Raw genomic sequence first — 56,709 nt, 5'->3', positions numbered from 1 at the left:
ATACTCGCCAATCGCAATGGGGAAGTTATCGGTATCATGGATTGCGTATTCCTCATATTGTTCATTCAAACCGATTTTTTCTTTTACATCTTCCTCGTCAATAGGAAATGTGAACCATGCACCGACTAAATAGCCCTCATTGTACTTGCCAAGATTAGCGATATAAACTGCCATATCATCAATCATAAGCACCACCTCATTTCCTATTCTGGCAGTTCAAAGATACCATGTTCCGTTACAAGATAACGTCCGTGTTCCTGCAAGTGCGAAGCGTAGGCTTCAAAGTCAAAGTAATATTCTTGACAGTCCTCGGATAAATGTTTGAATGTCGGGTCATTCATCAGCTTTTGCCTTGCAACATCAATCATGCTTTTGCAGTCTGGATAAATGGTAATCACGTTCCTGCAAATATAAAGTGCTTCTAAATTTTCATACACCGTATGAAGCATTGTATATTCTTCCTGCATATCGCTTGAAAGCTGGCGATACATAAAATCTAATTCGTTGAGCTGGTACACGCTGGTATGCTCATGAACTTCATCAGAAAAGGGCAGTACCTTTTCGATAATGCGGTAATCCCCACTTTCTGCACCGATACCTAACTTTTCTTCAAACTCGGCAACATCTATCGGCAGGTCGAACCAGTACGATATTGTTTTTTCGCCAGTTGTTCTTCTCGTTTCCACCAGCACCCTTGTTTCCTGCATAGGTTATCACGTCCTTTCTTTTTAAAACTTCCGCTATGACGGTGTACGGGACACCAAAGACATAATGTGAAAAATCTTCTAGTTGTTTCATAGGATAGTCGGCAAGGTTTAAGTGCTTCAATTCAAACCAGACAGCACTTCGCTTAAAGGGTAAATCTGATATATATTGACAGCCAATCCTTGCCTGCATATCCTTAAAAATATAGTTCAATGTATCACTCCAATCTAATTTTAGTATGAAAAAAGCAGTCGATCTTTTCAGAATGACTGCTTTGTATGTGGGTATGAAGTTGTAATTTGTACTTATGATATTTATATAGGCTTAATCAAATGTTCTTCAAACAATGTTTCAAAAGTATTGACAGCACCACCATGTTCAACAATTTTACCGTCTACTACTTTATCAATATCAACACCAGTAAATAGTAATGTTTTGTGTGTGGGTTTTATTCCTATCCATTCGCCCTCATGTGTTCCCTGCATAATAAATTCAGAAATAACATAATCCCCGTCTGAATACTGCTTTATAATCTTCATAGTATAATCTGGATATGTTTTTTTAACATCTATCAGATGTTCTTTCATTCCATTTAAACCTAAAGGGAATATTTTATCGCCTACTTTTATCATACAATTTTCTGACACATAATTTGGCAACTCATTTAGCAAGTTCTGCGAAACAATTACCTCATAATAATATTTTACAATGTCTTTATTATTCATCTTGTACCACCTGACCCTTTTTCTATTTCTTCCTACGCAAAATATATAAGAGTGAACCTATAAATAAGTCTACTTAAATGTAATTCTCAACAAACAACAGTCAAACCCTTGCCGTATGCTGTGTATAACTTCCACGTCAATAGGCATTTCAAAAACAATTTCAAACAACTTTTTGTTATAGCCTGCCGTACAATGACACCATGTTAATGAGCTGGTTTCCTTAGCTTTTTCTAGCATAGGACATTCACATGAAAACATCTTTGTGTATAACTGATTATCTTTTATATACCAACCAGCCCCATTTTCATTTAGAGCATTAACAAAACTATGTAAATCTCTGTCAAATGACAGATAAAGGTCTTTTAAGAAATGTGCAGTATCTTCCAATCTGCCATTTTCATTACAATAACATTTCTTACGAATAGCTTTGACGGTGTTTTCATCAAATCTACTTTCAAGCAAAGCAGACATTCTATCAACCCATTCAGCACGAACATCTGGTGTTGAGTTTAGAGGTAATGATAATTCCGAGATTATTTTGTCAGCTTCCACTTTCGATATAGTGGTTTCTAAACTATGTTTAAGTCGCATTATTTCATCTTGTTCTAATGTTGCAGATACTTGTTCTGGCATAGAAAACTTTTCCATATTCCCACCTCACAAATTTTTAAATGCTCTTTGTCATACTCAAATTATATCATTATCTCAAAAGCACTACAATGAAAATTCTTACGCACCGATAATCTTATTGAACAGTTCTAACAGTACGTCTTTCACACCGCCAGCATTGAATACCAATCCGACAGCAACAAGAGCAACTACTAAGAAGCCAATGAGCTTTGAAAACTCACGCTTGAACCCTAAGTAGATACCGATAACCACAATCGCCATAAGCACTAAGCTCTGTGCGTTGCTTAAAAACCATGTATATAAATTTTGTCCGAAATTCATGTTATTTGTCCTCTCTTTCTTTGATTTCTTCCATGTATCTGTCAGCTTCTTTGCCGACACTCATAATGCACATCAGAACCACGCCGATACCCGTTCCAAGTGATACCAGCAGTAAGTTCTTAAATAATTCCCACATTTTTCATCACTCCTAACTTTTCACTAAATCTTTTGCAGGGGTCGTCTGCTGTTTGATTATCATTTCATGTTTTTCTGTGAGCTTTGCCTGCTTTTCAATCGTTTCCATGTAGTCTGTACCGTTTCCCTTATCAATCTTTTTCAGCATTTTCAAGGTCGGTGCTACCTGCCTTTGTACCCACCGCAATGTACGGTCTAAGGTATAAGGTTCTGGCTTTGTCGTCAGCTTCAAGCTCTGTCTGTTATCGCCGATGAACCAAGCCCAGCGGTCATTGAGTTTCCAGTCATTTTTTCGCTTGTCTGGTTCTTCATCAACAAACCGCACATACTGGTTGATGATAGAAAAGGCGGTCTGCTCTGCGTCATAATAGGTCAGCAAATCTCGTACTGCATAATAGGCACGTTCATTGCGAAGCCGTATTTCAAAACGATTGATAATGTCGGCTTCTTCCAGCGGTGTCCCTAACTTGACGTACTGCTCATAGTCTTTTTCATAGATACAGAAATACACATCTGATTTCAACGAACCAAGATAAAGGGTACGCCCCATATATTCTCTGTCGTCCTCTCTGTGCTTGATAAGCTCGCCCGACTGGTAAAACTTATAACTTCTGGACTTTCCGATATATTCCCGTTTCCTGCATTTTTCCGCAAGCTCTGGAATATCCAAAATGCCCGTATGGTCGTTGATAGCAAGGTCGATACGCTTCATCACGCCACCATCTATAAGTGCGTCCATGAGAAAGTCATACCAGCTTCTTTGCTGTGCCAGCAGGTAACTTTCAAACTGCCTGCAACCACGCCCCTTTAACTCTAAAAGGACACCTTTTTCTTCGTCAGCCGACGTATAAATAAAGATGTCCCCTAAAGAGTAATGCTCCGTATAACTGTAATGTCCGTAATCTTCATGAAGCATATAATTGATATTCAGTTTTAATATATCTTTGATGATGTGCTGTATATCCAGCGTAGGAAAACGAATTTTCACATAATCAAACAGCATGGTAAGCGGTGCTTCTGGATTGAACCTTGCCAGTTCCTTATGCAGAGTATGAAGAAGTTCCTTTGACGGCTTCATTTTTCCGCTTTCTATCTTGTTGAGATATTCCCTTGTGATACCAGAAGCCACCGCCAGCCTGCCTTGTGAGATACCGTAAGCAATCCGTTTCTCCCGTAATTCTTTTATCCATTGTTCTTCATTCAGAACCATACCCCCAATCTGTCAAGTGTGAAGTTTTTTAAGGCGACTTCACAACTGATTTTTACATGGAAAACACTTGATAAAGCCCATGTTTCCTATGTTTTTCGTCTATTGTCTATTTGCAAACGTACCCCTCTGTTAGATACCGAGGGGTTTTACCTGCTGGCGTGGCTAACGCCACACCAGCAACGGCTAGTCCGTGCCGTCGCCTTTCGCTTCGCACGTCGCCGTCCCGTCCTGCCTTGTTTGTGCAAGAGAACCGATTGTCTGCAAAAAATCATGTCCTTTTGGCACTAAAGGCGTGTAAAATTCACTTATGACGCTTGTTCCCACATCACAGTAACCACGCCCTTTGATATGTTTCTGGAAAAACTGTTTCTTCACATCAGAACCAAACAGCATACCGTAACCAAGTTCACTGATACGCCCAAGTCCTACACGAAAGTTGAAGTTATCCCTTATCCCGTCCGAGAAATACTTTGCGTCTGGTCTTTGACAAGCAACGATAAGGAAATATCCTGCCTGCCGTCCCAGCATGACGATTTTCTTTAACTGGCTAAGTAGGCTTACGCTTTCTTTTGTCCCCAGCATTTCAAAAAACGCCACATATTCATCAAAGATAAGAAAGCAGGGTGGCAGTCCCAGATAGGCGTAGTTTTCGCCCGTCTTATAGTTCGGGTGCTGTTTCATTTCCTCACTTCGCTGTACCATGCCGTCATAAAAAGCATTGACGCAATCTATCATTTCTTCTTTGGTGTGATAGACGTTCGGCATGACCGTTCCCAAGTCCGCAAGGTCAGCATTCTTTGGGTCTAAAATGTAAAGAACAACGTTTGTATGCAGTAGGGCTTCAATGAGCGTCAGCAGAAAGTATGTTTTACCGCCACCAGTTCCACCAGCAATCAGAGCGTGGGGTAGTGCGTCATACTCCCAGACTAGATTTTTCATCAATCTAAGACAGCCGTTTTCTGCCCGTACTTCATCAATGGTAATACGGTTCGCTATCATATCATAAAGCAGGGTATATTCGATATAGCCGTCATGTAAGGTCTTGTCGGTCAGTTCGCAATACAAGCCACTTTCCAGCTTATCCTCTAGCCGTAAAAGCTGGTCTTGATATTTCCCCAGCGTGATTTCACAGCGGATATGGAGCAGTCCCTTTTCCATTTGATAATAAATCTTGGGAAACCAGACGATTTTTTCCCTTGATCTGCTTTGCAGGTCAGTAAAAAAACCGCTGTTTTGTACGGTATCAGCTTCATACCATTTATTTTCCAGTATCATTCTTGCCAGCTTTTGACGGTGCAGGAACTTCTTAAAACTGTCGTAACAGAAGTGGTAATACAGAAAAGCGACCAATGCACAAACACCAGTCGCTATCAAAATCGTTATGCAGTTGTAAGTGGAAAGCGTCAAGCCATTGTCTAATAGGCTGAAATGCTCCCAATCGGTACGCATGAGCTGTTTGATATTCAGTAGCAGAAGAACCGCCACGAATACAAACAGAAGCGTTCCTATGGAAAAGTGGTAGACAAGGTGTTTATCACTGGCTCTGATATGGTGTCCTTTAATTCTAAATATTGAAATAACATTTACCCCCTTTGCTTTCACTTTCAAAAAATATTTAATAGCCTTAAGTATCGTAATTTGGTATAATCAAACCATATCTTTTCGATAGGAGTGAAAAAATGAAATTTGATTTTAACCTTGCTGATTTCTTTAAGTTGCCAACCAAAATAATGTTTGCCCTTGCTCTTGCCTCTGGTATGGTTCTATTTCTTCCAGACAATATAGTTGCCAAGATGTATATGGTTGATTTCAGAAATAAATACGGCTTTGCCATAGGATTACTATTTTTAACGTCCTTTTCAATACTTGCTGTTACACTCATCATAGGTATTTATAAATATTTCAGCCATAAACGCTCTATGAAAAAATTTAAAGCAACTGCTAAAGAAAGATTGCAAAAATTAGATAACTACCAAAAAGCTATTGTATATGGCTTATACATGGAAGATAATCATACTTCTGAATTACCATTCCATGACGGAGCTGTAAAATGGCTTAAACAAAGCATGATAATTATTGAAACTACAAATCAATACCTTGTTTCAGATTTAAACAATGCTGTATTTCCTTATATGTTGCAACCGTGGGCTGTTGAGGAATTACAAAATGACAGTGAATTACTTGCTAATTTCCATACAGCATATATCCAAATAGACACCAAATATAAAGCTCAAAGTCGATATAACGACCCTTATTCTAGTTTTCCATATTAAGCAATCAAAGGATAGTGTGAATATTCATTATCCTTTTTTTATTGATTGCTGTTTCTGTGGACTGCCTGCGTTCTGGTTGCCTTTATTCTTCAACGCAATATCCTCTGCCTTTACATACCAGTCCACCTCTGCACCCGTATAGGTTTTTCGTGATACCGTATCGGCTACTGGATTGACAAGCTCCACAACTGCATTATACGGAAATTCCCTTAACGGTACTTCTGGCGGTACAGACACGGGGATAATTCCACCATGCAGACTGCACTTCAAATCATAGATACGCTTTTTAAGCTGGGTACTCGGTGTCCCGTCCTCATTCTGCAAGTACACATCACGCACCGCTGTAAATTTTAATTCTCCAAATGTTTTCTCTTTGTCAATAACAAATCCGTTTGATAATCTCATAAATTCTTAACTCCTTTGCTTTTCTTCAACTGTTACAATATCATCAGCAAGCAACACATAATCGGTATGTCCCATATCCCCGATTGCGTAACCTCTGCCGTATAACTTCGGATTGACAAGTTTTACTTTCTGTTCATACTTGAAATGCTTTTCGCCAGCCTGCACGGGAATTTCTACCACAACATTTTCGCCTTTCTGTACGTCAGAATAAAGGTTATAGCTTCGTCTGGCTAAAACCCTGCGGTTATTTTTATCCCTTTCAAAGATAGGCTCGCTTTCTCCTGCAAATTCAAGAGTTCCAAAAGACTGTGCCATATCTGGCACGACATATTTCATTTCCATATTGTTTTACCTCGTTTCTTTCTATTTTTGATAAGTTTTTTGATTGTGATTTCTTATTCTGGCGGTTTGGAAAGTACCAGCAATCCCCCAGATAGTAAAGGGTAAAATAAATGCTTACGCACCCTTGACTATCCGTGTTCTTGCAGGTTGTTGGCAGACAAGCCAGAATAAGCGGAAGTCTGCCGTTTGACAGCTTCGGCGGAGAGCGTGATTTTCCTTTTCTCATACCGTTACCGCCTTATGATTTCTTCATTTTACGGCGTTTGTAGAAGAAGATACCTGCCAGTCCAGAACCAGAAGTCAAAAGAAGTGCAAGCAGTCCGTAAAGGTTGGTGTTATCTCCCGTTTTGGGACTGTCCGTAGGTCTGCTAGGCTTTTCTGGCGTTTGCGGTGTTTCGGGTTTCTCTGGTTCTTCTGGTTTTTCCTTAAAAGTAATCGTCTGTCCCTCGTCTGTGGTGTCCTTATGCTCGGTAACTTTCTTCGGCTCGTCTGGATTGCTTAAATCGTACAATTCTTCAAAAGTTACAAGCTGTTTGCCGTCAAGAGTAGAAGCGTCAAAGGTAAAGGCAACTTCCACTTTCATAGCTTCGCTGTCAGCGACAAAAGTATAGTCATTTTCTACACGCTTTCCATTGATAAGAAGTTCTGCATTTTCTTCTTTCAACATTTGCCAACCTTTAAGCTGATATTTTGTGCCAATTTCTAAGCCCTCTAAGGTTACGGTATCAATGATTGTTACCTCTTTTCCTGCTTTAAGCTCTTTGTTGCCGTCCTTATCGGTAGCAGTTGTATGTATCTTGATGATACGCTCTGTGATAAGTACCGTCTGCCCGTCGTCCTCAATGTCTTTGTGTTCCGCAACTTTTACGGGTTCGTCTGGATTGCTTAAATCATACAATTCTTCAAAGGTAACAAGGTTCTTGCCACCTAAAGCAGACGCATTGAATGTATAGGCAATTTCCACTTTCATAGCTTCATCATCAGCGACAAAAGTATAGTCATTTTCTACACGCTTTCCGTCAATGACAAGTTCAGCGTTTTCTTCCTTTAACATCTGCCAGCCTTTCAACTGATACTTTGTGCCTTTTGTAAGTCCGTCTAATTTGACAGTATCTACAATCGTGATTTCTTTTCCCGCAAGGATTGTCTTTTCGCCGTCCTTGCTGGTCGCTGTGGTATGGATTGAGATTTCTCTTTCGTATTCATCAGTCAGCGTTCCCAAATCAATCACACGGTTATTTCTTGATACCACGATTTCAAAAGGTGGGATAAGTTCAAAGCCTTTGTTGCTTTCACATTTTAATTCTTCAATGATGTAAGTATCATAAGGTAATGCACCCTTGCTGTCGTCTGGTTCAGAAGTCCCAAACCACACACCGTCCTCGCTGGTCTTTCCTGCGTTGGTATTGTGCTTATGACTAGCCCAGTCAGCAGAAGTGGAGAACTGCCCGTTATCATCAGTTACCACAACATGACTTTCGCCCGTCGTCTTGCTTGTGATCCTAAAAGGAACATCAGCAAGACGCTTGTGTGTGCCTGCACCGATTTTTACGCCCTCAATATCGCCACGCTTAATCTGATTGTAGATAGAGTTTGCTTTGTCGGTTAAATCTACGATTTTTCCATTCTCTGTGATTGCAAAGTCAATCGGCTTCATACCGTCTGTCAAATATCCGTCGGGAGCTTCACTTTCAACGATACGGAATTTTCCATAAGGTAAAAGGTCAGCGGAAGTAGAAGCAATACCCTCAATATCCGTATAGATTGTTTTTACCACTTCGTTTTTCTTATAGAGCTTGCCCTCAATCAATACAGAATTATCATTTAAAGAAATGATGTCAAAAGCAGTATCTTTCAATGTTGCACTTCCTTGTGGTTTGGTATCGCCAGTTTCTAAATCTCGTTTCTGAATTTTGACACCGCCACGAATGACTTTATCTGATACGGAAAACTGGTTACTTCCAGATAATACGGCAAGGTCGCCGTCCTCGGTAATCTGTGTTACATATAAGCCCTTAATCTGTTCGGACTTGTCGCCAGCCTGCATATATGCACCGTCTAGCAAGTAGCCGTTTGGAGCTTTTGTTTCCTCAACGGTTAGCGTTCCAAGTGGAAGAACCGCTTTTCCGTCCTGCATATAGAAGCTGTCGCCAGCTACCTTATAAGCGTCCGCTAATTTTGTGATGTAGTGGGTTGTCCCGTCGCTGTCTGTTTCAGCGATTGTCTTTGTAACCCATGTACGAGTAGCTTCGGCAGGAAGATTGTCTTTATTATAGAAGCCTGCATAATACTTCCATGTAAATTCCGCACCTGCTAAAGAAGCGTTCCCCTGCGGATTGTTTTTCTGTGTTTCCATATCAATCTTGAAAAGCTCAATCAATGTGTCCGTTACCTTTGGTGTATCAGATACATTCAAGGTCGCTGTCTTTCCAGCTTCAACCTTTAAGGAATATACAGTTTTATCCACTTTATATCCTGCTGGTGCAGATAATTCCTTGATATAGACTGTGCCAGCCGTTACCTCTACAACGTCCGTATTTCCGTTTTCATCAGTCGTAAGGGTGGCAAGCTGTTTCGTGCAATCCTTATCAGCAAAGACACCATATGTTGCACCAGCGATAGAGTAATTTCCGTTACCATCTGTAATGCTGGTATTACTGGAAATCTTTTGCAGTTTCGCATTTCCGACATTGAGTTTAGCCCAGAATTGTCCCAATTCCTGCCCCTCGCCAGAGTAGATATAACCGCCACATTCATAGCGTCCTTTATTTTCTTTGACAAAGGCTTTTGCACCAGCGAAAACTTCGTCCTGCGTTGCCTTTGGAATTTCATCATAAGAAGCTCGCACGTTATCACATTGCCAGCCTAGATGTACGCTCAATCTCTGCCAGACTACAAGCTGTCTTAAAAGGTAAGCGTGATTGTTGCTTATTCCGCTATGGTTGTCTGTGTACTGTTTCACATATTCGATAGATAAGGCAACATCGCTTATTTGGTCGGTACTCATACGGGTGCTTGCGTCAGCTCTGGTTTTATAACCGTTTTTGAATGCTGTATTGATGTCAATACAATAAGCGTCCTTGCCCTCAACGGTCAAATGTCCCTCATTAAAGGTTTCAGTAATAGAGCCATCATTATTAACACGTTCTACGATACCGACACGTTCGACAGACTCTGTCCAATACTGTGTTTCCGACGCATGAACGGGTGTACTCGGTAAAGCAGTAACGACAGTCGCAAGAGCAAGTACGCCAGTACATAATCGTTTTAATATTTCTTTCATAAGTCTAAATGTTCCTTTCATTTTGGGTAATAAAATAGCCGTCCAATAAGAACGGCTGGAAATAGAAAAGGAACGTCATTTTAGGCGTTCCATAGTCTATGAGTTATTCAATTTTTTCTTGTTTCAATACTGATGTGCTGTACCATATCTTTGCATATCTAGGAAAACTTGCGTATCAAGGCTCATTCAATGGTAGTAAATAAGTAGTAAATTGATGTGTTTGTTTCCTTGAAAATGCTGATAGATACTGTGTTTTAGCGGATAATCAGATTTTTAATGCGTTTTTAAAGTAAAAATTCTAAATCTGCCCTTTCTATCCCTAAAATAAGAGCAAAGGGGCGGATTCGTGGTTGAATTACTGTTGCAAATAAAAATTCGCCCTAAAAAAAGGGCGAACTAAATAAACATAATAGTATCAGTATCTACAATTAAAAAGAAAACTAAGATTGCCACAAAAGCGGTGCCGAGTCCGATAGGAATTGAAAATCCTTTGCGGCGTTCACGGAGCATTTTTTCCTGCACCTCTTCTTCCGTTAAAGGCGGCTTCTTTTTTCGTTTTCATACCATTTTCTTGTCGCTTTCTACGGACCGTTTCTTCATTATGCCATATCCTTCGGCGTTTTCATTACCTTCATAAGGCGTACCTCCTATTTTTAAAATGAATTAAAATTTAGCGGAGCTAGTGACTGAAGGCTTGTCAAACATATGTTACACCGTCATGCAAAAAATTAAATAAAGTATCTTTAGGAGAAAGCCACTTTAATGGACGCATAGGAAAGTTGTTGTACTTTCGGTTATGAACCTTTAGCTGAGCAGCAAAATCTGCAAGGGAGTAGAACGAGTGAGTTGCATAGAAGTATTCGTTATCTTTTCTATGTAATCGTTCTATCTTTCCATTATGTCTTGGTGTAAAAGGTTTAATCAACTTGTGCGCAATACCCAATTCTTTGAGCTTTTTCTCAAACCGGCTAAGGTCATTTGCTCTTTTGCTAACAAATCGCTTAGTGAACTCTGGACCATTGTCCGTCTGCACACATTCCACAACAAAAGGAAAAGCTTTCAGCATGTGTTGTAAAAATACCGTTGAGAGAGTTTTACCCAAAGTACGACAAGTCCGGCATGAGGGTTTCTACGGCGCATGTCTTTGATGAGCTTGAGTTCCTCAGGGGTATGCTGGTTAGGATGATGATGAGGTCTTCTAGAATGTTCTCTAAGTGACTGGATAGAGCCGTCAAAACGGCGACGCCAACGATAGATGTACTGGCGATTGACTTTGTATTTAATAGCAGCCTTGGTAACACCATATTTTTCGGCATAATTTAAAAGGGATAGACGAAATCTCATATCTTGTGTTATACTTGTCATGCGGAACCTCCTGTGTAATGGTTTGGTGTGGTAACTTAACTTTAACACAAAAATGAGATCTCGCAATTTTTTTTATTCAGTTGTAACCCATCTATTGTAAACCTAAAAGGAAAAACACCAGTGTATAAGAATATTGCTTGACTTTTTGTTTGAAAATCTATAAAATAGTCATAAATACATTAGGTATAAAGCGTTTGTCTGAGGGACGGCGGGTGGAATAGCCTTTATTTCATCCGCTTTTTTTCTCTAAGGCAGACCAGGATACCGCAAATTCAATTCAAAGAAAAGGAGAATCGTTCAATGACAAGTAACAAACGATGGTTGTATCTGTGTGTGGGTACATTGCTGTTAATTTTCTGTGGCCTTATCTATGGCTGGTCACTGTTTAGAACGCCTTTTAGCGAAGTTTATACAGATTGGTCACTGTCACAGCTTTCTATGACTTTTACTATCTCTATGGTCTTCTTCTGCGTGGGCGGATTTGTTGCTGGTAAACTGGCAGCCAGGTTCAAACCGCAGCTGATTATCCTGCTATCTGCAGTCTGTCTGCTGATTGGATTTTTTGGTGTATCTCGTCTGAATCCGGAAAACACTTCTTCCAGCTTGATTATGCTGTATATTTTTTATGGATTTTTCGGTGGAAGCGGCGTAGGTCTTACCTATAATTGTGTAATCGGCACCATGAATAAGTGGTTTCCAGATAAGCCAGGTCTTTGCAGCGGTATTATGATGATGGGATTCGGTCTTGGTGCGCTGATTCTTGGAAGCGTTGCAACCAGCCTGATTGCTTCCAAAGGGATTTTTACCACTTTTATGATTTTGGGTATTATGATATTCGTAGTTTTGGGAGTTGGCTCTTTCTTTATTAAAGTGCCTGAGGCTCCTGCAGGCAGTGGACAGGCAAAAGAACTTTATGGAGACCCGATTGGAACTGTTATGAAAACTGCTTCTTTCTGGTGCTTCCTGCTTTGGTGTGTGCTGATTAGTGTGGGCGGTCTGATGGTCATCAACAGCGCCGCGTCTATCGCTGTGGCATTCGGTGCACCGGCTATCGTAGGTATGGTAGTATCTGTATTTAATGGCGCAGGTCGTGTGATTGTCGGCGGCATTTACGATAAAACCAACGGAAAAACTGCTATGATGGTGGATATTATCTTCATGTTTGTAGGGGGCATCGCACTGCTCCTGGGAGCAAAGACCGGTTCCATGATTCTGATTCTGGTAGGACTTTTAGCGATGGGTCTTTCGTACGGAGCGAACCCGACCATCTGTTCTACATTGATTCAGAAATATTACGGACCGAAGTACTTTGCTGTAAACTTTGGTGTTGGCATGTTCAACTTGGTTCCGGCAGCGATTATCGGACCAACCATCAGCAGCAGCTTGGTAGAAAAATCCGGCGGTGCTTATGACTCTTCATTTGTTGCTATTTTAATTTTCGCAGTGTTGGCACTGATAATGTGGGTAGTTGTCAGCAATATTATCAAGAAAGAAAACAGCAGAAGAGAAGAACCAAGACCGTTCTAATGGAGTGAAAAGATGAAAGTAAAGAGAACGTCTCTTGTCGATCAGATTTATGACCTGATTTTGCAAAAAATACAGAATCGGGAACTGGTGCCGGGAGACAGACTAAATATTGAGGAACTGGCGAAAACCTTTTCTGTCAGCAGAACCCCTGTAAGAGAGACTATTAATAGACTTATTCAGGAAGGTTTTGTAGAGCAGAAGCACAATGTAGGACCTAGTATTATCAAGCTTTCGGAGGAAGAAGAAGCGGGACTTATTGAAGCCAACTGCTATCTCTTTGATATCGTCATTGATACATATCAGGGTCTGGATACGCTAAAATACCTCGTTGAAGAACTGGAGGATATCATTGCGGAGCAGAAAGCTGCTTATGAAACCGATGATGAGCAAGGTTCTCACAAAGCATCTGATTGTTTTCATCAGACTATGATAGAATACTGTACCAACAGGACTATCAGAGAGTGTGCTGCAAAGACGCAGAATCAAATCAATATGTGCACTTTTGCTTATCAGGCTGTCAGCGAAAACCGCAAGCAGAGTATTAATGACCATACGGAGATTCTGATAGCTTTGAAAAAGGGCAACATTGCCAGGGCGAAAATCCTGATGAATGAACATAATAAATTTTCAGGTACAACCTATATGAAACGAAAGCTTGATCTGGAGCAATCGAAATGAATGAAATGCGGGAGCAATGCGCAAGCAGCAGTATTGCTCCTTTTTTCTTGCGATTTTTTTCCCCACCTGATAAAATGAAATTAGAGATGCAATAGAGAAGAAAAAAAGTGGTGATGATTAGGGAAGGGAGATGGCTATGGAGGACAGCACAATCGTAGAGCTTTACTTTGCGCGAAGCGAAGAAGCTATTGCGGAGACGGACAAGAAATATGGAAAATATTGCAATTACATAGCTTACAATATCCTCAGAAGCAGCGAGGACGCGGAGGAATGTGTCAATGACGCCTACATGCGTGCATGGAATGCAATTCCACCTCAACGACCGGTGCAGCTTTCCACCTATTTGGGGAAGATAACCCGAAATTTGGCGCTGAACCGGTATAAAGGGCGCAATGCTCAAAAGCGAGGAGAAGGACAGGTTGCGCTGGCTTTGTCAGAACTGGAGGAATGTGTCGGTGAGCGTTCAGAGGTAGAAACGCTGGCGGATGAAATGGCAGTAGTCGAGGTCATCAATCAATTTCTGGCAAGGCAGTCCAGATTGAATCGGATAGTATTTGTAAAACGGTACTGGTATTTGTGTTCTGTTAAGGAAATTGCAGAGGAATTTTCGATGAATCCAAACCGAATTACATCCATGCTTTTTCGTATGCGAAAAGAACTGAAAAAATCTCTGGAAAGTGAGGGAATCGTGTTATGAAGAAAGAGGATATTTTATTTCATATCAATGAAATTGATGATGCATATATTAAGGAAGCAGCAGATTTTCAGTCAGCGCAGAGAAGGAGCATGCAGCGGAAGAAGTGGTTTCGTTATAGCAGTATAGCGGCGGCATGTTTTTTGATGTTCGTACTGGGCGCTGTGCAGCTACTGCCGTCTGGTGAGCAAATCGGAAATGGGTCTTCCGATAGAAATGGTCAGAATGTGGCAGCAGAAGAGAGCGATAAGCTGCCGACTTTGTCAGTTGAACGCTATGCGACGAAAGCGGAAGAGCCAAAGAAAAAGCTTGGAAACCCATCGACACAAGAGGATGGAAACCCATGGGAAGAAGATACTGAGGTTGAGTTTCTTCCGGTATATGAGAACATCGCTTATGCAGGAGAGGCAGATGAAAAAGCGATACCGGTCAGCGATGCCTTTCTGGACAAAAAACTGCGGGCAGCTGCAGCTGAAATGAATATGACGATAGATGAGATCAAGTATGAGAGAAAAGAGAAATCCGATGATACGAAGCCAGAAGACGGAACTTTGCAGAAAGCATTTAAGGCAACTGCGTATACAGACGATGGCAATATCACTGTGACATATAATAATTTTACGGAAATAAAATTTGCACAGCCAAAGTCACTTCCGCAGGATCATAAGACAGCAGATTCTGAAATGGACAGTGAAGAAGCGGAGCAGGTGACCGCGTATCTTTTGGAACAGTACGGGGGATTAATGGAATTCTCGAACCCGAGGGTCAGTGTTCGCATATTTTACGATGAGGAGAGAAAGCCGCATTGGATTTTATCCGGTTATGACGGGGGAGAAAATCTGCAGGAGCAGATTGTGGGATATAACCTGAAGCGTATGAGGTTTGAACTAAACGATGAGGGACAGCTAATCGGCATTATGATGATGGATAATCTGGCATCAGGCAAGAAGATTGAGGAGTACCCGATTATTACAGCTGAAGAGGCAAAACAACTTCTCAAGAAGGGAAAGTACGTGGCAGGCAATACGAAGCTGCCGTCTCTTGATAATATTGAGCGTTCATCTCTTGTATATCTGACGGGACCGCAGTGCAATATTTTCATGCCTTACTATGCTTTTGATGTGCGTATTGATGAAGATGATGACCTCATTTGCTACAGCACGTACTATGTGCCAGCTGTTCGAGAAGAATATTTGAGCAAAATGCCTGAGACACAGGAATAATTTTATATAATGGAAGCTGTGGAATAGCACAGAAATGGACACCTCGGCATAGGATAACCTGGGGTGTTTTTTATGGCAAAAAAGAAAGGCATTGATGTTAGTTATTGGAACGGCAGGCTGACGGAAGCTGATTATAACAGGATGAAAAAGGCGGGTGTCCGCTTTGTTATTGCAAGAGCAGGCGGCTATCGCGGAACGATGGAGGATAGCACCTTTTCTCATAACTATCAGATGGCGCGTGCAGCAAATCTGGGGTTTGGGGCATATTACTACTCGACCGCAGTAACGGTGTCTCAGGCTAGACGAGAGGCTCGCCACGCAGTGGCTTTGTGCAAAGGAAAGACCTTCGACTATCCAATCTGGATGGATGTAGAGGACGCTATGACCCTGGGCAGACTGTCAAAGCGAGCACTTACTAAAGTAGTGAAAGCTTTTGTCAAAGAGGTCCGCAAACAGGGTCGAAAGGCTGGGGTCTATGCTTCTTACTCTTGGCTGACTGAAAAAATAGGCAGTTTACAGGGAATTGATGTGTGGGTAGCACAGTATAATGATACGAATTCCTATAAAGGAAGGACCGCTATGTGGCAGTACAGTGATGTAGGGCGTTTTAAGAATGTGCCCGGCAAATTTGATTTAAACTGGTGCTACAAAAATTATGAAACTAGTAGTGGAAGCGGAGAGAAAAAGCATACCTATACCGGTACCATTACCTTGCCAAAGCGTGGCTACTTCATTCTGGGTGACCGTGGAAAAAAGGTCAGACAGCTGCAGCAATTTCTAAACTGGTATGGAAATTCTCTGGATGTTGACGGTATTTACGGACCTGCAACAAAAGATGCGGTAAAGCGCTTTCAGCGCCGTCAGCGTATCACTGCTGACGGATTGTTTGGTCAAAAGTCACTGGAAAAAGCGAAACGGGTAAAGAAGTGAGTTTTAACCGCATGCATTAGTGAAAAGAGGCACTCACTCTGGCTGAGTGCCTTTACATAGACTTGTGAAATGGAAGTGATTTAGTACTTTTGGGGTTTTTAATAAAATATTTATTATGGAAACGGGTTATGGATTGCTAGCTTAGATAATGGAAATTATTTTATATGCCAATGATATTTGGATTGTTGGAGGATATATGGGCGGGGCATGGACTATTCCAAAGATGGAATAGGCTGGCTTCTTTGTGAAAATATATCAGAAAAAGAGGGCTATATTGTTGAATATGCTAATGGATTATGGGTTGCATGTTCAACTTATGGTAGCGATGACGGATATTGCTATTCGGACAGAGTACATATTTGATGTAGTTTATCTGCTGATTCTTTACAGAATTGTGAAGGAAATAAAATAACCGCCTGAGCCTGACAAACTTAGCGGTTATTTCAATCGTTACAGGTTGACCGTTTTCAAGGGTTTCCTCTTGACACCAATATACCACGAATGAAGAGATTATGCAATAGTCAATTTATCTTGCGCATTCCGCAGAAAGGAACTTTTAGCATAAAAAGGCATAAAATAGTACTTAGATTTACATAAAATCATACTTTTAACGGAAAATAAACACCGCTCAAATCGTTGAAATTAGTACGTTTTGAGCGGTGTTGTTTATGGTACTTCCAAGGGGAGTCGAACCCCTGATTCAGCCGTGAGAGGGCTGCGTCTTGACCACTTGACCATGGAAGCATATTTAAAAATTATCAATGAGCAGTTGAAATCTCACGCTATTTATTATATACTTAAAAATGATTGTTGTCTAGTAGAATTTTTTATTTTTATAAATTTTAAATAGAAGGAGAAAGCTATAATGAGAAAATTTAAGAGTACAAGAGGGAGCAAGCAGGAACTGACAGGAGCACAGGCGATTATTCAGGGACTTTCTGAAGATAAGGGCCTTTACGTTCCGACCGAGATTCCGGCGCTTCCGTTTAATATAGAAGATATGATGGGAAAAACCTATCAGGAGATTGCTCTCGCAGTAATCGGTGCTTTCTTCGATGACTATACTGAGGAAGAGATGCAGTACTGCATCAAGGGCGCTTATGATGAAAAATTTGAAGCTGCGGATATTGCACCGATTGTCAGAGCAGGCGGCGCATATTTTCTGGAACTGTATCATGGAAGAACAGCAGCTTTTAAGGATATGGCTCTGTCTATTCTGCCATATTTGCTGACCACTGCCATCAAGAAAGAAAATGAAGATAAGAAGATCTGCATTCTGACTGCAACCTCTGGAGATACCGGAAAAGCTGCCTTGGAGGGTTTTGCAGATGTGCCGGGAACAGAAATCATCGTATTTTTCCCGAATCAGGGCGTCAGTCAGGTGCAGGAGCGTCAGATGATTACTCAGGAGGGTGCAAACACCCATGTCTTTGCTATCAACGGAAACTTTGATGATGCGCAGACTGGCGTAAAGAAAATATTTAATGACAACGCATTTGCCGAAAAACTGGCAGCCTCTGGGTGTAAGCTTTCTTCGGCTAATTCCATCAATATCGGCAGATTGGTGCCACAGGTTGCGTACTACGTCTACAGCTACATAAAGCTGGTGGAAAGCGGTGCGATTAAAAATGGCGAAAAGATGAACATCGTGGTGCCGACCGGAAACTTTGGGAACATTTTGGCAGGTTACTATGCAAAGCAGATGGGCATTCCTGTGGGCAAGTTTATCTGTGCTTCCAACGAAAACAAAGTTTTGACAGACTTTATCAATACAGGCATATATGATATCAAGAGAGACTTTTATCTGACTAATTCACCGTCCATGGACATTTTGATTTCCAGCAATCTGGAACGGCTGCTGTATCATTTATCCGGCGGAAATGGAGAGGAAATCAAGGCACTGATGGCGCAGTTAGACACCGAAAAGGTTTACAAAGTCAGCGATAAAATCAAAGCAGGCCTTGCTGATTTTTATGGCGGCTATGCGGATGTTGCACAAACCAACGAGACTATCAGCCAGATGTATGCGGAGCATGGCTATCTTATGGATACCCACACTGCAGTGGCGTATAAGGTTTATGAAGATTATCGCAAGGAGACAGGGGATACCACACCGACCGTCATTGCATCCACGGCTAGCGCTTATAAGTTTGCTGAAAGCGTTGCAAAATCAATCGGCCTTGGAGAGGAAGAAAATGGATTCCGCTATGTGGAAGCGTTGGCAGCAAAGACCGGCGTGCGCGTGCCGAAGGGCTTAAAAGATTTAGATAAGAAAGAAGTCAGACATACCGGCGTAATTAATATCGAAGAAATGATGAACGTGGTAGAAGAGTCTGTAAAATAATAAGTTGAATCAGTTAAACAAAAGGCTTCAGCATTTTCGCTGAAGCCTTTTTAGAAGGATTTTATTTTACTGCATTGAATCCGCCTTGGAGGTCTGCAATAATATCATCAATATGTTCTGTGCCGATGGACAGACGAATGGTGTTCGGCTTGATACCTTGCTCTGCCAATTCTTCTTCATTAAGCTGGCTGTGGGTCGTTGTAGCCGGATGAATCACCAGACTTTTAACGTCAGCTACGTTAGCAAGCAGAGAGAAAATCTGCAGATTGTCGATAAACTTGTGTGCTTCGGCAATGCCGCCTTTGATTTCAAAAGTGAAGATGGAAGCACCGCCGTTTGGGAAGAACTTCTGGTATAAGTCGTGATCCGGATGATTAGGCAGAGACGGATGGTTTACCTTTTCTACCTGAGGGTGCTTTGTAAGAAATTCCACAACTTTTTTTGTATTCTCTGCATGACGGTCAAGTCGCAAGGATAAAGTCTCTACACCCTGCAGGAGCAAAAATGCAGCAAATGGAGAGATGGTCGCTCCGGTGTCACGAAGCAGGATTGCGCGGACATAGGTGACAAAGGCCGCCGGACCTGCAGCTTCCACAAAGGAAACTCCGTGGTAGCTAGGATTTGGAGCGGCGATTGGGTCGAATTTTCCGGAGGCTGCCCAGTCAAACTTGCCGGCGTCTACAATAATGCCACCCAAAGTTGTACCATGACCGCCAAGAAATTTAGTTGCAGAATGAACAACGATGTCAGCGCCATGTTCAATGGGGCGAATCAGATAAGGCGTGCCAAAAGTGTTGTCTACGATGAGAGGCAGCCCATGCTTATGAGCAAGTTGTGCTAGCGCGTCAATGTCAGGAATATCACTGTTTGGATTTCCTAAGGTTTCGATGTAAATTCCACGGGTATTTTCGTTGATAGCACCTTCGACCTCAGACAGATTGTGAATATCCACAAAGCTTGCAGTAATGCCAAAGCCAGGCAGGGTATGAGCCAGCAGGTTGTAGCTGCCACCGTAAATGGTCTTCTGTGAAACAAAGTGACCGCCATTTTGCCCCAACGCCTGCAGGGTATAGGTAATTGCAGCTGCACCGGAAGCCAGCGCCAGTGCAGCTACGCCGCCTTCTAAAGCGGCAACGCGCTGCTCCAGTACGTCCTGGGTGGAATTGGTAAGACGACCGTAAATATTGCCTGCGTCAGCAAGTCCAAAGCGTGCTGCGGCGTGTGCAGAATCATGAAATACATAAGAAGTTGTAGCGTAAATCGGAACTGCACGAGCGTCAGTTGCTGGGTCTGGAGTTTCTTGTCCTACGTGGAGCTGGAGTGTTTCAAATTTATAGTTTGCCATGATTATTTTCCTTTCTGTTTATATGATTTTACATTTATAATATAGATTTACTGCTTAGCATCAGTGGTGCGGATTAGTCACATTCGTCCGAATCGGAAATTCTCTCTGACAAGTTCCTGAAAATAGTGTTTCATTGTCTTAATTCCTTTCTTACAAAAATCAAACAGCCCGGAAGATTCGATTTGCCTTCCGGGCTGATACGTAACTGAACCTTGCCTATCGTTTAAGCGATAACGCGACGTACTTTTGAAGGAGAGACCCAACCGAATTCTGCTGCACTTAAAGACGTGCACAGGGAGAACATCCACATGTACATAGTTGTCATCATATTTATCATTGCAAAAGCAGAATTGTAATTTTTCATGATAGGGACTCCTTTCTTTCAATTTCCTGTCTGTGAAGTTAATATGAGTATAAATGTTTTTTCCTACTTTGTCAATGGGTAAATAGGAAAAATATGAAAATATGTGTAAACAGGGTCAATGTGGGCAGAATGCGTTTCAATGATTTTTTGGCGGGGGACAACTCTTGCAGGACACGACAGGACAGACCCTGGTGCGGTCAGCGGAAAATTCGTGGAAGCAGATATGGCTGCGCCGCTTTTTTTGTGTGTAATACACTGCCTGACAGGCAATATCAAAGATATTTGCTGTAGCACGATGAAATAAAGATAGGTAGAGAATTATGCGCAGAGTAAAGGTTTTGTTTTGCACCAAAAACCTGCTGCAAAAAAATGTTTTAAAAACATAGCAGAAACTACTTGCAATCTTCCTCAACTTGTGGTAAATTATAATGGTGCTTGGAGGATTGACCGAGTGGCTAAGGAGCCGCATTGGAAATGCGGTAAGGTGTAACAGCCCCGTGGGTTCGAGTCCCATGTCCTCCGCCAGAAAATCATTAAAAAACCAACGGTTTTGCCCGTTGGTTTTTTCTATACCTACATTCCACCTACATTTTTCGGAAAATAATAGGAGATGTGCAAAGAAGAACTTAGACAACCTCGACTGTCCAGTCTTCCGGAATAAGCTGCAAGATAAAGCCCTTGACTGTATCTACAGCTTTTTTCTTTGCTTCGGTAAGGAGCCCCTTGGCAGTGGCTTTTTTCTCCATCTCAGCTTTCTGGTCTTTGTTAAAGCTGTTGTAGTCGGTGACCTTTAGCGGGTTGAAAATGCTGGTGGTTTCGTCGAAAACCTCCAGACTGTCTTCCTCAATCTGATGGGACAGAATTTCAGCCTCAGGGAGAGTAATCGAAATCTTTTGTCCGGAAACTGAAACCTCAGCATTGGAAAGATTGACACCGGCTTTAATCTCTCCATCGTAGGTAATGATAAATCCTTTGGTGGTGAAAGGAAGTTTAATTCCGTAAAAATCTTTACTATTTTCAAATTCAGCCATATTGGTGTATGAGTAAGTAATCGTGGCGAGTTCACTAATTTCCGTCAGTTTATTCTCCAGCACTACTGCATCAATTTCGGAAACACCGGCAGATTTGCCAACCGAGCGTCCGAAAAAGAAACAGATGAGGCAGACTGCTGCAAGAAACAAAGCAATTACGCCGATTTGTTTAGATTTCTTCATAATGTTCCCCTTTTCGACAAAATATATTGTTAAGCTTATTTTATCATCTGCCGGCAAAAATGCAATAGATTTACCACGGAATACAAAAATCTTCGTACTGCTTTTGTTGCAATAGATAAGACAAAGTTTTATAATAGATAATATCTAGTGATAGATTGGGTTTTAATTGAGAGTTTTACCAAAACACTGATACAGGAGGTGACCGTTTCCATGAAAGTCATCGTAATCGGTGGCGGTCCGGCTGGCTATGAGGCGGCAATGGGGCTTAGACGTCGAGGAATTGAAACAGTTTTAATAGAAAAGAACTCTATCGGAGGTACTTGTGTCAACAGCGGCTGTATTCCGACCAGAGTTTATTTGCAGGTGATAAAATCGGCAGAGCCTCTAATTCGAAGCGGTTTTGCGAAAACGGAGCTAACCCCGAAGGATCTGCGTAAGTTAGCTACTGGGAAGATTCAGCAGCTTGTGTACGGCATGACATATATGCTGCAGAAGCAGAAGGTTCAGCTGTTAGAAGCGGAGGTTAGCCAGATAGAGACCGGCAAGGTGTCACTGGCAGATGGAACCTGTCTGATGTGTGATGAAATTATTGTTGCCACTGGCTCAGAGCCAATCAGTGCAGAAAACTTTACCGCAGAGCAGCAGTTTACCGCAGAACAGCTTTTTACGCTGGAAAATCTGCCAAAACGACTTGATATAATTGGAGGCGGCGTCCTTGGGGTGGAACTTGCGGTGATTTTACAGTCCTTGGGCGTTCAGATTACTCTGCACGAGCATATGCCGCGAATTCTGCCGGGATGGGATAAGGACATCAGTGATGCCATGGCCTCCTACCTGAGAAGCCTGGGTGTACAGCTTGAGACCAACAGCGTATCCGGTGTTTTTGAGAATATGGTATTTTGCTGCGGAAGAAAGCCGAAGCTTCCGTTGATTAAAGGACAGACGGCAGGAATTCACTTGATTGGAGACTGCAAAGGCGTACATTTTACAGCGGATATGGCAGCAGAGGATGGCCGACAAGTTGGTGCGGCGGTGACCGGGGAAAGAACCGAACGCATAAAACCAAACATCGTTACTGCCCAGTGTATCTTTACGCCCCTTGAGGCAGCGGCAGCAGGCAGTATTTGCAAAGAAGGCATGGTAGAAAGTTATCTTTCGACAGATATGATGGCAGGCGGCGTGATTTTCGGCACGCAGGGCGCATTTGCAAAGGCAGTCATGGAAAAAGAAACCCACATCTTAAAAGGTTTTCATGTGGTTTCTCATTTGGCTTCAGAAATCATTCAAATCGGACAGGCAGCGATTGCTGCTGAGATGACTGCAGAGCAGTTTTTGGAGCAGGTATTTCCGCACCCTACGGAGGGAGAACTATTAAAGGAAGCCGTGCGAGGTCTGTTATGAATTTAATCATCGAAAGAAGTCATAACCCCAGTCATAATTTGGCAAGGGAAGAGATGCTTTTTAATCATGTGGAGGAAGATACCGTTTATCTTTGGCGCAACAACCCCTCAGTTATCATCGGTCGACATCAGAACACGCTGGCAGAAGTTGATGAGGCAGCTGCGGCACGTGAGCATATCGGAATAGTGCGGAGATTGACAGGAGGCGGCGCAGTCTTTCACGATTTGGGAAATATCAATTTTTCCTTCATTTTCCCAGATGGGGTCTTTGAGGAGAAGGCAGCGCAGGGATTGCAGATGATGATAAGCTATCTGCAGAGCTGCGGCGCACCATGTTTTGCAAACGGCAGAAACGACATCTGTATGACGGATTCCTCAGGAAATGTAGTGAAAATCAGCGGTACAGCCATGACACAGAGAGAAGAACGTGGGATTTTTCATGGTTGCATTCTCTTTGATTGTAATCTTGCTGCTATGGAAAAAGTTCTGACGCCAAAGAAGGAAAAATTAGTGTCGAAAGGCGTTACCTCTGTACGCAGCAGAGTTTCCAATCTGCGTGGACTGGTGCCTGCGCTTAGACATATCAGTGCAGATATTTTCTTTGAAGACTGGGGAAAGGAACTATCAAAAAGTTGTCAACTCATTGGGAAAATGAGCCCAGATGAAGAAGAGGAAATCGCGACTCTCATCGAGCGCAGATATGGAAACAGACAATGGAATTTCGGCAGGAATCCGATATGTACCATGGAGGCAAGCTGCAGATTTCCTGTAGGTACAGTGACCTTTCATGGAAATATCAAGGGTAGCGAAATCAAAAGTTGTTCTTTTAGCGGAGATTATTTGGGGCTGGAAGATTTTGGGGAAATCTCTGCGAGACTGCAGGGCGTTGAATTTTCTTACAGCGCCATAGAAAAAGCCCTGCAGGGGATAAAGCTTGAGGCATATTTTGGAACATCCAATAAAGAAGATATATTGAATTTTTTAGCAGGAAGGAGTGAGTAATCATGGCATTTATAATGAAAGATGAAGTTTTTACAGATATGAGAGCGGTCTGTAAGAGCATGTATGAAGAGGGAAAAAATCTCAAAGCGGAAGAAGCGCTGATGAAGCTGATGAACATGGAAGGCATGCCTATGCACTGCCCGTATCACCACTTTATCATGCCGGCGGCGTTGCTGTGCATTGCGGCGATTCAGGAGGGAAAATCCTGGGAGGAACTGGATAGCTGGCTTGCTATAACAGAAGAACGGGCAAAGACCGTGCCTCCTGGATTTTGTGGAAACTGCGGTACTTGTGGTGCGGCAGTAGGCATTGGCATTTTTATCAGTGTATATACCGGAGCGTCGCCTCTTTCTGTGGAAAACTGGCAGTGGGCAAACGAGGGAACTGGTAAGAGTCTGATTGCGATTTCCAAATATCCGGGACCTAGGTGCTGCAAGAGGACTTCCTTTTTGGCGGCGCAGGAGGGTGTGCCATATATCAACGAAAAATGCGGGTTACATATGGAGATTTCAGATGACATCAAATGCAGATACCATGGGAAAAATGCCCAGTGCCTGGAAGAGAAATGTCCGTTCTATGAAGAAGATGAGAAGGAGGCGTAAGAGATGGCAAAGGAAATTATCGTGCCGGAAAGTCTGCTGCCAAAGCCGCAGCCTTACAGAAACTGTGAGTGTATGAAGCAGCCTATTGATTTAACAGCAAAAAAAGGAACCATCACATGGCTGGTGGAAGTGGGAGAAGCTGTTAAGGAGGGGCAGACCGTCTGTGAGGGTGAAGTGGACAAGAAAACCGTAGAGATTAAGGCGCCGGTCAGCGGCATCCTCAAAGAAATTCTCATCGAAGATGAACATGTTTTTAAGGCAGGCGATGTAGTAGGATATATTGAATAGACGAGAGCCTGCTGCGCGTTTGTTGACTACAGAAAAAAGTTTTCTTATTTTTGGCGAAATTGCCTTTTAAGAAAACTTTTTTTTCTGTCGTGGATAATTGTGCAAGTATGCAAATACGCAGCGAAGCATGATGTTTTATTCGATGGATTTTAGTGATTCAGTCATGCTGATTTTCTCCAGCTTATAGTACATGGCGCAGCTGACTATTGCAGCAAAGGCAAATGTAAGAATCACGGCAAGTACGTAGCTGAGCGGTGTGATTCGCACGTCGAAGCAAATTAAATCCACTTGGATTTGGCTCATGACAAAAGCATGGAGTACTTTCCCCAGAATAAGTCCTACGAGGGCACTGATTCCTGTCAGGAAAAAGTTTTCGCGGAACACATAGGCAGAGGTTTCACCAGGATAAAAGCCCAGCACTTTGATGGTAGCGATTTCCCGAATTCGCTCTGTAATGTTAATGTTGGTTAAGTTGTAAAGCACGATAAACGCCAGTGCGCCAGCGCTGAGGATAACCAACAGAATAACGTAGTCCAGACTTTCCATCATGTTTTCTACGCGGATTCTGAAATCGTGGTTGATAGAAACTGCAGCTACATAGGAATCATTTAGGACGCTGGCGGAAGAACTGTAGATATGCTCGGTGTTATCGCCTGCATTTGCCTTTGAGCCGCTTGCAGCAGAATCAGAAGCGGCATAAACCAGTGCGGCTTTTATTTCAGGAAGGCTGCCCCAGTCATTTTCTACAGCTTTCGGTGAAATATAGATGTAGTTTTGCACGTAATTTTCGCAGACGGCGCTGACGGTAAGATGAACTTCCTTTCCGTCTTTGTTTCGCAGAATAAAATCGCTGCCTGGCGAAAGATTATAGGAGCTAGCCAGTTTTCTGCAGATAACCGCTTCCTTTTGGCTCGGGTAGGAAATTGGATTACCGGCGTTATCATGAAGCCTTATGAAATCACCAAAGTCAGAACTGTCTGCTGCAATCAAGTTGACCGATTTTACAGCGTCCTCTGTCACTAGGTCGGCACTGCTTAGGTGGAGATAAATCAGCTTGTCTATAGAAGAAGCATTTCTTTCAGAAAAGCGCTGTTGGCGAGTTTCTGTCATTTCCTTATTAAATGTGATGCTGTAATCGTATACCTGAATTTCGTCGTACTGATAGTCAGCGAAGTTTCGCACAGAATCGCTGACGCCGAGACCCGTCAGAAGCAGGGCAGTACAGCCGCTGATACCCAGTACCATCATGAAAAAACGCTTTTTGTAGCGGAAAATATTTCTAAACGATACCTTATAGAGAAAGCTCAGCTTATTCCAGAGGAAAGGAATTCTCTCCAGAAGAATTCTCTTTCCATTTTTCGGGGCTTTGGGGCGAATCAGCTGGGCAGGCACTTCTCTGAACTCTGCATAGCAGGAGAACAGGGTAGTCCCCATGGAACACAGCAGAGAAACTGCAAGAGCAGAGGCTGCCAGCGGTTTATCGACGATATAGACAAGGTCTGCGCTGAAATCGTACATCATGCCGTAGGCGTTCCAGATGATAATCGGGAAGATGTAACAGCAGGAGAAGAAGCCGATGATACAGCCAATTAAAGCGGCGCTTCCCGAATAGAACATATATTTTTCGATGACCGCGCCGTTACTGTAGCCTAAAGCTTTCAGAACGCCAATCTGGGTTCGCTGTTCATCAATCATCCTTGTCATGGTAGTCATACACACAAGGGCTGCTACCAGAAAGAAGAAAATCGGAAAGATTTTTGCGATTCCATCGATAATACCGGAGTCATTTTCGAAACAGGCGTAGCCGATGTTGGTATTTCTGTCCAGCACATATGTGTCAGGTGTTTCGATGTCTTCGATTTCTTTTTCGGCATCGGCAAGTTCTATTCGTGCATCTTTAAATTCCGCATCCGCTTTTGCAAACTTTTCATCTGCTTCCGCTTTGCCTTTATAGTAGGCGGTGAAGCCGTCTTCGATTTCTTTTTCGGACTTGGAAAGCTTCTTTCTGCCTTCGCTTATTTGCGTAAAACCTGTTTTAATTTCTTTTAGATTCTTTTGCAGTTCTTTTTCGGCAGCAGAAAGCTGCGCTTCGATCTGTGCAGCCTGTTCCGGTGGCAGATAAGCTTTATTTGCTTCAAATTCTTCTCGTTTTTTTGCGGTTTCAGCAAGCCCTTGTTCTACCTTAGCCTGATTATCTTTGAGGCGTTTTTCCTGCTTGTTTAAGTTCTCTTTGTTTTTGGCAATTTCGGCTCTGCCGTCTGTCAACTTCTGATAGGTACTGGCAAGTTCTCGCTGGGCATCAGCTTTTTCGTTCTGATATTTCTTGTAGTTTTTGTCATATTCTTTCTGAGCTTCTGTAAGCTCTTTGCGTGCCTCTGTCACGATAGCGTCATAGCGGCGGTCTGCTTGTATGTCAACCTGTGTCTGTACGGCATCCTCCGTTCTTGAGATGAGATCTTTGTATGCACTGGTGTAAATGGGAAAGTTTTCAACAAGGGACAGGTAAATTTCAGTGTAATAGTCCGTATCAAAACCTCCGTCTCCGAGGTAGGCAAAACCGGAAACGGATCCATTTCCAAGAGCGGTGGAGCCCCTTTCAAAATTCAGGTAAATGGGGGAAACACAGGTTCCCACAACGGTATAGGTGTCATGGGTCAGCATGTCCAGTGTGTCATCTTCGTTATCCTTGGACAAATGGATTACAGAGCCTATGGGATCTTCATCGAGGAGGTTGTAGTCGATAATGCATTCATTTGCAGCTTTTGGCATGCGACCGCTTTTTAAGGTTAAGGTATTGATATTCTCAGGCAGGGAATGCAGTTTCAGCACTTGGTCGGTTTTTACATTATCAGTATGATAAAGCACGTCACAGCTGATAGAGCCCTCGGCGTTTTTTACGTCTTTAAGGGCTGCCATAGCAGTGACATCTTCTTCTTCGAAACCCAGTGAGTTCATGACCTGATAGTCGAAAAAATTGTTTGCATCAAGATAGTTTCCTGCTGTGGCAATCATGGCTTGCCGGGTGACCTTTAGTCCGGAAAAAAAGCCTACGCCCAGAGCGACGATGGCGAGAATGGCAAGATAGCGACCAAGACTTGATTTGATTTCTCTAAATGTAGATTTCTTTAGCATGGGCGACCTCTCTTACCATTCGATATCTTCAACAGGAACAATATGTTGATTCTTTTCTTCAGAAAAAACGGTGCCGTTTTTGATATGAATAATCCTGTCAGCCATGGCAGTTAGCGCGGAGTTGTGCGTGATAATAACGACGGTCATGCCATTTTTTCTGCTGGTATCCTGCAGCAGTTTTAAAATAGCTTTGCCGGTGTTATAGTCAAGAGCTCCCGTGGGCTCATCGCAGAGGAGCAGCTTTGGATTTTTTGCAAGGGCGCGAGCGATGGCGACACGCTGCTGTTCACCACCGGAAAGCTGGGCAGGGAAGTTGTTCATTCTGTGACCGAGTCCCACTTCCGCCATAACGGTGCGGGCATCCAGCGGATTTTTACAAATCTGGGTTGCCAGCGAGACATTTTCGAGGGCGGTCAGATTCTGTACCAGATTGTAGAACTGGAACACAAATCCTATGTCATGGCGGCGATAGGCAGTCAGCTGTTTCTTGTCGAACTTTGAAATATCGGTACCATCTAAGATGACGGAGCCCCCGCTCAAGGTGTCCATACCGCCTAAAATATTCAAAAGGGTGGTCTTTCCTGCACCGGAAGCGCCAACGATGACGCAGATTTCACCTTTTTCTATTTCAAAGGTAGCGTCCTTCAGTGCTTCGATGGAAACCTCTCCCATATGATATACTTTTTTTACCTGATTGAATGCTACAAATGCGCACATAAAAAAGCCCTCCCCAGCAATTAAAATACTTAAAAATATTTTAACATAATTCCCGGGAAGGGTCAAAGAAGATTGGAAGAATTTCCTAAAGTTTCAGTTTTTTTATGGTCATGTCTCCGCTGGTGGAAGAAAATTCAAAGGAAGCTTTGCCGCTGCCGATGATGAATTCGTCTTCATCCTTAAAATTGATGTCAAATTCACTGTGGAAATTGCCGCTGATGGTGTCAAAGTCACAATCCAGACTAGGCTTTTTTGGAAGATACACAACACAGTCACCGCTGATTGTGTACATTTCAAAGGAAGAAGGACAATGCGACAGCTTTAAATCCATGGAGCCGGAGGTAGAATCGAAGGTGATGTCATCAGCCAGCAGGAGATTCCCCGTTAAGTTTCCGGAAATGGTATCAATAGACAGCGCCTGCGCCGCGATATTTTCCAGATAGATGTCGGAAGATATTGCGTCAACGTCCAGTTCCTGCAAACTTTCCGCTATATTTTTGGGAACTTTTATCTCCAACGCTTTAATTGGGAGATTATCATCATTATCGGAGAAGGAAAAACCGATATAGTAGTTGGATTTGCAGTATTCGACTTGAAGAACGCCGTGCTTAATCCGGTAGCGAAGGCAGTATTCATCGTCTAACTCTTTGTTTGAGGATTCGGTTAAAATGATGTCATCGCCGTCGTAAGGGATGACGGAAATATCGCCGTCAATCCAGTCGATACTGATGGAACGAATGGAAGATGCGGAGATGTGATATGTATTGTCATTTTCAAAAGTATTATCGTAGTGAACTTTTTTAAAACCTACAAAACGCCAGAGGTCGCTCTCCATAATATTTGTTAGAGAACCGCCGCAGATTAGACCGATAATGGACAGAATGAGACCGAAAGAAATCAGACCTGCAGAGGCAAGTAGGATAATTTTTGTACTGTGTTTCATCTATTACACCTCCTGTTTGATGAACAGACTCTTTATCTGCCCATAGATATAGCGTGAGAATTGAGTAAGGTAGACTGCGGCAGCCTTTGCGGCAAGAATGCCCAGAAGGCACAGACCAACAAAGATAAAGCTGAAGCCGATGGTGAGCAGCACATAACCGATACCACTGCTTGTTAGCGTAAATGCTTTAAATAGCAGTATAATCCCAGCAAATCCAATGGATATGACTACTGCGAAGATAGCAATGATGACTGCTGCGATGACGATAAAGATAGAGCCGATGACTGCAATGAACGCAAATAGCAGGGGCACCCAGAGAGGAGAACCGATGACAGCCAGGATAATGGCGGTTGTTGTCCATCCTTTCTTTGGTGTAGCTTTTGCTTTTACTAGATGAGACAGGGAAGCTTCCCTAAGAATTTGCTGTGCAAGCAGATTTACATCGCCAAAACTGGCAACTGCAGCCTCTTCACTGACACCGTCTTCGACCATATCGTCGATGAGCTCAGCATAATAATCAAGTCGTTTCTGTGTCTCCTGTGGCGGAAGTTGGGTCAGCCTGATTCGCAGCTGGTGCAGAAAGATTTCTTTATTCATGTTCTAATCCCTCCTTGATGTATCGATAAATAATTTCAATTTCTTCCCAGCCGGTAAGGAATTCTCTGATCTGGGTTTTGCCGGTTTCTGTCAGTTTGTACATTTTGCGAAGACGACTGTTGTGCTCTACGGTGTAGACCATCAGGCAGTCAGATGCTTCCAGTCTCCTCAAAATGGGATATAAAGTGGATTCTGACAGTTTGATATAGTCGGATAAATCCTTGATGATTTTGTATCCGTAGGAATCGCCTCGGCTGAGTACTGACAGTACGCAGACGTCGAGGAGTCCCTTTTTCATCTGTGGGTTAATCATGGATTATACCCCCTTTCGTGTAATACTATACAATGCGTAGTACTATCTGTCAAGAGGTATAATCGGATTTAAGAAAATTGTAAGAGATTTATGAGAAAGATATGCGATGACATTACAGTGGATTGATGATATACTGGAAGAAATTTATAAGAGAAAGGTAACTGAAAATGAAGCAAATTGAAGAACAATTATTTGCATTGCAAGATTTGAAATATAGGGATTTTCACGCAAGGCTCATGCCGGGTTATGAGAAGGAGAACATCATCGGCGTACGTACTCCGGCTCTCAGAAAGCTGGCAAAGGAACTTGCAAAGAAGATGGCAGCAGATCAGAAGATTGCCGCATTCCTGACAGAATTACCGCATAAATATTATGAAGAAAACAATCTTCACGCATTTCTCATCGAACAGATTGCAAAGGATTTTGATACAGCGCTTTCCATGACAGAGGAATTTTTGCCTTATATCGATAACTGGGCGACCTGCGACAGCTTTACGCCGAAGGCATTTAAGAAGGATTTAAACAGGCTTTATAACAAGACTTTGGAATGGATGAAAAGTGCGGATACTTATACGGTACGATATGGGATTGTAACTCAGCTGCAGCTATTTCTGGATGATGAATTCAGACCGGAAATGCTGGAAATTTTAGCACAGATACACAGAGACGACTATTATATCAACATGGCAATTGCTTGGTATTACAGCTTTGCTCTGATTAAGCAGTATGACAGCACTGTCGGGCTTTTTGAAGGACAGACGCTGGACAAATGGATTCATAACAAATCACTGCAAAAAGCGATTGAAAGCTATAGAATTGACAAGGAGACGAAAGACTACCTGCGCAGTCTGAAACGAAAATGAATGAAATAAAAGTGAAGAGACGAAGAAAACATCATGGCTGCCTGCACTTTATTCTGTACTGCCTGATTCTGGCAGGAATCTGGTACTATGGCACTTTTACGCTTACAACGACGGAAGTGACCATCGAGAGTGAAAAAATACAAGATGAAGTGACCATCGTACAGATTACGGACTTGCATGGGTGGAAATTCGGTGAGGACAACAAGTGGCTGATAGAAGCAGTTAAGACAGCGAAACCAGACTTTATCGTGTCAACGGGAGATATGTTTTCTGCAGGCGACAGTCGGGGAGCGGAGGTGGCAGAACAGCTGCTTTCTGATCTTGCAGAAGAATATCCGGTTTATGCAGTAAATGGGGAACACGACAATGATTCAGAGTTCGAGGAGAGACTTTCTAAGGCAGGAGTAGAGGTGATCCGATATGAAAGTCGTGATATTGAGATAGGGAAAACCAGCCTGCGCCTTTATGGAATTGATAATGTCTACTATTCCGACGCCTTCGACTTGCATAATGAATTCACACTGGATGAGAGCCGATACAATATTCTGGCGGCCCATATCAGCAATTCTAAAGCCTTTTCTGATTTTGGCGTGGATTTAGCGATGTGCGGAGATACTCACGGCGGACAGGTACGGCTGCCCTTTGTCGGCGGGCTGAACAACAGGGGAACATGGTTTCCGGAACTTGCCGGCGGCGAACCTTTTTATACCAAGGGTCTTTACGAAATGGACGCTATGAAGCTCTTTATTTGCGGGGGCCTCGGCAGCAGTCCGGTGCCGGTGCGGTTTCTTAACCGGCCGGAAATTGCGGTAATCCATTTAACGCCGGGGGACTGAGATTCATATTAAAATAACAACCCTATCCTTCCTCGGAGCAAAGCTTCAGGTGGGTATGGCAAATGAACAAAATGTATCATTGGTACCTTTAGGCGATTTTTGCAAAAAAGGTACTAAACCCTCAGAATAATTTTTCCTATTATATGGAAATCAAGGAATAAACTTTCGTATAATGGAATATTTGCATGAAAATATTCCGTTGAAAAACAGAAAGGTACAATAAATTTTGGTCCATTTGCTCAAAACCTTTTAGTTAGCATGAAACAACTCCTAATTTTTGATACCTTTTTTGCAAAAAAACGGAATAGGTACGAAAATTCAATGGAAAATAAAAACCTGCCGGGCAAATGAAAAAGCCGGACAGGTTTTTTTAATACTAATTTCCTAATGTTAATTCTTCAAGCTCTGTAGCGGTGCAGGGATTCTGCCGCCGCGGTGAATCATCTTGGCAGGGGATTGGCTACGCAGAGGCATAACCGGTCCGTAGCCCAACAGTCCGCCGAAGTCAAGTTCGTCGCCTTCAGAAAGTCCAATGGCAGGAATGACTCTGACCGCAGTTGTTTTGGAGTTGACCATACCGATGGCTGCTTCATCTGCAATGATTGCGGAAATGACTTCGCTGGCAGTGTCTCCTGGAATTACGATCATGTCAAGACCTACAGAGCAGACAGCAGTCATAGCTTCCAGTTTTTCGATGGAAAGTACGCCGTTTCTGGCAGCTGCGATCATGCCTGCGTCTTCGCTGACTGGAATGAAAGCACCGGAAAGCCCGCCGACACTGGAGGATGCCATTACGCCGCCTTTTTTAACCGCGTCGTTGAGCATAGCCAGAGCAGCTGTTGTGCCGTGAGCGCCGCACTGCTCCAGTCCGATTTCTTCTAAGATGTGGGCGACAGAATCGCCAACGGCAGGAGTCGGCGCCAGAGAAAGGTCTACAATTCCAAATGGAACACCGAGCATTTCAGCTGCTTCCATACCGACAAGCTGACCCATACGAGTAATCTTAAATGCTGTTTTCTTGATGGCTTCGGCGATTACGTTAAGCGGTGCATCATCCGGCATCTTTGATAAGACGGAACGCACAACGCCTGGACCTGAAACACCGACGCTGAGTACGCAGTCGGCTTCTCCTACGCCGTGGAAAGCGCCTGCCATAAACGGATTATCTTCAACGGCATTGCAAAATACTACCAGCTTGGCAGCACCGATGCACTGTCTATCTTTCGTCAGTTCAGATGCCTGTCGTACTTTTTCGCCCATGAGTCTAACTGCGTCCATGTTGATTCCGGCTTTAGTAGAACCTACGTTGACGGAAGAACAAACCAGTTCGGTCTCTGCAAGAGCGCGAGGAATTGCCTCAATCAGCTCTCTGTCGCCAGCGCTGAAGCCTTTCTGCACCAGAGCGGAAAAGCCACCGATAAAGTTCACGCCTACCTCGTGGGCAACTTTGTCCAGGGTTTTTGCGTATTTTACGGGATCGCCGCCGGAAACGCCCACCAACATGGAAATAGGGGTAACAGAAATTCGTTTATTTACGATAGGAATACCGTATTTTTTTTCAATGGATTCGCCGGTCTTGACCAGGTCTTTGGCAAGGCGGAGAATTTTGTTGTAAACCTTTTCGCAGGACTTATCGATATCGCTGTCAGCGCAGTCGATTAAGGAAATGCCCATGGTGATGGTTCTGATATCTAAGTTTTCTTCCTGAATCATGGTAATGGTTTCCATGATATCGCTCATATTCAGCATATTCTTATATCCCTCCTTCCATTAAATTCTGTGCATGGAGTTAAAGATATTCTCGTGCATGACATGAACCTGCATAGCAGGAACTGCTTCAGCGATAGACTTCTGCAGCTCATCGATTGAAAGGGAAGTTTCGGTAATGTCAATAATCATAACCATACAGAAAAAACTGTCCAGTACGGACTGGGTTACCTCGATTACGTTTGCGTTAGCATTTGCACAGGCAGTGGAAACCTTGGCGAGGATTCCTACCATGTCTTTTCCTATGACTGTAACTACAGCTTTTGATGTTTCTTTCATTTATTTATCTCCTTTAATATTAATTTCAAATTGATGGTCGCAAAGTGCGTCATTGACCTTATATAAAATTCGCAGGTTCGGGTATTTCTCTCGGAAATACGCCTTGTTGCAGCCGCAGTGTCCTACCATATTTGAGAAGTTTTTACCGTTTGCGTAAAAGTCTACCTTCACAGTCTCGCTTTGCGGAAGCATTGTCTCCAATAAAAGCGCTTCCAGCGCCTCTTTTGCCAGTTCGCTTAAGACCAGCTGGCGGAAAGCGGGGTGATAAGTTTCGCTGTTGATATCGCCGTCTTCGTTTATGATATCTGTGCTTTTCAGCCCGACGCGAATGATGTTGATACCGGCGTTTGTGAGGATTTTGTACATTTCTTTGGTGCGAAGCACCGCTTCTTCCTGTGTCAGCGGTATGTATTGACCGCAAAGATACTGGTCGTAAAGGGCGGTATCCCGTATCACCACCGTCGGATAAAGCCGTGCAATGGAGGGACTGATTTTAACAGTCTCTTTTGCCGAAAAAATACAGCGGTCGAGGGAATCTCCCGGAAGCCCGATCATCAGCTGGATCCCCAGTTCAAAACCGTAGTCCTTGATCAGCTGAGCGCTTTTGTATACGATGGCGCTGTCGTGCCCTCTTCCAGAAAGTTTTAGAACTTCGTCATCAAAGGACTGAACACCCAGTTCAATGACATCTGCGCCGTAGGCTTTCAGATTGTCTAAAATATGTTCGTTGATGTAGTCCGGTCTTGTGGACAGGTGGATTTTGTGAATTCTACCCGCATCCTTGTAGCGTTTGGCGACAGCGAGATAGGCAGACTGTTCCTCTATTGGAATCCCCGTAAAACTGCCGCCGAAGAAAGCGATTTCAATCGTTTCTGTGCCAGCAGGTTCCAGTGTTGAGAGCCAGGTTTCGATAGTGCTTACAACATCTTCCTCTGTCGGCGCATGCTGCCTTGCTGTAATCTTTTTCTGATTGCAGAAAATACAGTCGTTGGGACAGCCTTTATGAGGGATGAAGATGGGGATAATGGCATGCTTTTTCACTTTCTTTCACCTCCATTACATGAAGTCCTAGCCTGGTTTCTGCCTGAAGTCGATGGCAGGTCAAACGCCAGAAAATCCAAAATCTTTGATTTTGTGATTTCTACGGTGCGCATCCTTCCGCATTTTTTGATATCTCCGGAATATACTGCAAGGTTTGCAAATTGTATTTGCTCTCTTGTTTGTTTTTGTGTATTGACAAATTCCTATTATTTAAGGTTTTTTATCAATAAATGAAGCATATTCTTGATTGGAAACCCGATATTTTACACAAATATTGACAGGATTGACAAAAATCAAGAAATTTGTCAATTTTGTCATGGTTTTTTGTTGAAAACATTGACTAAATTGACAAAATAATGGAAATCTGTCAATTTTGTCAAAGTAATGCATTAAAATGATGAAAAAATTGATTCTTTTCTTTGCATTTGTTGACAAAAATACAAAAAACCAAGAAATTTGTCAACGTCTGAACCCAGAGCGGCGGCATAGCCAGGAACCCAGCCTTGCGTAGCGAAAGCCAGTCCGTCTCAGCGCAATCTCAGCGCAAAGCAGCCCGCATGCTCATAAAATCGACCCGATATCGGTCAGCTTAAACTGCGGAAACCATTTGCAGGCAAGTCCACGCTTTTCGATAAAATCCAAGATGGAAGAAAAATCCGGGTGCCCGAACAAATCGCCGTGGAAGATGATTTCTTTGCCGACTCTTCCACTAGCGCCTCCAATGAAGCCGGTATCGTAGCCGTCAAGGCGAACAAATCCAGGGGCAACCCGAAGTACGGAAATATCCGGATACTGGCTGCAAGCCTTGATAATTCCCTCATCGTAGGTGATAATAGAGGTTTCATCCACGATAACCGTGCTGCATTTGGTGTAGCCCTGATGAACATCGATAAGAACCATGCCCATTTCCTTGGCTGCGAGAAGCAGTTTTTCGTTGGTCAGGGAAAGGTTGTGAATAAAATATTTGCCGGTGCAGGCAGCATTAAAACTTACATCAGCAGGATAATCTTTGCCTAGGTCTTCTGCAGCAGCGAAAAAAATAGGCGAATTGGTTTCAACGCCCATTTTACACAGAAAAGTGTCGGGATGACTGGAAATTGCCTTATCGACAATGCCATCTGATGTTACAAATTCCAAACTGTAACCCAGTGTTTCTAAGTATTCTTTTAGTCTGACATTTGCGTCTTTTGAAATATATATCTTATTCATGAAACTATTCTAACATGAAAAAAGAAAGAAAAAAAGAGGAGATTGTTTTTTCTTTGCATAACCTCTTGACTTTATGCCTGAAAATGTGTTTACATGAAAGTAACGCTTTAGAGGAAAGGAGATATCAAATGGAAAAAAATAACACTTTAATGACATCGGGCACAATCTGGAAGGAAATCCTCCTTTTTTCAATTCCGCTGATTTTAGGGAATCTGTTTCAGCAGCTTTATAATATTGTGGACTCTGTAATTGTAGGCAACATCGTAGGAAGTCAGGCGCTGGCAGCAGTAGGTGCAAGCGGCGCTATCATTCAGCTTCTTATCGGATTTTGTATTGGCGCTTCGGCAGGTGCAGGAGTAATGACCTCTCAGGCTTATGGTGCGCAGAATAAAGATGGTGTGTTTAAGGCAATTCATACTACCTTGGCAATTGCTATCTGCGCAGGCATTATTTTATCAATCGTAGGATTTCTGACTACGCCATGGATTCTTCGCTGGATGAATACGCCGGAAGAGGTGTTTGCAGATGCAAAGGCATACCTGCAGATTTTCTTTGCGGGGCATTTCTTTGCAGTTATTTATAACATGCTGGCGGGTATTTTAAATGCCGTAGGAAACTCCAGACGTGCACTGATTTACCTGATTATTGCGGCGGTATCTAATACTATTTTGGATATTATCTTTGTTGCAGTGCTTAAAATGGGGGTAGTGGGGGCGGCTATTGCGACAGATATTGCGCAGGCTATTTCCTGTTTCTTTATTCTGCGGTTTTTGCGGCGCACCAATGAAATGTATAAACTGCACTTCAAAGCGATTCGCTTTTACGACAATTTACTGGCAAAGATTGTAAAAATTGGTCTGCCAACAGGTGTACAAAACATTGTAATTTCACTGTCCAATGTCATCGTACAGTCCAGTGTCAACAGTTTTGGTGCTACAGTTATGGCGTCTTATGCAGCATTTAACAGAGTAGACGGCTTTATTCTGCTGCCGGTTTTAAGTATCAGCATGGCAGCAACGACCTTCTGCGGACAGAACTTCGGTGCGCAGAAGGTTGACCGAATCAAGCATGGTATGAAAACGTCCATCGGCATGGGTACTGCTTATGCATTGGTTGCAGGTGCTGTGATGCTGGTCTTTGGTCCATACATTATTCGGATTTTCACTGGCGAGCAGGCGGTTATCGAGACAGGCATTTATATGATGAAGTATATGTATCCATTCTACTGGGTTTTAGCGATTCTGCAGATTGCCATCGGCGCAATTCGCGGTGTCGGAAGAACTTTTGAGGGTATGGTCATTTCCATCTTCTCGTTGTGCGTTTGCAGGGTAATTTGGATTAAAGCCAGTCTCAGCTTTGCGCATCAGCTGAATTTGCTGATTCTAGGATATCCAATTACATGGATGATTGGTGCTGTTATGATGCTGATTTATATTAAAAAGGGCAGATGGCTCAGATATGAAGAAATGGGTCTTGAAAACCCGCAGAAGGGATGAAATCATTATGGTAAATATAGGAAATCAATGGGACGAAATATTAGCAGGAGAATTTGAGAAAGAATATTATCAAAAGCTACGGCGGTTTCTAATTGCGGAATACAGGAGCAAAACGATTTATCCGGATATGCATGACATCTTCAATGCGCTGAAGTATACAGACTATGACGATGTCAAGGTGGTGATTTTGGGTCAGGACCCTTATCATGGCCCGGGGCAGGCTCACGGCATGTCCTTTTCCGTACGGCCGGGTATCAAACAGCCGCCTTCACTTGTGAACATTTTTAAGGAGTTAAAGGATGATTTGGGAATCAATCCGCCGGATCACGGCTACCTTGTTAAATGGGCAGAGCAGGGGGTGCTGCTGCTTAATACATGTCTTACCGTACGTGAACATCAGCCTAATTCCCATAAAGGAAAGGGCTGGGAAATATTTACCGATCAGGTAATCAGGCTTCTCAACCAGAGAGAAAAACCTATGGTGTTCATTCTCTGGGGCGGTAATGCAAAATCAAAACAAAGCCTGATCACAAATTCGAATCATCTGATTCTGACTGGAGCTCATCCCAGCCCGCTGTCTGCATACAATGGCTTTTACGGCGGACAGTATTTCTCAAAGGCTAACGCTTTTTTGGAAGACAGCGGGCAGAGTGCTATCGACTGGGATTTGAAGGAATAAACCAGGCCATCTTTATAGTCAAAAAGGTTGCGATAAAGCAACCTTTTTCTGTTGAAAATCGTTTTTTCTAATGCACTGAAAAGAAAAAATATTAGACTTATGCATAGAAAGCAGGAGTCTGTAGTCCTTGGCGACTTTATGGACTCTTGTTTTTCATTTGTTATAGAATTTTTTATTTCACAATCTTTCTTTTTCTTTCTTTTACGGTTGAATTTTTTGTTTTTTTGGTTATAATAAAAAGAAAGAAGTTATTGTAGGAGGGAAACTGAGATGAAGCGGATTGAAAATATAGACGTGGAATGGAAAGAAGTTTTCACAGGTGATATCAAGAAAGAAGTCATTGCCTTTGCCAATGCAGAAGGAGGCAGCATTTATATTGGAATCAGAAATGACGGAAGCGTAAGAGGGGTAGATGATTCGGATGCGGTGATGTTACAGGTTTCCAGTGCTCTTTCTGATGGGATTATGCCGGATGTCATGCCTTTTGTACAGATTAGAACCGTTGAGATAGAAGGAAAAGCAGTTGTTGAGATTGAAGTGCAGGTGGGAACTAGAAGACCGTATTATTTAAAGAGCAAGGGATTGCGACCTTCGGGGGTTTATATCAGGCAGGGCAGCGCCTGTTTGCCCGTTAGTGATGAGGGTATCAGACAGCTGATACTGGACGGCAGCGGTAAATCTTATGAGGACAGCCGCAGTATGGAGCAGAATCTTACATTTTCTGTGTTAGAGGCTGAGATGCAGCAAAAAGAAATCGAGTTTGGCATATCCCAGATGAGAAATCTGCATTTGATTGGAGAGGACGGTCTTTACACCAACTTAGCGCAGCTCTTGTCGGATCAGTGTGAACACAGTATTAAAGTCGCAATTTTTCAGGGTAAGGAGAAGGAAGTTTTTCTTAGCAGGAAAGAATTTTCTGGTTCGCTTTTGAAGCAGTTGCGCAGTGTGTATGAACTGATTGATTTGAGTAATAAGACAAAGGCCACTTTTTCTGGATTAAACAGAATTGATCGGCGTGATTATCCAGAAGGTGCAGTCAGAGAGGCTTTGATCAACTGCATTGTACATCGGGATTATGCTTTCAGTGCAAGCACGCTGGTCAATATTTATGAGGATCGTGTAGAATTTATCTCTTTAGGTGGTCTGGTGCAGGGGTTATCCCTTGAAGCGATTCTTATAGGGGTTTCTCAATCAAGAAATCCTAATTTGGCTTCAATTTTTTATAGGATGGGCCTGATTGAAAGTTATGGTACAGGCATCAGCAAGATTATGCGGATGTATAGGGAAGAGCCGAAACAGCCAAAGATTGAGACAGCACAGGGCGCGTTTCGAGTAACACTTCCGAACCGCAATTCTGATGAGGATACAGTTTATGAAAAGAACCAAATCGGTGATGAAGCGCAGGAACTTGCTTTAGGGGGTATTAAGATGCCGGAAATCAGATACGTTTATGCATCTTCAGAAGGTGCGCCTATCCCTTATATCACAGAAGAGGAACGTATTTTACGCCATGTGAGAGCAAAGGGCTTTATTACCCGAAAAGAAACAGAGTCTCTTTTACAAATAAAAACTACAAAAGCTTACCAGCTATTGAGAAGACTTTGCGAGAAGGGGCTTCTGCGTGAGCATGGAAGCGGTCGAAATCGAATCTATATCGGGGTATATGGCGCTGAGCAATAAGAGAAGAATTGAAATGAGGTAGCAAGTTGAACAAGAAAATTAAAGATTTAATCATGGTTGTTGTGATTGCAGCGATAATTGCAGTCATAGATTTATTAGATGGGAGTTTGCAGTGGCGTATGGATGCAGGCGTGCTCTTCCTGATTCTACTTATCGTGTTCTGGATGAGAAGTCTGATTCGCACAAGAGGTGCACGCAAAGAGATTTATCGCAAACTGGAGTCAGATGATAAAAGGGAGATGAAATAACGTATGAAACATAGATGTGCAGTAGTGACCGGCGCGTCCAAGGGCATCGGTCTGGAAATCGCAAAGGGTTTGCTTACAGATGGATACCGGGTCTTTGGGCTTGCAAGAAGCAGTGCAGGTCTTTCTGAAATAGATTGGATCAGCTGCGATGTGACGAAAAGGGAAAGTGTGGCTGCTGCTTTTGGGGAAGTGCAGGAAAAAGCAGGTTGTATTGATCTGCTGGTTGTCAATGCAGGCATGGGGATTTCCGGTGCAGCGGAATTTACCAGTGAAAAGGATTACCGCAGACAATTTGAAGTCAATGTATTCGGTGCTATCGCCTGCGCACAGCAGGCGGCTTACCGGATGAGAGCGCAGGGCGGAGGAAAAATTATCTTTATATCCTCTCTTGCGGCAATTTTTCCTATTCCGTTCCAGAGCTATTATGCAGCCAGCAAAGCCGGGGTTAATGCCTTTAGCGATGCACTGGGTATAGAGATGAAGCCTTTTGGTGTGGAAACCTGCACCATCATGCTCAACGATGTGAAAACTGAGTTTACAGAAAACCGTATAAAGACAGCAGAAGGAGACGATATTTATCAGGGCAGGATCTCAGCGTCAGTAGCAAAGATGGAGCAGTCTGAACAGCATGGCATGTCTCCTGTGAAGGTGGCGGACACTGTATGCGCATTGATTCGGCGAAAGAAACTTCCTGCGCACAAAATTGTCGGACTTTCTAATGAATTTCTGGGAGTTTTGTACAGAATTCTTCCAACTAATGCCATGCTGTGGATTCTAGCAAAGATTTACGGATAAACAGGAGATGCTTATGAGAGAAAAACTACTGAAAATGACCTTGGCTGTAGGAGCCGTGTTTATCGTGGTGACTGCAGTTTTCAGCTTTTATTTTTATGAAAACAGCCAAGATGCACAGAGTGCGCTGGCGCTTTATATGCCAAATGTAGAAGCTGTGACAGGAAAAGATGGAACGCTTTCGCTTCTATCCCTTTTTCGCAGCAATCTTTTTGCATGTGCTACCTGTGTAGGAATCGGATTCATCCCATTTATATTCCTACCTGCTTGGGCGCTGCTTTCCAATGCAATGATGATCGGCGCACTGCTGGGAATCGTGCAGGCAAGCGGTGCTGTCAGTCTGACCAAGACTATTATATTTGGACTTTTGCCTCACGGGATTTTTGAACTGCCAGCTTTTTTCCTTTCCATGGCTATGGGCATCTATCTTTGCAAAATCCTCACCATGAAAATTTTCGGAAAGGCAAGGGATGAAAAAATTCTACCTATGCTCAATGGAATTGCTAAGGGATTTGTGATGGTCGTAATACCGCTTTTGATTGTCGCAGCTGTACTTGAATGTTATTTGACGCCGCAGCTGATGAATCTGACAGGAATATATTAGAGGAGAAATGTAGAAAATGGAAACATTACAGACACTGTTTAACGATATATTTTCAACAGGGGAATTGGTGCGGATGATCTTTTCCGGCAAGCGTAAAAAATCACTTGCTTGTACAAAGGTCACCATCAGACCGCTGAAGATTTCGGGAAAGTCGTGCTTTCAGGCAGAGTATACCTTCGAAAAAAAGGTGACTCATGAGAATCTTTCGGAGTCGGAAGCGGCAGCTTTGGCGATGCGTCTTGTGCGAGAGGAATTTAAACAAGTAAATATTTTCACGCTTTCTGAGGATTTGCAAGTGCTGGCAGCAAAGCCGGAAAAGCCGAGAATTACCACAAAGTCTGCCACAAAGGGCATGCCAACCCTGGAACACAACAGAGAGAAGAGGAGGATCATTCCGGAAAAGACACCTTGCGACTTTTTAGTGCGACTTGGAGTTATGGATAAAGACGGAAATGTGATACAGAGGCATTATAGCAAATACAGGCAAATTAATCGGTATCTGGAAATCGTGGAGGATGTGTTTTCGTCTCTTCCAAAGGACAGGACGCTGCGAATCATTGACTTTGGCTGTGGCAAGGCTTATCTTACTTTTGCGCTTTATTACTACTTGAAAATTTTGAAAGAGCGGGATGTGGAAATTATCGGACTGGATCTGAAAGAGGATGTCATTCAGTTCTGCAGTAAAATTGCGGAAGATCTGCAATACGACGGACTGCAGTTCTTGCGGGGTGATATTGCAGACTACACCGCAGACTATGCGGATATGGTAGTGACGCTTCATGCTTGTGATACTGCTACAGATTATGCACTCATCAATGCAGTTTCTTGGAATACTAAGGTAATCTTGTCAGTGCCTTGCTGCCAGCATGAGCTGTTTTCTCAGATTAAGAGCGAAATCCATCAGCCTATGCTGAAACACGGAATTTTAAAAGACCGCCTGACAGAATACCTGACAGACGGTCTGCGCGGCCTTAAACTGGAAGCCTGCGGCTATGATGTAGCGATGATTGAATTTACCAGCCTTGCGCATACGGCAAGAAATATCATGATAAAGGCTGTAAAGAATGCAAATGCAGGAAGTAGCCGAGCAGAGAGAGCGCAGCGGCAGTATGAAGCGCTGCGTGACTTTTACCATGTAAATCCTACGATAGATCAGCTGTGAAGCATCAGGCCTCTACAAAAGGAACGCCGAGAATATCGGCGATGGAAAGTGCGAAGTTGCGTCCAATGGCGTTGATATTGTTTTTGATCCAGTTAGCGTCATCGACGTTATCATGGTAGGCGACCTCTACCAGAACGGCGGGAGCCTTTGTGCGGCGCAGTTCTGCCAGGGTGGTGGTTGGAACTGCAGTGACTAGAGACGGATTTGGATAGATCTGTTTTAGATTGTTTGCGGTAATTTCGGCAGCGCTTTTTCCGGCAGCGGAGTCTCTGTAATAATATACGTCGGGACCTTTGATAGCGCCGGCAAGATTGGGCGGTGCAGCGTTGGAGTGAATGGCAAAGTGCAGATCGTAGTTTCCGGCATTGGAATCGGCGATAGAGTTGCTCACCGTGCCGCCGGGATTGTTTCTGGAAAAAGTGATGCCGCTTGCTCTGAGATAAGGAATCATGGCATCGGTGATGAGATTGGCATAGTATTCCTCGGTACCGCCGTTTACAAAAAGGTTGTATTCCTGGGTTGAGGGGCTTAAAAAAACACTAGGCATAAGTAGTCCTCCTAAATTTAATCATACGTTATAGTATGCAAAAGAACGCCGGAAGGTGAACTGTAGTTGTATACACAAAAAATATAGATGAATATTATAAAAATTTAACAAAAAAATACAAAAACCTTGCACAAACTATTGAACAAGATGCGTTAACGTGGTAAAATTAATAAGTATTTTTTTCAAAAAAAGAAGGTAATGAAATGACAGACAAACAAAAGATAATTAATATAGCAGTCATCGCTCATGTCGATGCGGGAAAATCCACCCTGGTTGATGCGTTTCTCAATCAGAGCGGAGTATTTCGAGCAAACGAGGAAGTTGCTGACTGTGTTATGGATAGTGATGACATCGAAAGGGAAAGAGGCATTACCATCTATTCCAAGAACTGTTCTGTGATGCACGGTGATGTAAAGATTAATATTGTAGATACGCCGGGGCATGCGGACTTTTCTTCAGAAGTGGAACGTATTATGAAGACGGTGGATACGGTAATTTTGTTGGTGGATTCCAGCGAGGGACCGATGCCGCAGACCAGATTTGTACTGAGCAAATCTTTGGAACAGGGGCTGAATCCGATTTTATTCATTAATAAAATAGATAAAAAAGACGCAAGAATTGATGAGGTCGTGGATGAGGTTTATGAACTTTTCATGGATCTAAATGCAAACGATACACAGCTTGATTTTCCGATTCTTTACGGGATTGCAAGACAGGGGATTGCGGTTCGTGACCCGAAGGAGGCGGAGGGGCTTTCTGTAGAACAAGGTGATGTGAAAATGAAACACACGCCGGCAGGATTTGCAGGTCTTGACATTACGCCGCTTTTTGACACGATTATCGAGCACTGCGAGCCTTATGCTGATTTGCGAGAAGAACCGCTGCAGCTGCAGGTATCCACGCTGGCTTACGATGACTATATCGGAAGATTAGGCATCGGCAGAATCACGAGAGGTGTTTTGAAGGAAGGGCAGACTGTAGCCGTTGCAAAGGAAGACGGTCAGATTGTACAGAGAAAGGTCAATCAGGTCTTTGTATACAGAGGGCTTAAGCGGATAGCAGTGCCGCAGGCTGAGTGCGGTGATATTGTCGTAGTTTCCGGTATTGCAGATATTTCTATCGGTGAGACTATCTGCGATGTGGCAAAACCTGAGCCGATGGAGATGATTCACATCGAAGAACCGACTCTTTCTATGAATTTTATGGTAAACAAGTCGCCGTTTGCCGGAAAAGTTGGCAAATTTGTCACCTCAAGACATATCAGGGAAAGACTGAACAAGGAACTGGAGGTCAATGTAGGTCTGATGGTGGAGGATACAGATTCCACTGACAGTTTCAAAGTATCCGGCAGAGGGGAACTGCACCTTTCTATTCTTATTGAAAATATGAGAAGAGAAGGATATGAACTGGCGGTTTCCAAGCCGGAAGTGATTTACAGAAAAGATGAACAGGGTAAAAAGCTGGAGCCTATTGAAGAAGTGGTGCTCAGCGTGCCTGATGAATATACTGGAACAGTAATCTCTAAACTGAATCTCCGTAAAGGGATTATGGTGCAGATGACCGGCGAAAACGGCTATTCCAAGCTGGAATATCACGTGCCGACAAGAGGACTTTTAGGCTACCGCTCTGAATTTATCAACGACACCCACGGAGAGGGGACTATGGAGCGCAGATTCCTTACCTTTGAAGCATACAAGGGAGATATTGCAGGCAGAACCAACGGCGTTGCCATTGCCATTGAAGAGGGCGTATGCACTCCTTACGCACTGGCTAGTATCAGTGAGCGTGTGCAGATGTTTGTGGATCCAGGAACCAAAGTTTACGAAGGCATGATTGTAGGCATGAATTCCAGAAGTGATGACATGGAGGTAAACCCTTGCAAAGCGAAGAAAGCCACCAATATGCGTGCAGCGGGAAATGATGATGCTGTTAAACTTTCACCGCCGAGAACTTTCACTTTGGAAGAAGCGTTGGAATTTATTGCTGACGATGAATTGGTAGAAATTACACCGGATGATATCAGGCTGCGCAAAAAGCTGCTTCGCGAGATTGAAAGAAGAAGATCAGGGAGATAATATATGTCTCAAAAAAACATAGAACTTTTAATAGATCTTGGAACAACGCTGCTCGTCGTCCTACTTGGCTGGATTGCCATTCGCATTATTCTGCGGATTGAGAAAAAGGCACTGGAGCGATCCAATCTGGATGAAGCATTGTATTTATTTATTCTAAAATCTACCCGGATTATTCTGTGGATCGTACTAATCGTATCGGTGCTGCCGATGCTGGGAATTAGTCCGGCATCACTAGTTGCAGTGCTGGGCGCAGGCGGCGCTGCCATTGCGCTGGCTCTTAAGGACAGCCTCGGCAATGTGGCAGGCGGCATCATCATATTGATGAACAAACCTTTTAACAAAGATGATACCATAGAGGTAAGCGGAACTATAGGTGTGGTTGACGCCATCGACCTTTTGACAACGAAGCTGCATACCTTTGACAATAAAGTGGTGACCATTCCCAATGGGACCATTACCACATCAATTTTAACCAATTATTCCAGAGAACAGATGCGCAGAGTGGACTGTACCTTTGGCATCAGTTATCAGGCGGATATCGGAAAAGCAAAGGAAATCCTGCTTGCTGTTGCTGAGCGTTGTCCCAAGGCGCAAAAAGAACCGGAGTTTGTTATCGGTGTATCGTCCCATGGAGACCATGCGATTTTGATGGATTTGAAAGTTTGGTGTTCCACAGAGGACTATTTTGATGTAAAATATTATTTAGAGGAAAATGTAAAAATTGCTTTTGACCAGGCGGGTATTGAGATTCCTTATCCCCAGGTTGATATTCATATCATTCAATAGTTTTTTAAATTATTTTAATTTTTTTATACATCTCTGGGGCGGAAAAATTCTGAACCTGTGAGATGAGAGAATGGGAGAGAAAAATGAAAGAAATTAAAAAATTCAAGAGAGTGCTGGTCGCCAACAGAGGCGAGATTGCAATTCGAATTTTCCGTGCTTGTAACGAGCTGGGGATTAGAACCGTTGCAGTTTACTCAGAAGAAGACAAGAATTCGCTGTTCAGAACCAAAGCAGATGAATCCTATCAGATTGGCAAAGGCAAAGCGCCAGTTGCGGCTTACCTTGCCATCGAGGAAATCATCGAGCTAGCAAAAGCCAAGGGTGTAGACGCCATTCATCCGGGCTATGGATTCCTTTCAGAGAATCAGGAGTTCGCAGCGGCATGTGAAAACGCAGGCATCGAATTTATCGGACCGACTGACAAGATGATGGGAAGTCTGGGCGACAAGATTCAGTCCAAACTGGTCGCAATGAAGGTAGGCGTTCCTACTATTCCAGGTGTAGAAAAGGCAATTCAAACTGAAAAGGAAGCTGTTGAGTTTGCACAGAAGTGCGGCTATCCGATTATGCTCAAGGCTGCTGCCGGCGGCGGCGGACGCGGTATGCGTATTGTCAGAAACGAGCAGGATCTGCTGCCGGAGTATAGAAGTGCAAAGAGCGAAGCGAAGAAAGCCTTCGGCATCGACGACATCTTTATTGAAAAATATTTAGAAAGCCCGAAGCACATCGAAGTGCAGATTTTGGGAGACAAATACGGCAATGTAGTGCATCTTTGCGAAAGAGACTGCTCCATTCAGAGAAGACACCAGAAGGTTATCGAGTTTACGCCGGCGCTGTGTCTGACTGAGGAAAAGAGAAAGGCAATCTGCGAAGATGCGCTGAAAATCGCAAGAGCCGTAAACTACAGAAGTGCAGGTACAGTTGAATTTTTGCTGGATAAACATGGCAATCACTACTTTATCGAGATGAATCCGAGAATCCAGGTAGAGCATACGGTAACAGAAATGGTAACCGGTATTGATATCGTACAATCTCAGATTCTCATCGCCGAAGGATATCCGCTTGATTCCGACGAAGTCGGCATCAGAAGCCAGAAAGATATTCAGATGAGAGGAAATGCGATTCAGTGCAGAATTACCACAGAAGACCCTGCCAACGGTTTTGCGCCTGATACCGGAACCATCGAACTTTACAGAAGTGCTTCCGGCTACGGCATTCGTTTGGACGGCGGCAATGGATTTACCGGTTCTGTCGTATCTCCATATTATGACAGCTTACTGGTTAAGATTACGGCATATTCCAATACCTTTGAGGGCGCGACCAGAAAGGCGATCAGAGCCCTGCGTGAAACTCAGATTAAAGGCGTTAAGACCAATATCGGTTTTTTACTTAATGTACTGAATCATCCTACCTTTAAAGCGGGCGATTGTGATACCGGCTTTATCGGGGCTAACCCTGAGCTGCTCAATATCAGAAAAGCTGATGATAAAGAACTGAAGGTTTTAAACTTCATCGGAAATAAAGTCGTCAATGAGACAAAAGGCGTCAAGCCGCAGTTTGACGTGCCGGTATTCCCGAAGATTCCGATGACCGAAATCAACACGTTGAAAGGAACTAAGCAGCTTCTCGACATGGAAGGACCGGAGGCTGTTGCAAAATGGACCAAAGAACAGAAGAAACTGCTGATTACGGATACCACGACAAGAGATGCTCAGCAGTCCCTGATGGCAACCAGGGTCAGAACTGTAGATATGGAAAAGATTGCACCGGCAATGGCGCTTTACGGCAAAGACCTGTTCTCCATCGAAATGTGGGGCGGTGCAACCTTCGATACTTCCTTCAGGTTCCTCAAGGAATCTCCATGGGAAAGACTGGAAACGCTGCGTGCCAAGATTCCTAATGTTATGTTCCAGATGCTGATCAGAGGGGCCAACGCAGTCGGCTACAAGAACTATCCGGATAATGTAATCAGAGAATTCGTCAAGCAGTCTGCGGCTGCTGGTATCGATGTGTTCCGTATCTTTGACTCTCTGAACTGGATTCAGGGTATGGAAGTAGCTCTGGATGAAACCTTGAAACAGGGCAAAATTGCAGAAGCATGCCTGTGCTACACCGGAGATATTCTGGATGATTCCAGAACCAAATACAATCTGGATTACTATATCAGAATGGCAAAGGAGCTGGAGAAGAGAGGCTCTCACATTCTGGGCATCAAGGATATGTCCGGTCTTCTCAAGCCGATGGCAGCTTATAAGCTGGTGAAAGCGCTGAAGGAAGAGGTGGATATGCCGATTCATCTGCACACCCACGATACCAGTGGAAACGGTGTGGCTACCATTCTGATGGCTGCACAGGCAGGCGTAGACGTAGTAGATGCAGCATTTAACAGTATGAGCGGTCTGACTTCTCAGCCAGCGCTGAACTCTGTGGTTGCTGCTGTTGAAAACAGTAGCAGAGATACAGGCATAGATCTTGACGGTATTCAGAAGATTTCCGAATACTGGAGAGATGTTAGACCGGTTTACAAGAACTTTGAATCCGATATGGCGACTTCCACTGCGGAAATCTACAAGTATGAAATCCCTGGCGGGCAGTACTCCAACCTGAAACCGCAGGTAGAATCCTTCGGCCTTGGACACAAGTTCCAGGAAGTAAAGGATATGTATAAAACAGTAAATCAGATGCTGGGTGATATCATCAAGGTAACACCGTCCTCCAAGGTAGTGGGCGATTTGGCAATCTTTATGGTACAGAACGACATTACACCGGAGAACATCGTTGAAAAGGGTAAGGATATCGACTTCCCGGATTCCACTGTATCTTACTTTGAAGGTATGATGGGGCAGCCAGAAGGCGGTTTCCCAGAAGATATTCAGAAAGTTGTGCTGAAAGGTAAAACACCGATTACCTGCAGACCTGGTGAACTTTTACCGCCGGAAGATTTCGGTGCAATCAAAGCGCATCTGAAAGATGAACTGGGAATAGATGCAACGCCGCAGGATATCATCAGTTATGCAATGTACTCTAAAGTATTTGAAGACTACCACAAGAGCCTGAAAAAGGATGGGAACTTTAGATACATGGGCAGCGATATCTACTTCCACGGTCTTTCCGAAGGTGAAACCTGTGAAGTCAAGCTGGAGGAAGGAAAAGTGTTGGTCATCAAGCTGCACGAAATCAGAGGCGTAGATCCGGAAGGCAACCGCGATTTGGTATTTGAAGTCAACGGCAACAGAAGAATCGTTAAGATTAAGGACGAAGATATGCAGTCTGCTGTTTCTTCCATCGCAACTGCACGTTTTGCAAACGAGGACGATCCGATGGAAATCGGCGCCAATATCCCGGGCAATATCCTGAAGATTTTGGTGAAGGAAGGCGAAGCGGTAGAAGAAAAACAGCCGATCGCAGTCATCGAAGCGATGAAGATGGAAACCAATATTCTGGCAACTGCAAAGGGCGTCGTAGACACAATCTATGTACACGAAGGCCAGCAGGTTAAAGCAGGCGAACTGGTAGCCAAACTGAAAGAAAACTAAAAACAATGGGCGGGAGTATTCCCGCCTTTTTTATATATAAGAAACCACGCATTGAATGCATGGCTAGTTTTGAACATAAAAACACCGACTGATGATAAGCCGGTGTTTTTGTATACTTATAGTTTTATTACTTGTTCCATTTCAGCGTATAGTAACCATTTCCGTGACTATACTTCTGGACCTTGATGTAGTAAGTGCCCGGCGCCAGCTTAGTGCCTTTGCCGATGGTGTATAGCTGCACTTCTTTGCCATCATCGCCGTAACAGTTGACGCTGGTAGCCGGATAGGTTTTACCGGATTGATAGAAAGCTGCTTTCAGTCCGCCAGAACTGCCGCCGCCGTTAGCCTTTACTTTAAAGGTAAATTTGACATACTGGGTTTTGGTGATTTTAAATTTGTACCAGTCTCCAGAAGTTGCACTCTGCGCTGCAGTGATGATGCCTTTCTTGGTACTGCCCTTGGAAATGGACTTTGCCTTGCTCTTGGAAGAGCCGCTGCTTTCCTTGACGCTGGTGAAAGAAACTTTGATACCGTAAGCATTGTCAGAATTCTTTACCGCAATGTAATAGGTGCCTTTCGCAACGCCGATGGTGGTCTTGTATGCCTTGCTGGAAGACAGATATTCAAAGTTGGTGAACAGACTGTTTTTCTTGGAATTCATCAGTTTAATGTTGAAACTAGAGTAGTCGGTCAGTCTTTCTGGAAAGCTAACAGTCAGATAGCCGTTGCCAGGGGCGGTTACCTTATAGTAGGAAACGCCACTGTTATCCGGACTTGCGCCGTAGAATACTTTGCCTTTGGTCAGCGTGCCGCCTGCAGGATAGAGAATAGCGCGAAATCCTACGGACTGCGGCATGCCAGCGTTGTAGCTTGCAGTTTCAAACTTCAAATAGTAAGTGCCCGCTTTTTTTACTTTTGCGTACAGGGTGTCTTCTACTTTTGAACTGCTTAGATATTTGGAGTAGCCAATTTTGTCTCCGCTGGTTGCAGCAGAAGTAGAGTGCAGGGTTACGGTAACGCCTTTTCCTACTTCAACGCCGGAAAGTGGAATTGCCAAGGTGCCGCCTTTTGTTGTTTTGACCGGAATGACAGTAACATTGTCACTGCCTGTGGTCATTCTGGCGACATATGCATTGATATCTTCTGTTGAATTTGCGCCCTGTGCTGTAATTTCTGTGGCTGGGGTACCAGCTGCGTCAGACACAGTCCCCGCAAAGATACTTTCCGCACCTGCGAAAGCAGTGGTTAGAACCAACGCAAAAGCAAGAACGAGGGATAATAATTTTCTTCTTTTCATAATTTCTGTCCTTTCATATAAATTCACATGATTTCAGGTTTCTTACTTCTAATTATACGATAGAATGGGAATTTTTTCAAGATGCATGTACTGTGTAATCACGACAAACCCATGAAACTGCAACAGGTAATCCGCGAACAAAGCCGCAAAAGTTTTCAAGGTTTTGCCTTTCCGCACCTGCGATTTCTCTTTCTGCTGCTATCAATATGTGGTATAATAACCTCACGGCGTTAGCAGAATTGAAGATTCTGACGCCTGAGAGAACATTGAATCACAAACTCTGTGCCTACGGCACAGGCGGCATACGCCGCCGCAGCACCAGGTGCTGCGCTTGTGGTATAATAATTTCAGGTAATTTGATTTTAATGAGAGGTACGGGATGAAGCTGAGATTTAAACAGAGATTTTTTTCATGGTTTGACAGTTATGATATATATGATGAATCAGAACGACCGGTGTACACGGTGCAGGGGCAGCTTGCCTGGGGACATTGCCTGAAAATTTTTGACGCGCGGGGAAGTGAAGTCGGAACAGTCAGGGAGAAAGTATTGACATGGCTGCCTAAGTTTGAAATCTACGAAGGAGAGGGATATATCGGAAGTATCAGCAAGGAGTTTTCATTTCTGAAGCCACGGTATCATATCGACTTTAACGGTTGGCATATCGAAGGAGATTTCATGGAATGGGATTACGAAGTCATCGGTGTCGATGGAAGAAAGGTAGCCGTGATTTCCAAAGAGTTATTCCACTGGACAGATACTTACGTGCTGGATATCGAAGATTCAAAGGACGCGCTGTATGTGCTGATGCTGGTGCTTGCCATTGACGCTGAGAAGTGTTCGAGGAATGATTAAACGAACCTCTTGCTGCGGGATTCAATCTTGATAAAAGTGACAAAAATCAAGAAATTTGTCACTTTTGTCACAGTTCAATTCGCTGATAATTTTTCGCACCCCTGCCGTAGGGCTGAAAAATATGCCTGTTTTCATTCGGCGTTTCTTGTGCTAAAATGGCAGAAGGCGGATTAACGAAAAACGAGTTGGAGGACATATAAAGTGGAATATTTTTTTAGTCATATTGGATATATCGTTGTGGTAGCTGTGGTATTGGGGCTGATTGGCTTTGCCACCGTTGTCATGGCATCGAAAAATGAAGCAGAGAGAGATATTAACGAAGAAAAGTGCAATTTCCATTGCGGAAGCTGTCCGAATACGGAACTATGTCATAAAGAGGGAAAGAAAACCGATGTATTATAGTCCGACACAGTGGGTGTTTCTATTTTTTATATATTGTTTTCTGGGCTGGATTTGGGAGACTGTGTATGTGTCTGTTCGCACAGGACATTTTGAAAATCGAGGTTTTATGCATGGACCATTCTTGCCGATTTATGGGTCGGGTGCAATTGTGATTCTCTTTGCCACTTTAGGTGTGCGCAACAGCCTGCCACTGATTTATCTGTTTGGCATGATTAGTTCGACAATCCTGGAGTACTGCACTGGTGCGGCGATGCAGAAGATTTTTGGCGTGCGCTATTGGGATTACTCACAGCACAGGCTGAATTTGAATGGGCATATCTGTCTATTTGTATCTCTGGCGTGGGGCGGATTTTCCATTCTTTTGGTCAGAGTGCTGCATCCTCCCATTGAAGAACTAGTGCTGCAGATTCCAATGGGAGCAATTGATGCTGCGGCAATGGCGCTTGTCATATTGATCTCGGTGGATATGACCATTTCTGTAAACGAAGCGCTGGATTTAAAGGCTATGCTGATCAAAAAAGCAGAGAGCAACGAGGAACTGCGCAGACTGCAGAGCAGAATTGATTTTGTCTATGCCCTTGCTGAAGATGATATTCGGAAATTTAAGGAAGAGCAGGGGGCGAAAGCAGAAAAGTTCCGCAATCGCTTTGAGCGAAATTTGAGAGAATCCCGAAGAGAGTATGAGACAAAACTGGCAGCACTTCGCGATTATGCAGAAAACTATTTTACCGATAAGCAGGAAGCGCTGCAGGAGCGTGTGGACTTTTATGAAAGGCTGGAGACTCATAGACAGAAACTGGCAGAGCGTACCGATAAGGAGTACCGAAGAGCGGTGAACATTCTTCGCAGAAATCCAGGCGCTGTTTCCAAGGACTTTGAGGAAGAGCTTGACCAGATTCACAAGTTGATGAGAAAATAAGCGAAAGCTGTCTACTTACATATTATGAAAGCGGGCAGTTTTTTTATGGATGAGTGTGCACTACCGGAAAACTGTAGTGTGCATATTTTCAGAAGTTTTGCCGATTATATGCACACTGATGTGCATATTTTTGGAGAAAGTGTTTGATATATGCACAATAGCATCTAGAAAACGAAAAATATCGGCAAGGAAGTGATAAAATTTCTTTTCAAAACCATAGAATATGCATATATTGAAGTTTTTTTTAAAATATATGCAGAGGGCTGTGCATATTTTGGTTCTTTTGTGCGAATATATGCATTTTATCCGCCACTGGCAGCAGGACGAAGGGTCGGCGATCTGAGAATCGGTCCTCCGCTTTGTATAGCAAAAAAAACATAAAAACATAGTGTGAGCCTCTTGATTTAATGCTTTAATGTGGTAAAATAATAAAGCGAAGGGCGGAACTTAAGGAAAAGGTGTGCCCTATGAAAGCTGAAAGGAGTTAAAGACAGACAATGAAAATCAGCAGAAGTTTACTGAAAAGTGATGAAAGAGCAACTTTTGAACTGAGAAATCTATACCAGAACTACGGCTACAGACAGTTTAAGATGGGAAAGTTTGAGGAATACGACCTTTACGTTAAGAATAAAGAATTCCTGCAGATTGACAGCATGATCACTTTTAACGACAACGGAAAACTGATGGCTTTAAAGCCAGACTTAACACTTTCCATTATTAAGAATTACCATCACAGCGAAGGATATATAGAGAAAGTTTACTATAGTGAGAACATTTATCGCGCCTCCAAATCTTCTCATACATATAAAGAAATTATGCAGACGGGTCTTGAGTGTATGGGCGATATCGACCTTTATCATATTTGTGAGGTAACCGCTTTGGCGGCAAAGAGCCTTGCGACAATCAGCAGTAACTACGTTTTGGAAATTTCCCATATGGGCGTCATTAAGGCAGTGCTTGCGCCGCTTTGCGAGGAGCTGCAGCGGCAGGTTTTGAAGTGCATCGCGGAAAAAAATTTGCACGAAATTCGCAAGCTATGTGAAGAGAACGGAATCGAAGAAACGGTATATCAGTCCATCGAGACTTTGGTATCAACCTATGGAGGATATAAGAAGGTGTTAACGGCTCTGAAAAAAGCCAGCCTTTCCGATGAGGTGAGAGTGGCCTTGACCGAACTTGAAACCATCTGCAGCATTTTGGCGGTCAACAAGCTGGCAAAGAATATCAATATCGACTTTTCCATCGTCAACGATATGGGCTATTATAGCGGTATTTTGTACAAAGGTTTTATAAAGGGCATTCCAAACAGTATTCTCTCCGGCGGTCAGTATGATCAGCTGATGGAGCGAATGGGGAAGAAAGCCGGAGCTATTGGCTTTGCGGTATATTTGGATTCTTTGGACAGACTTGACCCTAGTGAAAAAGTCTACGACTTTGATGTGGTCTTTCTCTACGATGAGAAATCGGATTTACGCCTTTTGATGAAGGAGGCTAAGGATATGCGTGACAAGGGCGAAAGTGTCCTTTTGGAGCGCAGTATTCCGGAGAAAATGACTTACAAGAAGCTTTTGAAACTGGAAGATGGGGAGGTAAAAATCCTTGAAAGAAATGATTAATGTGGCTCTGCCCAAGGGAAGACTGGGGCAGAAGGTTTATGATATGTTTGAAAAGGCGGGCTATCCTTGTCCGTCTATTAAAGAGGATAACAGAAAGCTGATCTTTGAAAACGAAGACGTGGGGGTTCGCTACTTCTGGGTCAAGCCGTCGGATGTGACTATTTATGTGGAGCGTGGAGCTGCAGATATCGGCGTAGCGGGAAAGGACATTTTGCTGGAATACGAGCCAGAAGTTTATGAGCTTTTGGACTTGGAACTTGGAAAATGCAGAATGGCGGTTGCCGCAAAGAGTACTTTCCGCGACAACACCGAGCGAACCTTAAAGGTTGCAACAAAGTTTCCAAATATCGCGAGAACCTATTACGAGAGGGAAAGCAGAGATATCGACATCATCAAACTCAACGGTTCTATTGAAATCGCACCGATTTTGGGTCTTTCAGATGTCATCGTGGATATCGTGGAGACGGGAAAGACCCTGAAGGAAAATAATCTGGAAGTGGTAAAGACTATTGTGCCAATCAGCGCAAGACTTATTGCCAATAAGGCGGGCTTTAAGTTTAAGACGGCAGAGATTGAGCAGATTCGTGACAGTCTGGCTTCCCAGCTGAAGGAAAAAGAGGAAAAATAAATGAGTAAATTTTTGGTAGAAAAATACAGGAAATTAAAGCCTTATACGCCGGGAGAGCAGCCGAAAGATCAGGTGATGATTAAGCTGAATACCAACGAATCACCTTATCCACCGGGACCTGCTACCATTGCAGCATTAAACGCAGGTGAGGCTGCAAATCTACGTCTTTATTCGGATCCGGATTCGTCGGATTTGAAGCAGGCCATCGCAAATCTTTACAGGGTGCAGAGAAACAACGTGTTTGTAACCAACGGTTCCGATGACATTTTAAACTTTGCCTTTATGGCTTTTGCGGGCGAAGGCGGCAAGGTCTACTTTCCGGAGACTTCCTATGGATTTTACGAGGTCTTTGCGGACCTTTACGAAACCGATTATGTGAAAGTGCCACTGAAACCGGATTTTTCCATCGATCCCAAGGATTATGTCTGTAAGGACGGCATGATTGTCATTGCAAATCCCAATGCGCCGACAGGACAGACCCTCTCGCTGCAGCAGGTGGAAGAAATCGTCAGAACCAACAGGGATTCGGTGGTGCTCATTGACGAGGCTTATGTGGATTTTGGTGCAGACAGCGCAGTAGAATTGATACATAAATATGAGAATCTGCTGGTGGTGCAGACTTTCTCTAAATCGAGGAGCATGGCGGGGGCGCGTCTGGGTTTTGCCATCGCGTCAGCAGCGCTGGTT

At 43.4% G+C, this 56,709-nt stretch carries 58 protein-coding genes, 2 tRNA genes and 1 pseudogene (2 of these 61 only partly in view); 32 read left to right on the top strand and 29 right to left on the bottom strand.

Features of this window, described 5'->3' with window-relative positions:
• From D1151_RS05845 to D1151_RS05805, 9 genes and pseudogenes are all read right to left on the bottom strand, one after another.
• Positions 1 to 186 carry the 5' portion of an antirestriction protein ArdA gene (locus D1151_RS05845; protein ID WP_161908276.1) on the bottom strand. 318 nt of this gene lie to the left of the window's left edge, so only the first 186 of its 504 coding nucleotides appear in the window; the start codon lies at positions 184 to 186; the stop codon falls past the left edge of the window.
• 17 nt (positions 187 to 203) lie between these two features.
• Entirely contained in the window at positions 204 to 707 is a 504-nt protein-coding gene (locus D1151_RS05840; RefSeq protein WP_161908275.1) for an antirestriction protein ArdA, read from the bottom strand.
• Positions 626 to 918: pseudogene (locus tag D1151_RS16845) on the bottom strand (conjugal transfer protein). The gene D1151_RS05840 and the pseudogene D1151_RS16845 overlap by 82 nt, the downstream one beginning before the upstream one ends.
• Positions 919 to 1,019: 101 nt before the next feature.
• On the bottom strand, positions 1,020 to 1,430 hold the full coding sequence (locus D1151_RS05830; protein ID WP_161908274.1) for an ester cyclase: 411 nt from the start codon (positions 1,428 to 1,430) through the stop codon (positions 1,020 to 1,022).
• Between the two features lie 69 nt (positions 1,431 to 1,499).
• The gene (locus D1151_RS05825; protein ID WP_161908273.1) at positions 1,500 to 2,078 is read right to left on the bottom strand and encodes a DUF6144 family protein; all 579 of its coding nucleotides are present in this window, start codon (positions 2,076 to 2,078) and stop codon (positions 1,500 to 1,502) included.
• 81 nt (positions 2,079 to 2,159) lie between these two features.
• Entirely contained in the window at positions 2,160 to 2,381 is a 222-nt protein-coding gene (locus D1151_RS05820) for a hypothetical protein (protein ID WP_006354966.1), read from the bottom strand.
• Between the two features lies 1 nt (position 2,382).
• Positions 2,383 to 2,517, bottom strand: coding sequence for a DUF3789 domain-containing protein (locus D1151_RS05815; RefSeq protein WP_161908272.1), 135 nt, complete (start codon positions 2,515 to 2,517; stop codon positions 2,383 to 2,385).
• A 12-nt stretch (positions 2,518 to 2,529) separates the two neighbouring features.
• Positions 2,530 to 3,726 (bottom strand): MobT family relaxase, encoded by a 1,197-nt coding sequence (mobT, locus tag D1151_RS05810; protein WP_161908271.1) that lies wholly within the window; start codon positions 3,724 to 3,726, stop codon positions 2,530 to 2,532.
• A 183-nt stretch (positions 3,727 to 3,909) separates the two neighbouring features.
• Positions 3,910 to 5,298, bottom strand: a complete 1,389-nt coding sequence (locus D1151_RS05805) for an FtsK/SpoIIIE domain-containing protein (protein WP_161908306.1) — start codon at positions 5,296 to 5,298, stop codon at positions 3,910 to 3,912.
• Positions 5,299 to 5,405: 107 nt separating this feature from the next.
• Here D1151_RS05805 and D1151_RS05800 point away from each other — a divergent pair, with 107 nt between their 5' ends.
• Entirely contained in the window at positions 5,406 to 5,999 is a 594-nt protein-coding gene (locus D1151_RS05800; RefSeq protein WP_161908270.1) for a superinfection exclusion B family protein, read from the top strand.
• 27 nt (positions 6,000 to 6,026) lie between these two features.
• On the opposite strand, the gene D1151_RS05795 is transcribed toward D1151_RS05800, so the two are convergent.
• The 5 genes from D1151_RS05795 to D1151_RS16835 all read right to left on the bottom strand — a co-directional run bounded on the left by D1151_RS05795 (position 6,027) and on the right by D1151_RS16835 (position 11,394).
• The gene (locus D1151_RS05795) at positions 6,027 to 6,404 is read right to left on the bottom strand and encodes a YdcP family protein (RefSeq protein WP_161908269.1); all 378 of its coding nucleotides are present in this window, start codon (positions 6,402 to 6,404) and stop codon (positions 6,027 to 6,029) included.
• 6 nt (positions 6,405 to 6,410) lie between these two features.
• Complete coding sequence (locus tag D1151_RS05790; protein WP_161908268.1) at positions 6,411 to 6,746, bottom strand: YdcP family protein; 336 nt, start codon at positions 6,744 to 6,746, stop codon at positions 6,411 to 6,413.
• Between the two features lie 238 nt (positions 6,747 to 6,984).
• On the bottom strand, positions 6,985 to 10,029 hold the full coding sequence (locus D1151_RS05780; protein ID WP_161908266.1) for an SrtB-anchored collagen-binding adhesin: 3,045 nt from the start codon (positions 10,027 to 10,029) through the stop codon (positions 6,985 to 6,987).
• 697 nt (positions 10,030 to 10,726) lie between these two features.
• A complete protein-coding gene (locus D1151_RS16840; RefSeq protein ID WP_243151031.1) occupies positions 10,727 to 11,095 on the bottom strand; it encodes an integrase core domain-containing protein in 369 nt (122 codons plus the stop codon).
• On the bottom strand, positions 11,089 to 11,394 hold the full coding sequence (locus tag D1151_RS16835; protein ID WP_243151167.1) for a helix-turn-helix domain-containing protein: 306 nt from the start codon (positions 11,392 to 11,394) through the stop codon (positions 11,089 to 11,091). Before D1151_RS16835 ends, D1151_RS16840 begins: the two co-directional genes overlap by 7 nt.
• A 300-nt stretch (positions 11,395 to 11,694) precedes the next feature.
• Between D1151_RS16835 and D1151_RS05770 the strand changes: the two genes are divergently transcribed.
• The 6 genes from D1151_RS05770 to D1151_RS17030 all read left to right on the top strand — a co-directional run bounded on the left by D1151_RS05770 (position 11,695) and on the right by D1151_RS17030 (position 16,858).
• The gene (locus D1151_RS05770) at positions 11,695 to 12,921 is read left to right on the top strand and encodes an MFS transporter (RefSeq protein ID WP_161908265.1); all 1,227 of its coding nucleotides are present in this window, start codon (positions 11,695 to 11,697) and stop codon (positions 12,919 to 12,921) included.
• Between the two features lie 12 nt (positions 12,922 to 12,933).
• A complete protein-coding gene (locus D1151_RS05765) occupies positions 12,934 to 13,599 on the top strand; it encodes a GntR family transcriptional regulator (RefSeq protein ID WP_161908264.1) in 666 nt (221 codons plus the stop codon).
• Between the two features lie 136 nt (positions 13,600 to 13,735).
• Positions 13,736 to 14,296 (top strand): RNA polymerase sigma factor, encoded by a 561-nt coding sequence (locus D1151_RS05760; protein ID WP_160201579.1) that lies wholly within the window; start codon positions 13,736 to 13,738, stop codon positions 14,294 to 14,296.
• Complete coding sequence (locus D1151_RS05755) at positions 14,293 to 15,516, top strand: hypothetical protein (protein ID WP_161908263.1); 1,224 nt, start codon at positions 14,293 to 14,295, stop codon at positions 15,514 to 15,516. The genes D1151_RS05760 and D1151_RS05755 overlap by 4 nt, the downstream gene beginning before the upstream one ends.
• 72 nt (positions 15,517 to 15,588) lie before the next feature.
• Positions 15,589 to 16,446 (top strand): GH25 family lysozyme, encoded by an 858-nt coding sequence (locus tag D1151_RS05750; protein WP_161908262.1) that lies wholly within the window; start codon positions 15,589 to 15,591, stop codon positions 16,444 to 16,446.
• Positions 16,447 to 16,723: 277 nt separating this feature from the next.
• Positions 16,724 to 16,858 (top strand): hypothetical protein, encoded by a 135-nt coding sequence (locus D1151_RS17030; RefSeq protein WP_279261549.1) that lies wholly within the window; start codon positions 16,724 to 16,726, stop codon positions 16,856 to 16,858.
• Between the two features lie 257 nt (positions 16,859 to 17,115).
• Here D1151_RS17030 and D1151_RS05745 read toward each other — a convergent pair.
• Positions 17,116 to 17,190, bottom strand: a tRNA-Glu gene (locus tag D1151_RS05745).
• A 121-nt stretch (positions 17,191 to 17,311) separates the two neighbouring features.
• Between D1151_RS05745 and thrC the strand changes: the two genes are divergently transcribed.
• Entirely contained in the window at positions 17,312 to 18,790 is a 1,479-nt protein-coding gene (thrC, locus tag D1151_RS05740) for a threonine synthase (protein ID WP_161908261.1), read from the top strand.
• Positions 18,791 to 18,851: 61 nt separating this feature from the next.
• On the opposite strand, the gene D1151_RS05735 is transcribed toward thrC, so the two are convergent.
• Positions 18,852 to 20,135, bottom strand: a complete 1,284-nt coding sequence (locus tag D1151_RS05735; RefSeq protein ID WP_161908260.1) for an O-acetylhomoserine aminocarboxypropyltransferase/cysteine synthase family protein — start codon at positions 20,133 to 20,135, stop codon at positions 18,852 to 18,854.
• A gap of 223 nt (positions 20,136 to 20,358) precedes the next feature.
• Positions 20,359 to 20,499 carry a hypothetical protein gene (locus D1151_RS05730; RefSeq protein ID WP_161908259.1) on the bottom strand — a complete coding sequence of 47 codons (141 nt, stop codon included), beginning with the start codon at positions 20,497 to 20,499 and terminating at the stop codon, positions 20,359 to 20,361.
• A 139-nt stretch (positions 20,500 to 20,638) separates the two neighbouring features.
• Here D1151_RS05730 and D1151_RS05725 point away from each other — a divergent pair, with 139 nt between their 5' ends.
• The gene (locus D1151_RS05725; protein ID WP_160202715.1) at positions 20,639 to 20,803 is read left to right on the top strand and encodes a hypothetical protein; all 165 of its coding nucleotides are present in this window, start codon (positions 20,639 to 20,641) and stop codon (positions 20,801 to 20,803) included.
• Between the two features lie 133 nt (positions 20,804 to 20,936).
• Positions 20,937 to 21,024: transfer RNA gene (locus tag D1151_RS05720), tRNA-Ser, on the top strand.
• A 101-nt stretch (positions 21,025 to 21,125) separates the two neighbouring features.
• Here the strand turns inward: D1151_RS05720 and D1151_RS05715 are convergent.
• A complete protein-coding gene (locus D1151_RS05715; protein WP_161908258.1) occupies positions 21,126 to 21,713 on the bottom strand; it encodes a DUF4230 domain-containing protein in 588 nt (195 codons plus the stop codon).
• A 210-nt stretch (positions 21,714 to 21,923) separates the two neighbouring features.
• Between D1151_RS05715 and D1151_RS05710 the strand changes: the two genes are divergently transcribed.
• Genes D1151_RS05710 through D1151_RS05695 form a run of 4 tightly spaced genes read left to right on the top strand, consistent with a single transcriptional unit; the run spans position 21,924 to position 25,005 of the window.
• A complete protein-coding gene (locus D1151_RS05710) occupies positions 21,924 to 23,114 on the top strand; it encodes an FAD-dependent oxidoreductase (protein WP_161908257.1) in 1,191 nt (396 codons plus the stop codon).
• Positions 23,111 to 24,115: a lipoate--protein ligase gene (locus D1151_RS05705; protein ID WP_160202712.1), complete on the top strand. Its 1,005-nt coding sequence runs from the start codon at positions 23,111 to 23,113 to the stop codon at positions 24,113 to 24,115. Before D1151_RS05710 ends, D1151_RS05705 begins: the two co-directional genes overlap by 4 nt.
• 2 nt (positions 24,116 to 24,117) lie before the next feature.
• Complete coding sequence (locus D1151_RS05700) at positions 24,118 to 24,717, top strand: DUF5714 domain-containing protein (protein ID WP_161908256.1); 600 nt, start codon at positions 24,118 to 24,120, stop codon at positions 24,715 to 24,717.
• 3 nt (positions 24,718 to 24,720) lie between these two features.
• Positions 24,721 to 25,005: a lipoyl domain-containing protein gene (locus D1151_RS05695; RefSeq protein WP_161908255.1), complete on the top strand. Its 285-nt coding sequence runs from the start codon at positions 24,721 to 24,723 to the stop codon at positions 25,003 to 25,005.
• A 135-nt stretch (positions 25,006 to 25,140) separates the two neighbouring features.
• Here the strand turns inward: D1151_RS05695 and D1151_RS05690 are convergent, their stop codons facing one another.
• The 5 genes from D1151_RS05690 to D1151_RS05670 form a co-directional block, all read right to left on the bottom strand.
• The gene (locus tag D1151_RS05690) at positions 25,141 to 28,137 is read right to left on the bottom strand and encodes an FtsX-like permease family protein (RefSeq protein ID WP_161908254.1); all 2,997 of its coding nucleotides are present in this window, start codon (positions 28,135 to 28,137) and stop codon (positions 25,141 to 25,143) included.
• A 12-nt stretch (positions 28,138 to 28,149) separates the two neighbouring features.
• Positions 28,150 to 28,854 carry an ABC transporter ATP-binding protein gene (locus D1151_RS05685; RefSeq protein WP_160202708.1) on the bottom strand — a complete coding sequence of 235 codons (705 nt, stop codon included), beginning with the start codon at positions 28,852 to 28,854 and terminating at the stop codon, positions 28,150 to 28,152.
• Between the two features lie 85 nt (positions 28,855 to 28,939).
• Positions 28,940 to 29,797, bottom strand: coding sequence for a DUF4097 family beta strand repeat-containing protein (locus D1151_RS05680; RefSeq protein WP_161908253.1), 858 nt, complete (start codon positions 29,795 to 29,797; stop codon positions 28,940 to 28,942).
• A 3-nt stretch (positions 29,798 to 29,800) separates the two neighbouring features.
• A complete protein-coding gene (locus D1151_RS05675) occupies positions 29,801 to 30,394 on the bottom strand; it encodes a DUF1700 domain-containing protein (RefSeq protein ID WP_160202706.1) in 594 nt (197 codons plus the stop codon).
• Positions 30,387 to 30,707: a PadR family transcriptional regulator gene (locus D1151_RS05670; RefSeq protein WP_201759594.1), complete on the bottom strand. Its 321-nt coding sequence runs from the start codon at positions 30,705 to 30,707 to the stop codon at positions 30,387 to 30,389. The genes D1151_RS05675 and D1151_RS05670 overlap by 8 nt, the downstream gene beginning before the upstream one ends.
• 167 nt (positions 30,708 to 30,874) lie before the next feature.
• On the opposite strand from D1151_RS05670, the gene D1151_RS05665 reads away from it, so the two are divergent.
• Together D1151_RS05665 and D1151_RS05660 are read left to right on the top strand one after the other, a co-directional pair.
• Positions 30,875 to 31,570 carry a DNA alkylation repair protein gene (locus D1151_RS05665; RefSeq protein WP_161908252.1) on the top strand — a complete coding sequence of 232 codons (696 nt, stop codon included), beginning with the start codon at positions 30,875 to 30,877 and terminating at the stop codon, positions 31,568 to 31,570.
• A gap of 11 nt (positions 31,571 to 31,581) precedes the next feature.
• Complete coding sequence (locus D1151_RS05660) at positions 31,582 to 32,406, top strand: metallophosphoesterase (protein ID WP_161908251.1); 825 nt, start codon at positions 31,582 to 31,584, stop codon at positions 32,404 to 32,406.
• A 390-nt stretch (positions 32,407 to 32,796) separates the two neighbouring features.
• Here the strand turns inward: D1151_RS05660 and D1151_RS05655 are convergent, their stop codons facing one another.
• The 4 genes from D1151_RS05655 to D1151_RS05640 all read right to left on the bottom strand — a co-directional run bounded on the left by D1151_RS05655 (position 32,797) and on the right by D1151_RS05640 (position 36,702).
• Positions 32,797 to 34,155 carry a PFL family protein gene (locus D1151_RS05655; RefSeq protein ID WP_160202703.1) on the bottom strand — a complete coding sequence of 453 codons (1,359 nt, stop codon included), beginning with the start codon at positions 34,153 to 34,155 and terminating at the stop codon, positions 32,797 to 32,799.
• Positions 34,156 to 34,176: 21 nt separating this feature from the next.
• Entirely contained in the window at positions 34,177 to 34,452 is a 276-nt protein-coding gene (locus D1151_RS05650; protein ID WP_160202702.1) for an ACT domain-containing protein, read from the bottom strand.
• Positions 34,453 to 35,493, bottom strand: coding sequence for an elongator complex protein 3 (locus D1151_RS17140; protein WP_160202701.1), 1,041 nt, complete (start codon positions 35,491 to 35,493; stop codon positions 34,453 to 34,455).
• A gap of 561 nt (positions 35,494 to 36,054) precedes the next feature.
• The gene (locus tag D1151_RS05640) at positions 36,055 to 36,702 is read right to left on the bottom strand and encodes a DUF6873 family GME fold protein (RefSeq protein ID WP_160202700.1); all 648 of its coding nucleotides are present in this window, start codon (positions 36,700 to 36,702) and stop codon (positions 36,055 to 36,057) included.
• Between the two features lie 128 nt (positions 36,703 to 36,830).
• Between D1151_RS05640 and D1151_RS05635 the strand changes: the two genes are divergently transcribed.
• The 7 genes from D1151_RS05635 (at position 36,831) to D1151_RS05605 (ending at position 43,363) form a co-directional block, all read left to right on the top strand.
• Positions 36,831 to 38,198 (top strand): MATE family efflux transporter, encoded by a 1,368-nt coding sequence (locus tag D1151_RS05635; RefSeq protein ID WP_161908250.1) that lies wholly within the window; start codon positions 36,831 to 36,833, stop codon positions 38,196 to 38,198.
• A gap of 7 nt (positions 38,199 to 38,205) precedes the next feature.
• Positions 38,206 to 38,877: a uracil-DNA glycosylase gene (locus D1151_RS05630; protein ID WP_161908249.1), complete on the top strand. Its 672-nt coding sequence runs from the start codon at positions 38,206 to 38,208 to the stop codon at positions 38,875 to 38,877.
• A gap of 270 nt (positions 38,878 to 39,147) precedes the next feature.
• Positions 39,148 to 40,557 carry an RNA-binding domain-containing protein gene (locus D1151_RS05625; RefSeq protein WP_161908248.1) on the top strand — a complete coding sequence of 470 codons (1,410 nt, stop codon included), beginning with the start codon at positions 39,148 to 39,150 and terminating at the stop codon, positions 40,555 to 40,557.
• Between the two features lie 26 nt (positions 40,558 to 40,583).
• Entirely contained in the window at positions 40,584 to 40,805 is a 222-nt protein-coding gene (locus D1151_RS05620; protein WP_160202696.1) for a hypothetical protein, read from the top strand.
• Between the two features lie 3 nt (positions 40,806 to 40,808).
• Positions 40,809 to 41,600 carry an SDR family oxidoreductase gene (locus D1151_RS05615; RefSeq protein WP_161908247.1) on the top strand — a complete coding sequence of 264 codons (792 nt, stop codon included), beginning with the start codon at positions 40,809 to 40,811 and terminating at the stop codon, positions 41,598 to 41,600.
• 13 nt (positions 41,601 to 41,613) lie between these two features.
• Positions 41,614 to 42,201, top strand: coding sequence for a stage II sporulation protein M (locus D1151_RS05610; RefSeq protein ID WP_161908246.1), 588 nt, complete (start codon positions 41,614 to 41,616; stop codon positions 42,199 to 42,201).
• A 16-nt stretch (positions 42,202 to 42,217) separates the two neighbouring features.
• Positions 42,218 to 43,363: an SAM-dependent methyltransferase gene (locus tag D1151_RS05605; protein WP_161908245.1), complete on the top strand. Its 1,146-nt coding sequence runs from the start codon at positions 42,218 to 42,220 to the stop codon at positions 43,361 to 43,363.
• Between the two features lie 4 nt (positions 43,364 to 43,367).
• Here D1151_RS05605 and D1151_RS05600 read toward each other — a convergent pair whose 3' ends face one another.
• Positions 43,368 to 43,910, bottom strand: a complete 543-nt coding sequence (locus D1151_RS05600) for an N-acetylmuramoyl-L-alanine amidase (RefSeq protein ID WP_160202692.1) — start codon at positions 43,908 to 43,910, stop codon at positions 43,368 to 43,370.
• A gap of 203 nt (positions 43,911 to 44,113) precedes the next feature.
• Here D1151_RS05600 and typA point away from each other — a divergent pair, with 203 nt between their 5' ends.
• The 3 genes from typA (at position 44,114) to D1151_RS05585 (ending at position 50,307) form a co-directional block, all read left to right on the top strand.
• A complete protein-coding gene (typA, locus tag D1151_RS05595) occupies positions 44,114 to 45,985 on the top strand; it encodes a translational GTPase TypA (RefSeq protein ID WP_160202691.1) in 1,872 nt (623 codons plus the stop codon).
• Positions 45,986 to 45,988: 3 nt separating this feature from the next.
• Positions 45,989 to 46,771, top strand: coding sequence for a mechanosensitive ion channel family protein (locus D1151_RS05590; protein ID WP_160202690.1), 783 nt, complete (start codon positions 45,989 to 45,991; stop codon positions 46,769 to 46,771).
• Between the two features lie 83 nt (positions 46,772 to 46,854).
• The gene (locus tag D1151_RS05585; RefSeq protein ID WP_161908244.1) at positions 46,855 to 50,307 is read left to right on the top strand and encodes a pyruvate carboxylase; all 3,453 of its coding nucleotides are present in this window, start codon (positions 46,855 to 46,857) and stop codon (positions 50,305 to 50,307) included.
• 127 nt (positions 50,308 to 50,434) lie between these two features.
• Here the strand turns inward: D1151_RS05585 and D1151_RS05580 are convergent, their stop codons facing one another.
• Positions 50,435 to 51,604 (bottom strand): hypothetical protein, encoded by a 1,170-nt coding sequence (locus tag D1151_RS05580; RefSeq protein WP_160202689.1) that lies wholly within the window; start codon positions 51,602 to 51,604, stop codon positions 50,435 to 50,437.
• Between the two features lie 379 nt (positions 51,605 to 51,983).
• On the opposite strand from D1151_RS05580, the gene D1151_RS05575 reads away from it, so the two are divergent.
• The 6 genes from D1151_RS05575 to hisC form a co-directional block, all read left to right on the top strand.
• A complete protein-coding gene (locus tag D1151_RS05575; protein ID WP_160202688.1) occupies positions 51,984 to 52,457 on the top strand; it encodes an LURP-one-related/scramblase family protein in 474 nt (157 codons plus the stop codon).
• A gap of 201 nt (positions 52,458 to 52,658) precedes the next feature.
• Positions 52,659 to 52,859 (top strand): hypothetical protein, encoded by a 201-nt coding sequence (locus D1151_RS05570; protein WP_161908243.1) that lies wholly within the window; start codon positions 52,659 to 52,661, stop codon positions 52,857 to 52,859.
• Positions 52,849 to 53,778, top strand: a complete 930-nt coding sequence (locus tag D1151_RS05565) for a hypothetical protein (RefSeq protein ID WP_160202686.1) — start codon at positions 52,849 to 52,851, stop codon at positions 53,776 to 53,778. The genes D1151_RS05570 and D1151_RS05565 overlap by 11 nt, the downstream gene beginning before the upstream one ends.
• Positions 53,779 to 54,275: 497 nt before the next feature.
• Positions 54,276 to 55,394: an ATP phosphoribosyltransferase regulatory subunit gene (locus tag D1151_RS05560; RefSeq protein ID WP_161908242.1), complete on the top strand. Its 1,119-nt coding sequence runs from the start codon at positions 54,276 to 54,278 to the stop codon at positions 55,392 to 55,394.
• The gene (gene hisG / locus D1151_RS05555) at positions 55,387 to 56,022 is read left to right on the top strand and encodes an ATP phosphoribosyltransferase (RefSeq protein WP_161908305.1); all 636 of its coding nucleotides are present in this window, start codon (positions 55,387 to 55,389) and stop codon (positions 56,020 to 56,022) included. The genes D1151_RS05560 and hisG overlap by 8 nt, the downstream gene beginning before the upstream one ends.
• Positions 56,023 to 56,709 carry the 5' portion of a histidinol-phosphate transaminase gene (gene hisC / locus D1151_RS05550; protein WP_161908241.1) on the top strand. The gene runs 372 nt beyond the window's last position, so only the first 687 of its 1,059 coding nucleotides appear in the window; the start codon lies at positions 56,023 to 56,025; the stop codon falls past the right edge of the window.

It is taken from the genome of Emergencia sp. 1XD21-10 (assembly GCF_009936045.1).
GTDB classification, from domain to species: Bacteria; Bacillota; Clostridia; order Peptostreptococcales; family Anaerovoracaceae; genus Senimuribacter; species Senimuribacter intestinalis.
The sequence above is the reverse complement of the archived record's forward strand: the minus strand, read 5'-3'. Positions and strand labels throughout refer to the sequence as shown.

What these genes read in the sequence shown, in the direction of transcription:
- D1151_RS05840 (WP_161908275.1), bottom strand. Translation starts at nt 707, where the DNA reads ATGCAGGAAACAAGGGTGCTGGTGGAAACGAGAAGAACAACTGGCGAA.
- D1151_RS05830 (WP_161908274.1), bottom strand. Translation starts at nt 1,430, where the DNA reads ATGAATAATAAAGACATTGTAAAATATTATTATGAGGTAATTGTTTCG.
- D1151_RS05825 (WP_161908273.1), bottom strand. Translation starts at nt 2,078, where the DNA reads ATGGAAAAGTTTTCTATGCCAGAACAAGTATCTGCAACATTAGAACAA.
- D1151_RS05820 (WP_006354966.1), bottom strand. Translation starts at nt 2,381, where the DNA reads ATGAATTTCGGACAAAATTTATATACATGGTTTTTAAGCAACGCACAG.
- D1151_RS05815 (WP_161908272.1), bottom strand. Translation starts at nt 2,517, where the DNA reads ATGTGGGAATTATTTAAGAACTTACTGCTGGTATCACTTGGAACGGGT.
- mobT (WP_161908271.1), bottom strand. Translation starts at nt 3,726, where the DNA reads ATGGTTCTGAATGAAGAACAATGGATAAAAGAATTACGGGAGAAACGG.
- D1151_RS05800 (WP_161908270.1), top strand. Translation starts at nt 5,406, where the DNA reads ATGAAATTTGATTTTAACCTTGCTGATTTCTTTAAGTTGCCAACCAAA.
- D1151_RS05795 (WP_161908269.1), bottom strand. Translation starts at nt 6,404, where the DNA reads ATGAGATTATCAAACGGATTTGTTATTGACAAAGAGAAAACATTTGGA.
- D1151_RS05790 (WP_161908268.1), bottom strand. Translation starts at nt 6,746, where the DNA reads ATGGAAATGAAATATGTCGTGCCAGATATGGCACAGTCTTTTGGAACT.
- D1151_RS05780 (WP_161908266.1), bottom strand. Translation starts at nt 10,029, where the DNA reads ATGAAAGAAATATTAAAACGATTATGTACTGGCGTACTTGCTCTTGCG.
- D1151_RS16840 (WP_243151031.1), bottom strand. Translation starts at nt 11,095, where the DNA reads ATGCTGAAAGCTTTTCCTTTTGTTGTGGAATGTGTGCAGACGGACAAT.
- D1151_RS16835 (WP_243151167.1), bottom strand. Translation starts at nt 11,394, where the DNA reads ATGACAAGTATAACACAAGATATGAGATTTCGTCTATCCCTTTTAAAT.
- D1151_RS05770 (WP_161908265.1), top strand. Translation starts at nt 11,695, where the DNA reads ATGACAAGTAACAAACGATGGTTGTATCTGTGTGTGGGTACATTGCTG.
- D1151_RS05765 (WP_161908264.1), top strand. Translation starts at nt 12,934, where the DNA reads ATGAAAGTAAAGAGAACGTCTCTTGTCGATCAGATTTATGACCTGATT.
- D1151_RS05760 (WP_160201579.1), top strand. Translation starts at nt 13,736, where the DNA reads ATGGAGGACAGCACAATCGTAGAGCTTTACTTTGCGCGAAGCGAAGAA.
- D1151_RS05755 (WP_161908263.1), top strand. Translation starts at nt 14,293, where the DNA reads ATGAAGAAAGAGGATATTTTATTTCATATCAATGAAATTGATGATGCA.
- D1151_RS05750 (WP_161908262.1), top strand. Translation starts at nt 15,589, where the DNA reads ATGGCAAAAAAGAAAGGCATTGATGTTAGTTATTGGAACGGCAGGCTG.
- thrC (WP_161908261.1), top strand. Translation starts at nt 17,312, where the DNA reads ATGAGAAAATTTAAGAGTACAAGAGGGAGCAAGCAGGAACTGACAGGA.
- D1151_RS05735 (WP_161908260.1), bottom strand. Translation starts at nt 20,135, where the DNA reads ATGGCAAACTATAAATTTGAAACACTCCAGCTCCACGTAGGACAAGAA.
- D1151_RS05730 (WP_161908259.1), bottom strand. Translation starts at nt 20,499, where the DNA reads ATGAAAAATTACAATTCTGCTTTTGCAATGATAAATATGATGACAACT.
- D1151_RS05725 (WP_160202715.1), top strand. Translation starts at nt 20,639, where the DNA reads ATGATTTTTTGGCGGGGGACAACTCTTGCAGGACACGACAGGACAGAC.
- D1151_RS05715 (WP_161908258.1), bottom strand. Translation starts at nt 21,713, where the DNA reads ATGAAGAAATCTAAACAAATCGGCGTAATTGCTTTGTTTCTTGCAGCA.
- D1151_RS05710 (WP_161908257.1), top strand. Translation starts at nt 21,924, where the DNA reads ATGAAAGTCATCGTAATCGGTGGCGGTCCGGCTGGCTATGAGGCGGCA.
- D1151_RS05705 (WP_160202712.1), top strand. Translation starts at nt 23,111, where the DNA reads ATGAATTTAATCATCGAAAGAAGTCATAACCCCAGTCATAATTTGGCA.
- D1151_RS05700 (WP_161908256.1), top strand. Translation starts at nt 24,118, where the DNA reads ATGGCATTTATAATGAAAGATGAAGTTTTTACAGATATGAGAGCGGTC.
- D1151_RS05695 (WP_161908255.1), top strand. Translation starts at nt 24,721, where the DNA reads ATGGCAAAGGAAATTATCGTGCCGGAAAGTCTGCTGCCAAAGCCGCAG.
- D1151_RS05690 (WP_161908254.1), bottom strand. Translation starts at nt 28,137, where the DNA reads ATGCTAAAGAAATCTACATTTAGAGAAATCAAATCAAGTCTTGGTCGC.
- D1151_RS05685 (WP_160202708.1), bottom strand. Translation starts at nt 28,854, where the DNA reads ATGTGCGCATTTGTAGCATTCAATCAGGTAAAAAAAGTATATCATATG.
- D1151_RS05680 (WP_161908253.1), bottom strand. Translation starts at nt 29,797, where the DNA reads ATGAAACACAGTACAAAAATTATCCTACTTGCCTCTGCAGGTCTGATT.
- D1151_RS05675 (WP_160202706.1), bottom strand. Translation starts at nt 30,394, where the DNA reads ATGAATAAAGAAATCTTTCTGCACCAGCTGCGAATCAGGCTGACCCAA.
- D1151_RS05670 (WP_201759594.1), bottom strand. Translation starts at nt 30,707, where the DNA reads ATGATTAACCCACAGATGAAAAAGGGACTCCTCGACGTCTGCGTACTG.
- D1151_RS05665 (WP_161908252.1), top strand. Translation starts at nt 30,875, where the DNA reads ATGAAGCAAATTGAAGAACAATTATTTGCATTGCAAGATTTGAAATAT.
- D1151_RS05655 (WP_160202703.1), bottom strand. Translation starts at nt 34,155, where the DNA reads ATGCTGAATATGAGCGATATCATGGAAACCATTACCATGATTCAGGAA.
- D1151_RS05650 (WP_160202702.1), bottom strand. Translation starts at nt 34,452, where the DNA reads ATGAAAGAAACATCAAAAGCTGTAGTTACAGTCATAGGAAAAGACATG.
- D1151_RS05640 (WP_160202700.1), bottom strand. Translation starts at nt 36,702, where the DNA reads ATGAATAAGATATATATTTCAAAAGACGCAAATGTCAGACTAAAAGAA.
- D1151_RS05635 (WP_161908250.1), top strand. Translation starts at nt 36,831, where the DNA reads ATGGAAAAAAATAACACTTTAATGACATCGGGCACAATCTGGAAGGAA.
- D1151_RS05630 (WP_161908249.1), top strand. Translation starts at nt 38,206, where the DNA reads ATGGTAAATATAGGAAATCAATGGGACGAAATATTAGCAGGAGAATTT.
- D1151_RS05625 (WP_161908248.1), top strand. Translation starts at nt 39,148, where the DNA reads ATGAAGCGGATTGAAAATATAGACGTGGAATGGAAAGAAGTTTTCACA.
- D1151_RS05615 (WP_161908247.1), top strand. Translation starts at nt 40,809, where the DNA reads ATGAAACATAGATGTGCAGTAGTGACCGGCGCGTCCAAGGGCATCGGT.
- D1151_RS05610 (WP_161908246.1), top strand. Translation starts at nt 41,614, where the DNA reads ATGAGAGAAAAACTACTGAAAATGACCTTGGCTGTAGGAGCCGTGTTT.
- D1151_RS05605 (WP_161908245.1), top strand. Translation starts at nt 42,218, where the DNA reads ATGGAAACATTACAGACACTGTTTAACGATATATTTTCAACAGGGGAA.
- D1151_RS05600 (WP_160202692.1), bottom strand. Translation starts at nt 43,910, where the DNA reads ATGCCTAGTGTTTTTTTAAGCCCCTCAACCCAGGAATACAACCTTTTT.
- typA (WP_160202691.1), top strand. Translation starts at nt 44,114, where the DNA reads ATGACAGACAAACAAAAGATAATTAATATAGCAGTCATCGCTCATGTC.
- D1151_RS05590 (WP_160202690.1), top strand. Translation starts at nt 45,989, where the DNA reads ATGTCTCAAAAAAACATAGAACTTTTAATAGATCTTGGAACAACGCTG.
- D1151_RS05585 (WP_161908244.1), top strand. Translation starts at nt 46,855, where the DNA reads ATGAAAGAAATTAAAAAATTCAAGAGAGTGCTGGTCGCCAACAGAGGC.
- D1151_RS05580 (WP_160202689.1), bottom strand. Translation starts at nt 51,604, where the DNA reads ATGAAAAGAAGAAAATTATTATCCCTCGTTCTTGCTTTTGCGTTGGTT.
- D1151_RS05575 (WP_160202688.1), top strand. Translation starts at nt 51,984, where the DNA reads ATGAAGCTGAGATTTAAACAGAGATTTTTTTCATGGTTTGACAGTTAT.
- D1151_RS05565 (WP_160202686.1), top strand. Translation starts at nt 52,849, where the DNA reads ATGTATTATAGTCCGACACAGTGGGTGTTTCTATTTTTTATATATTGT.
- D1151_RS05560 (WP_161908242.1), top strand. Translation starts at nt 54,276, where the DNA reads ATGAAAATCAGCAGAAGTTTACTGAAAAGTGATGAAAGAGCAACTTTT.
- hisG (WP_161908305.1), top strand. Translation starts at nt 55,387, where the DNA reads ATGATTAATGTGGCTCTGCCCAAGGGAAGACTGGGGCAGAAGGTTTAT.